Below are 57671 nucleotides of genomic sequence, written 5' to 3' on the forward strand. Positions count from 1 at the left end.
TTCTGTTTTAGAGGCTTTAAAGCATGATCCATATGGAAAAACTGCAGTTGTCGTAGCAGATGCTGATGTAACGGAAAGGTTACGTGGAATGGGGAATAAAATACAACAAGGCCATCCAATCGAAGGAATAGTCGATGAATTATCTGGTATCGTTGGAAGATATATGCCTGATTTCCCTATTCACGAAAACCAACCAAAAGAACCTGATCAAAATGAAGAGGTCGTTCCAGAAGAGGAAGAAAACAAGCTGGAAGATGTGGAAGAAGATCAATCATATGATCGTACAGATGAAGAGTAAAACGCATAAAAGGGTGTTTCCAATTACCTTGGAAACACCCTTTTTATTTATTGTAAGATGTTGTTTTATTATAATAATGTACACCATATTGTGAGCCTTCAGATACCATTTTAGCATTTTCCATCTGTGCTTCATCTTCCACAGGTATCTGATCAGGTATACCAGCATCTAACAATGTATGCTGTGCTTGATTATGAATTTCACGCATTTGTTTTTGCTTTTTTGCAAACAACCATGCTAATGTGCCTACACCAACAGTCGTAGTCGTATATATAACAGTTCGTCTGTTCACTATTATTCCCCCTTTATGGTGGTATATATAGCTTTTCCCAAATGAGGAGGAACTAAAACATGACCTTCCTTGATGGAACCTCATATGTTATAGTTAATTTATGGATAGTAATTCGATTGAGGTGAGTTTTTTGAAAGTGAAATGTGTTATTTGTGATACAATCGATACAATTGAAGATTTTTCGCTACAAGCAAAACGTTTACGAAACCGAAGAGTTCACATGTATTTATGTCAGGAATGTAATAAACGAGTAGGAGAAAATACAAAAAAACGACACGCTACAGGTAAATTTCAATTATATGAACCAAAAAAACATAAAGAAGATTTAATATAAATTAAAAACTCTCACATCATAGTGAGAGTTTTTGATTTTATAAGCTCTTAACGCCTACTTTGTTGTTTAAAGGATGAATCTTAATAAATAGCTGATGTACGTAAAGTGAAATGGAGCTTTTATCCGCTTCGGAAATACACTTCGCTTTCACCATGGGCACAAATGAGACATCTGTTCAAATTCTCTCTGGTCGTTTTCACAGTGTCTCCTTTGCCGTGGGCAGCTGTTGAGCCTCCTCGTGCTCGTCTTGTTGAAAGCTATACATTGCTACCGCACTCCTCGCAAAAAAGACTGGTACTCGTCTTTAGGGGTCTCACCTATGCCTTTCGTCCCATCTTTTAGAAAACAGCCTTGATTTATTGTTTTACGACGTCTCTTTGGCCTTCCGTTGTTGATGTAGGCGCAACCGATAAATTCCCATAATAACAGAAATAATGATTAAACTTTCCGTCATAGGCATTTTAAATATACTAAAAATAGTAATGATATACATACCGATTGCCAATAAAATATAAACAATAACTGTTTTCGCGATAGGTAATTTGCGAGCAAATCCCAATTTAAATGCAATAATACCAAAGATAATATTCAATATATAGAAAATGAGGTAAATATTATCGGTTCCATAGTTACTAACTATAAAATCATGTATCATATCTTATGTCTCCCCCAGTACATGTTTCTCTACTTATCATACTAAATCTGGCTAAGACATGCTACTAAAGATTTCTATTTTGTATTCAAACCTGTTTTCCGATATACTATATACGTGTAAAATAATAGAGGTGTTCTTATGAGTAAAATTAATTTCCCAATGTTATTGTTAGCGGCATTAGTCATTACCATGTTTCTTGCAGTGGGTGTTGCCATTGCTTTTCGTAATATTTGGCTAATCTTATTATTTATTATATTAGGTTTCCTCATCATGGGATATGGTTTGTCTCTAAAACGAAAAAGGAAGTATCGCTAATGCGTTACTTCCTTTTCATGTATTCTTGGATGATTTCTTTTTGTATAGTTGGATGACAGGTGAGGATAGAATTTTTCTCAAGCATTTGAATCTCATCCCCATCAATCGTTGTGGATACTGCACCAACTTCCTTTGTAATAATAATACCAGCAGCAATATCCCAAGGTGCCAAGCTCATTGTCATATATCCATCCACAATACCTTCCGCCACATATGCAAATTCCAAGGCAGCCGAGCCATATGTTCTTGTACCTCGTACAGTACGAACTAATTTTTGCATCGACTTCTCATCTACTAATTTATTCTCACATAACCAGAAATGGTTTAATCCTAATATAGCTTCTTTTAGATTCACATGCTGTTTTAATGGTGCTAATGGGACATCATTTTTAAAAGATCCCTCCCCCCGCTTTGCACTATATAACACTTCATTCATTACATCATAGATGAATCCAATTTCACCAATACCATCATGGTAAATTCCTACAGATATAGCGAAGTTTCTGCGTTGATGGACAAAATTCATCGTTCCATCAATTGGATCAATAATCCAGATTGTTCCTTCCATAGAAGAAAGATCATCCCCATAACCTTCTTCACTCAAAATATAATGGTCTGGGTAATTTTTTCGAATATGTTCCGCAAAAAATTGTTCTGTATCTCGATCCATTGTTGTAACGAGATCATTTGGGTTGGACTTGGTTGTTACATCAAACGGGTCATCTATTTTTTCTTTGATGGTCCTACCTGCATTTAATACCCATTTTTTTGCTTGGTCAAATATCTGTTGTTTTATTTCGTTATTCATTATTCATCCTCCACAAATTATTCTATTATTAGTATGGTACCAAAACGAACGATTCTAGTCATAAAATTAACTTGGAGTCTTTCAATACAAAAAAAGACCCCATATATATTCATCTCTTTTAAGAGATCAATACACTGAGGTCTGCTAAATATTCTTATATTATTCCTCATTTTCAATCTCAATCATTTGTTTTCTTAGCTGCTTTAACCGCTCTTTTGACTTAATAACTTGAACGTGATCATCTGCTTGTAAAGCATCATATAGTGTAACGAGTTCATAATCAATTTCCATCCGAATTACTGGTATCTTTTCTTTTGCTTCCTGCCTCCTTAGCGCTTCCATCACATACTTCATGCCACCACTTCCTTTTAGAAGGCTTTTTTTATATATATGAGGCAATGAATCAATTGGTTCAATATTTTCTATCCAAATTCCTCCCAAATTCCTTGTTCGTTAATACAAAGATAGCAATAACTTGACTAGGGTTGGAGAATAATCAATAATAATAGTAAATTTAAAATGATTTTAAAGGGTGATACCATTGGATTTTAACGGATTTACTCAACAGGATTTTGAAACATTTCACATAAATGGTCTTGAAGAACGAATGGAAGCCATTCAATCTCGTATCCAGCCTAAATTTCAAATTATTGGTCAAGAACTTACTGACTATTTATCCGTACAACTAGGAAACGAGATGTATTTACATATTGCGAAACACGCTAGACGAACAGTGAATCCACCAAATGACACTTGGTTGGCAATAGCAGATAATAAACGGGGTTATAAAAAACATCCTCATTTTCAAGTAGGTCTATTTGATGATCATGTCTTTATATGGCTTGCGCTTATTTATGAGTTAGACAATAAACAAGCTATTGCGTCTTCTTTTTTAAACAATTATAATTCCATAAAAACGCTTCCCGACAATTATGTTGTTTCATTAGATCATACCAAAAAAGATGCAATATCGCTTCAAGAGTTGGACCGTAGTCATTTAGAACGATTTAGAGATGTCAAAAAAGCGGAATTTCTAATCGGACAACACATTGCCAAAGATGATAACCGTTTAACAAATGGTCAAGTCTTTATCGATATTGTGAAAAAGACATATGATTCACTAATTCCCTTCTACAAACAAGCATTACAAGCACGCGCATAGAAAAAGGTACCTACTTCCAGGTACCTTTTTCTATATGGATGGTTCCTTCCGTTGTTTGTCGAGCCTGTTTTACGACATGAAAACTTGAATAACCAGACGCTTTTTCAAAAGCTGAGAAGTATTGTTTTTCCTCACTTTTCGATGGAACAATTTCCTTAAATATTTTATATGCTTGTAATATGTCTTCTCGTTTGACATTACTTTCATATGCTTTTTCAATTAATGTGAAGAAATGAACGACCTTAATAATTTCTTCTTTTGACCATGTCTCATCAATTGGATAATGATAATCCATTCACTTCACCTCTACCATTTCATTCCATTTACTAGCAATCATTTTTGCATCCTGTACCATTTGTGCAATCAAATCATCTACACGTGGGAGATCATGAATACGAGCAGCACCTTGACCTGCCCACCCAAATCCCTTCGTTGCATCGCCTTCATGAATATAGTGTTTGTTGGCTTCACCACTTATGTAGTCTTTCAGTGACTCATACCCTTTTTCTTCTTTTTCAATTTCAAGAATTTGGTCAGTCCATGAATTTTTCAATGCACGGGCTGGTGTCCCGAGAGTTCGTTTGATCACAACAGTTGCATTTTCATCAGCTTCTAATAATGCTTGTTTATATGTTGAATGTGCATCAACACACTCTTCTGTAGCAATAAATCGAGTTCCCATCTCAATTCCTTCAGCTCCAAGTGCTAACGCTGCCATCATTCCTCTTCCATCTACAATACCACCCGATGCAATAACTGGAATCGATACCGCATCAACCACTTGTGGCGTTAATACAAATGTCCCAACATCACCACGACCTAAATGGCCACCACCTTCTTGGCCAACCACCATGACGGCATCTGCTCCTAACTCCTCTGCTTTTATTGCCTGTCTCTTTGCTGCTACAAGTACTAATGTTTTAATCGGATGATCCTTTACCATATCTAATACACCTTTAGGATTTCCACCAGTTACAGATATAACCGGAACTTTTTCTTCAATAGCCACCTCTACCATATGTTCAAAGGCACGGCCATGCTGACCAATAGCAAAATTCACCCCAAACGGAGAATCAGTCAACGATTTCACCTGTTTAATTTCCCGTCTTAACTCTTCTGGGCTGGATAAACTCATTGCAGTTATTTGACCAAGACCACCAGCATTCGAAACAGCAGTAGCCAAATCAGAGTATGCTAAATAAGCAAGTCCCCCTTGAACAATTGGATACTTAATGTTTAATAACTCTGTTACCCTTGTTTTCATCCTCTATACATCCCCTCTAATTATTTCTCTTTCCTCTATCCTATCATGTTAGAACACAAAGAAAAAACAAAGCTATACAACCTTGTAGCTTTGTTTTAAAAGTGATCTATCTACATGTATTTCTTTACTCTTCATTCATTACTTTTGACAAGTCGGACAAGTCCCATAAAGTGTTGTTACCTTCTCTGATTCATAATGTTCTATTACTTTTTGACAATCTTGGCAGACGATAGTCCCCACAACGTCCAACTCCTTTTTTATATTTAATTATTACCTTTAATGATATTATATTATGTCATAATCTAACTTGCAACCCCTAATTAGTATATCACATTAAAAGATTATACATAATAATCATTATAAGAAAAACTCGCATTCGCTCGTTCTTTAGCGAATGTGTTTAGTTTTTCTTATACTTGGGACATTAAAATTTTGGCAACATCGAATCCACTTCTTAGCTAAAATTTTATACTTTCCTAACGTGTAACAAAAACCAGCCATCTAGTAGCTGGTTCTATCATTTGAGCTATTTTGTTTTGATTAACGCCGGGTCTACTATTTCATACCCTTTTGCTTGTAGGCCTGTTACAATATCCTCTAATGCTGCTGCTGTCCATTCTCGGTCATGCATTAATAAATTAGCACCACTCGTTAGTAATTCTGTATTGACCATAATATCGGCGATTGCTTCTTTTGATTGATAGTCTGACTCCCAATCATATCCATATGACCAATTCATCACAATCATATCCTCTTCTTCAGCAACTTGTCTAGAAAAATCAGTGTTCGCTCCATTAGGCGCTCGGAAAAAGCGAGGCCGCTCTCCAATAATATCCTCTACTAAGTCATTTAAAGCAACGATTTCTTCCTTTTGCTCTTCTTCTGTTAAATCAGGTAAATAAGGGTGGTTATAGGTATGGTTTCCAATCATAAACCCCATATCATGGATTGTTTTTAATACGGATTGTTCCTCTGACGTATCGATAAAGTGACCATTCACAAAAAAGATTGCATTGACATTTAAATTTTGTAGGGTTTCTGCCATTTCCAAAGCATATGTATCTGGCGCATCATCAATAGTTAGTAGGACCACCTCCTCATTTGCATCTTCTTTTATTGGAACAATACTCGCATCCTCCAAAACTTCATATTGTGGTTCCTGTGGCTTTTCTTCCACTTCCTCTGGAGATTGACCTGCTTCGTTTTGTTCACTCACACCCGTTTTATGTTCAGCCTCGTTTTCCTCATCATCCTCTACTTTTGTTTCTTCATCAAAGTTTTCTTCTTCATCAGAATTGGTTGAATCCTCCCCACAGGCTACCATAACAAATAGTAGGGTTAGAAGTAATATAAGCAATTTTTTTTGCAATCGTGAAACCTCCTGTTGTATTTATTTTTATTATATCGAAAAATAAGGATTAACGCCTCCATCTTATAAGCGCATGATCATTTGTATTTCTGGTAATAAATAAGGGTACACCATTTATAGAATGTCCTTTTCAATAACAAAAATCAATTTCCTGGCGTGAAAAATATTTACTTAACTAAGCTTAAGAACAGTGTGAAGAAAGGATTTTTTAACAATGAATAAAGTAACTCGTGTTTTTTATATTTCGATCGTTGTCTCAGTTTTATTTATTATTTGGGGCATGATTCCAGAAACAATTTTACCAAACGCTAATCTTGATAATGTTACAACCAATATACAGGGGTTCTTAGTGGATCAATTTGGTTGGTTCTATCTAATTAGTGCAACAGCCTTTTTAGTCTTTGCAATCTTTTTAATATTTTCGAAGTATGGCAAGATAAAATTAGGAAAGGCTCAGGATGAACCAGAATATAATTACTTAACTTGGTTTGCAATGTTGTTTAGTGCAGGGATGGGAATTGGTTTAGTCTTTTGGGGCGGAGCGGAGCCGTTATCCCATTATCACGTACCACCATATGGTGAATCACAGACTAGTGATGCTGCAAAAACGGGATTACAATATAGCTTTTTTCATTGGGGGCTACACCCTTGGGCAGTGTACGCAACAATTGCCCTTGCGTTAGCCTATTTTAAATTCCGAAAACAGTCTGCTGGGGTAGTTAGTGCAATTTTAGAACCGTTATTCGGAGAGCATGTAAAAGGACCTTGGGGAACAATAGTAGATTTTATCGTCGTATTTGCCACTATTTTTGGTGTGGCGACTTCATTAGGGTTTGGTGCTATTCAGATTAGTGGAGGCATTTCCTTCATCTTTGATATTAATCAAACTGTTGCCATGCAACTGATTATCATAGCGATCGTTACTGTTCTTTATATGATATCAGCAATGACTGGTTTAAATCGTGGTATTAAATACTTAAGCAATACTAATATTGTCCTAGCAATTACATTAATGTTATTTGTGTTATTTTTAGGACCGACTAATTTTATTATGAATTTATTTACAACAACTTTCGGAAGTTATATTCAAAATTTGCCAAGTATGAGTTTTCGTATGACACCATTTGCAGAAGAAAATACATGGATTAAAGATTGGACAATTTTTTATTGGGCTTGGTGGATTGCATGGGCCCCTTTTGTTGGAACATTTATCGCTCGCGTTTCTCGTGGTAGAACGATTAGGGAATTTGTTTCTGGTGTTTTATTAGTCCCTACTATTTTTGGAGCACTTTGGTTTACGGTATTTGGTGGATCCACTATACATTTGGAACATTTCGAAGGTATTGACATTATGCAGCATGTAAATGAAATTGGTGAGGAAGTTGCATTATTTGCTTTGTTTGAACATTTTCCAATAGGAGTAGTGATCTCCATCATTGCCGTATTATTGATCAGTACTTTCTTTATTACATCTGCTGATTCTGCGACATTTGTATTAGGTATGCAAACAACAGGTGGTAGTTTGTATCCACCTAATATTGTGAAGTTTGTATGGGGAATTATTCAATCCAGTGCAGCAGCGGTTCTTTTATGGCAAGGTGGATTAGGTGCATTGCAAACAGCATCCATTATTGCAGCCTTTCCATTTACAATCATTATGATATTGATTGTCGTTTCCTTATTAAAATCATTACGACTAGAAGTAAAAGAAAGAGAAGCAAAATCGAAAAGATAATCTGTTATCAGATAGATGAGTAAATGTAAAAGATGACCCTAAAGTTGATGCTGGGTCATCTTTTTTATTGATTTCTCAATTTCGGAGTTGATGGATTATGCGACGTAAATGTTGTCCTACGCTCCAATCAACCTTCTTCAGTAGTACATCACTTGGTGACAAGCCAAGTTTTCTAATCGGAGGTGACCAAGGCGCTTACGCTTGTCGATAGAGGAGCTGAGGCCGTGCCTGCGGTGAAGAAAACACTGTGAAAACGAAAAGTTTGAACAGATGTCGCACTTGCGCCCGTGGTGAAAGCGACTGAAGCCTGAAGCGGAAATCAAGTTTGCTATGTTAGGATGCATAATATATATAATATTCATTAGATTCATACTTGGTTTGGTTTAGCATCAAAAAACGGAGTGAAGGAAGCCTCACTCCGTTTAAATACAATACTCTATTTATTTGACCATATGGATTGGTGTTCCCATTGCCACTTCTGCTGCTTCCATCGTAATTTCACCTAATGTAGGGTGAGCATGAATAGTTAATGCTAAGTCCTCAGCAGTCATGCCAGTCTCGATTGCTAAGCCTAATTCAGCAATCATGTCACTCGCATTAGGCCCAGCAATTTGTGCACCAATTACAAGATTGTCATCTTTTCGTGTAATTAGTTTCAAGAATCCATCACTATTATTTAGAGATAACGCACGACCATTAGCTCCAAATGGGAATTTAGAAGCTTTTACATCATATCCCGCATCTTTTGCCTCTTTTTCAGAGTAACCTACTGATGCCAATTCAGGATCTGTAAATGCTACTGCAGGGATACCGATATAGTCAATTTCAGCTTTTTCTCCGCTAATTACTTCAGCTGCGATTTTACCTTCATATGAAGCTTTGTGTGCTAATGGAGGACCAGCAACAATATCACCAATAGCATAAATGTTATCAATGTTGGTACGGCATTGCTTATCAATTTTAATTAGCCCTTTGTCATCTACTTCAATACCAACTTGTTCTAATCCAATTTCTTCCGTATTTGGACGACGGCCTACTGTTACTAGTACATAATCCGCTTCAATTGTTTCTTCTTTTCCTTTGACTTCATAAGTAACCGTAACACCTTTATCGGTTTCTTCAACGCCTTTTGCCATTGCTTCTGTTTTAATAGTAGCACCTTTTTTCTTCAGACGTTTTTTCACCAATTGTGTCATTTGCTTTTCAAAACCGCCAAGAATATCTTTCGTCCCTTCAAGAATCGTAACTTCTGTACCAAAGTTTGCATAAGCAGAACCTAACTCTGTACCTACATAGCCTCCACCAATAACAACCATTTTCTCTGGAATTTCATTAAGGTTTAATGCACCAGTAGAATCTAGCACACGATCTGAGAATTTAAATGATGGGATTTCAATTGGTGATGAACCAGTTGCAATAATACAGTTATTGAATGTGTATGTTTGTGAATTTTTCTCATCCATCACTTTAACTGTATTTTTGTCAACGAAATACACTTCACCCTTTACAATATCAACTTTGTTCCCCTTTAAAAGTCCTTCCACACCAGAAGTTAACTTCTTAACAATACTTCCTTTCCATTCTTGGACTTTAGAAAAGTCAACATTTACTTTTTCGGTAGTAATACCTAAATCATCATTACCATGTGCTTGTTCCGTTAAATGACCTGCTTGAATTAATGCTTTTGATGGAATACAACCTACATTTAAACATACTCCACCTAACTCGCCTTTATCGACGATCGTTACTTTTTGACCAGTTTGTGCTGCCCGTATAGCAGCAACATATCCACCTGGTCCTGCTCCTACAACCAATGTGTCTAACTCAATTGGAAAATCTCCTACTACCATACTTTACGCCTCCATCATAATTAATTGTGGATCGTTCAATAAACGTTTGATTTGATTTAGGGCTAATTGTGCGGTAGCACCATCAACAATACGATGATCAAAGCTCAAGGATACAGCAAGTACTGGAGCAATGACAACTTCCCCATCACGGACTACTGGTTTTTCAGCGATACGACCAATTCCTAAAATAATTGCTTCTGGATAATTGATAACAGGTGTAAACCACTGACCACCAGCAGATCCAATGTTCGTAATTGTATTGGATGCACCCTTCATCTCTTCAGGTGCTAGTTTACCACTACGAGCCTTTTCTGCCAATTCATTTATCTCTTTGGAAATCGTAAAGATGGATTTACGATCAGCATTTTTCACAACTGGAACAAGTAATCCTTTGTCAGTGTCCGCTGCAATACCAATGTTGTAGTAATGTTTATAAACAATTTCATCGGTATCATCGTCTACAGATGAATTAATGATTGGGAACTGCTTAGATGCAGACACTAATGCTTTTACAACATACGGTAAATACGTTAATTTAATATCTTGTTCAGCTGCAACTGCTTTAAATTTCTTCCGGTGTGCTACAAGTTCTGTTACATCCACTTCATCCATTAATGTAACGTGTGGAGCCTTTGTTTTGGAGTTAACCATTGCTTTGGCGATAGACTTACGGATACCGCTCATCTTTTCGCGAGTTTCTGGGAAATCTCCACCTTTAGGAGCCGCAACAGCTTCTTTTTCTGGTAGACTAGCTTCTGTTGTTTCTTCTTTTGCTGCAGGTTCACCTTGTTCACCACTTAAGAACTGGTCAATATCTTCTTTTAAAACACGTCCATTTTTACCAGAACCTGTAACATCCTGGATATTCACATCATTATCACGTGCATATTTCCTTACGGATGGCATTGCTATAACACGTTTATTCTCTGTATCATTAGTTGCTTCTGTTTTTGGTTCATCTTGTTTTACGTCATCTTTAGCTGGAGCTTCCTCTTTTGTTTCTTGCTCAGGTTCAGCTGAATCATCTTCATCTGATTCATAACCTTCTGCATCAAATGAAATTAAATTATCTCCAACTACTGCTACTTCCCCTTCATTTACATGTATTTTTTGTACAGTTCCTTCAACTGGAGACGGTATTTCTACAACTGCTTTATCATTTTGTACTTCGCAAAGCACGTCATCCTCTTTTATTTCATCGCCTTCTTTTACAAACCACTTTACAATCTCGCCTTCATGGATCCCTTCACCAATATCAGGCAGTTTAAAATTAAAAGCCACTATTACTACCTCCCATCAGGATTAAAAATTAATTACTTCGTTAACTTTCTCTACGATGTCTTTATGATTTGGTAGCCATACTTCCTCTGCTTCGGAAAATGCATAAACCGTATCTGGTGCAGTTACACGTAAAACTGGTGCTTCTAAATGTAGAATTGCACGTTCTTGAATTTCAGAAATTACATGTGCTGCTACTCCCGCTTGACGCTGTGCTTCTTGAACCATGACAACTCGATTTGTTTTCTGTACCGATTCAATAATGGTATCTACATCAATCGGCGAAACCGTACGAAGATCAATTACTTCGGCATCAATACCATCTTTTTCAAGCTCTTCGGCTGCTTTAAGTGACGCATGAACCATTGCACCATAAGCAATTAATGTTACGTCTTTGCCTTCTCTTTTCACATCTGCTTTCCCAAGATCAATCGTATATTCTTCATCTGGAACCTCACCACGGAAAGAACGATACAATTTCATATGTTCTAAAAATACAACTGGATCATTATCACGGATGGACGAAATTAATAATCCTTTTGCATCGTATGGTGTAGATGGTATTACTACTTTCACACCTGGTTGCTGAGCAATTAAACCTTCTAATGAATCTGCGTGAAGTTCAGGTGTATGCACTCCGCCACCAAATGGGGAACGAACAGTAATTGGTGCTGTTTTCGTACCTCCAGAACGATAGCGCATACGTGCCATTTGTCCGTTTACAGCATCCATTGCCTCATAAATAAAGCCGAAGAATTGGATTTCTGGCACAGGACGGTAGCCCTGTAGTGCTAAGCCAATTGAGATTCCGCCAATACCTGATTCAGCTAATGGTGTATCAAAAACGCGATCTTCTCCAAATTCTTTTTGTAAGCCTTCGGTAGCACGGAAAACACCACCATTTTGGCCAACGTCTTCACCAAACACAAGCACATTTTCATCATTTTTTAACTCGTTGCGCATTGCATCAGTGATTGCTTGGATCATTGTTTTTTGTGCCATGATTTACTTCGACTCCTTTGCTTTATATTCTTCCATTTGTTCTTCTAGGTTTGATGGAAGTTCATCAAACATATTTTCAATTAGGTCTGTTACCGTTTGTTTAGGATGTTTATCTGCTTCTTTTATTGCTTTTTTAATATCCTCCTTAGCAGATTCAATTACCTTGTTCTCTTCTTCTTCAGACCACAAATTTTTCTCCTCTAAAAATTTACGGAAACGTACAATAGGGTCTTTTTTCTCCCATTCGTTATCCAATTCTTCTGTACGGTAACGTGTTGGATCATCCCCAGCCATGGTATGTGGACCATAACGATAAGTTAATGTCTCTATCAATGTTGGACCTTCCCCATTCACTGCACGGTTACGAGCTTCTTTTGTAGCTGAATACACAGCTAAAACATCCATTCCATCTACTTGTATTCCTTCAATTCCAGCTGCAACTGCTTTTTGCGCTAATGTTTTAGCATTTGTCTGTAATTCTACTGGTACAGAGATTGCAAAATAGTTATTTTGCACAAAGAAAATTGCAGGAGCTTGGAAGGCACCAGCAAAGTTAATCCCTTCATAGAAATCCCCTTGTGATGTACCACCATCCCCTGTATACGTAACAGCAACTGCTTTTTTACCGCGTTTTTTCATACCAAGTGCTACCCCAGCAGCCTGGGTATACTGTGCACCAATAATAATTTGAGGGCTTAATGCGTTAACTCCTTCAGGAAATTGATTTCCATGGAAGTGACCTCTCGAGAACAAGAATGCTTGATATAGTGGAAGACCATGCCAAATTAATTGAGGTACGTCACGATATCCTGGTAATAAATAGTCTTCTTTTTCTAAAGCAAAGTGACTAGCTAGTTGGGATGCTTCCTGACCAGCTGTTGGAGCATAAAATCCAAGCCGACCTTGACGGTTTAAGGCAATTGAGCGCTGATCGAGTATACGTGTGTATACCATGCGTCTCATTAATTCCTTCAAGTCATCATCTGAGAGATCCGGCATTGCATCTTCGTTCACAATTTTTCCATCTTCATTTAGAATTTGGAACGTTTCAAATTGATTCTCAACACTTTCTAGTACGTGTTTCAATATTCGTCACCTCTTCCTTTCTTTTACCCATTTACTGTATTTTCTACTTAGCCTACCCAAAAAGTTAAAATCTGTACCTCTTTTGCTTATATTCTTGTACCCTTTTTGAATTTTTACTAATCCCTTATGTAATTCTTCTTAAAAACTGTTACATAAATTTAAGAAAAAATAATGGTACAATCTATAATGATTAAAGTGTAGCTTATAAACTATGATTAGGTCAATTACTTTGTTTCCATTTATTTAATTTCACTAAAAAACACCTACTCTCCTTATATATCTGTTATATATTTTTAATAACACTGTACCATTTACGTTATTTTTGCATTAGAACAACTAACACATTCGCTCGTCCTTTAACGAATGTGTTAAAAAAACTAAGGCTATCGCCAACCTTTTCGGCGATAGCCTTAGTTGCACTATGTAGAAAAAAAGTTTTCCTATCTACCAAAAAAAAAGAATTAAATTCAAAAGTCGAATTTAATTCTTTCTCATGGTTACTCCGTTTCTGTTTTTTCCTCATCATTTTCATCATCAGTTGATTCTGGATTTTCTACTTCATCATTACTGCCATCATTTTGATGCTCTTCGTATGTAACTTCTATTCCTGCAAGTCGATAAAATTCCTCTTTTAGCTCATTATATTCAACCGTATAGGCATTAAATTGATCATTAGCTTCTAATACTTTTTGATATGTTTCATTTATTTCTGTAATGTGATTGGTTAATTGTTCTTGTTCTGTTTCCTCCTCTTGAAGCATTTCATACAGCGTCTTTTCGAGTGATAATGATTCCGTATAAACCTCGTACAAATCATCATAAGCGTCATATCGATTCATCATAACGTCATACATTTCTTTTCCTTGACGCTTTACATCTTCTTCCTCAATTTCGTCTAGCAATGACTCAATTTTGGAAAACTCTTCTTTTGAAGCGGAAATACTATCTTTTTCTAATTCAATTTTCTCTTCCCGTTCTTCTATAAGGCTTATGGCATCTTTTGATAACTCTTGGATTTGATCAAGTTCTTCCATAGTTAGATCAATTATTTCGTTATATAATGCTTGTTCTTGTTTTTCTAGTTCGGCAATTGGTTGTTGCTGGTTTTCAAATACCTCTTCTAACGATACTGCTTCTTCTAAATGGTTATAAATCTGATCTTGGGTTGATGTACTGTTACATGCTATCAAGAATAGCATTAAGCCAATAGCTACAACTAGACGAAGTTTTTTAAGTGACACAATATTTCCTCCTTCATTCCCCACTTTATGTAAGCTATATTTCCTTGTTTGTTTATTAACAGTATAACATACCAAAAATATGGAAGAAGATAAAAAAATAATTCCATCATAGTATATGACAAAGAAAGTGTTATTTATGATATAGATTACGAATTTAACCCCAATGATTTACGGGCTCACCGCATCATGATAAACTATTACTAATTCAGTGAGGAAGCTAGACGATAGGAGTGACGAAGAATGATAACAATGGATGACATTGTTCGTGAAGGACATCCAGCATTACGTGAAGTAACGAAAGAAATGGATGTTCCATTATCAGAAAATGATCATACCTTAGCAAACGAAATGCTAACATTTTTAAAAAATAGTCAAGATGACAAAATGGCAACCAAATATAACTTACGTCCCGGAGTTGGTCTTGCTGCACCTCAATTAGGACTAACAAAACGAATGATTGCTGTTCACTTTGAAGATTTAAAAGGAAATGAATATAGCTATATTTTAGTTAACCCAAAAATCGTTAGTCATTCCGTTGAAAAAGCCTACTTAACATCTGGTGAAGGCTGTTTATCAGTTGATCGAAATGTGGAAGGGTATGTACCGCGTTATGCTCGTATTACCGTTAAAGCATTTGATCCAGACGGAAATGAACTTAAACTTAGATTACGTGATTATGCAGCGATTGTATTTCAACATGAAATTGATCATTTAAACGGCATTATGTTTTATGATCATATTAATCAAGACAACCCCCTATTACCACCAGAAAATGCAAAAGCAATAGAATAACAAATAAAAGCAACAGTTAGGCAAAAACATAACTGTTGCTTTTATTTGTATAAGAATTCTCTTGGTGCGAAAAATATAGTACAAAACCTTAACGTTCATACAAATCGACCAAAATTTTCTAGAATACCATACTTTTTCGTTTCAAAATTTGTTAAACCATACTATAATATGAATAAGAGGGATTGGATCGGTAGAGCGTTTTTTACTTGCTTTTCTTAAATAATAGAAAGGAGATGTACCTTATGCTTAGGCGTCTTAAAGAAAAGCTAAAAAAACGATGGAAGGATTTTTTAGGCAAAGAACGTGTTCCTACTACTTGTGATAAAGAATTATATTAATATAGCCAATCACAGATAAATACACTATTTAAAAACCTATTTTAGTGACCCGAGGTTTCATTAAACGAAACGTGTTTCAAAATTTTGGTTTTGAAACACGTTTCAATTGGATATGTTGTATTAGACTATGTATTTTCCGATAAACAATTGTTCATCAATATAAATTACGTCAGCAAATGAAGAAGAAGTTAGGAGAGATGAAATGATTTACAAAGTTTTATATCAAGAATTACCAGATGAAATACCTGTTCGAGAACGTACGAAAAGTCTTTATGTAGAAGCAGACTCCGTTAAAGAGGTCCGTCAAAAACTTGGTAGACAGAATTACAAAATTAATATCGAATTTATCCAGCCATTAGATACAGCACATTTAGATTACGAAAAACAAGCAGAACATTTCACAGTGGAGAATGTGTAAACGTATGAAATTTGTAAAAAATGATCAAACAGCCGTATTTGCTTTAGGTGGTTTGGGAGAAATCGGCAAAAACACATATGGTATTCAATTTCAAGATGAGATTATTCTAATTGATGCTGGTATTAAATTTCCAGAAGACGAACTACTTGGAATTGATTATGTTATTCCAGATTACACCTATCTAAAGCAAAATGAAGATAAGATTAAAGGGCTGTTTATTACACATGGTCATGAAGACCATATTGGGGGTATTCCCTATTTACTGCGTGAAATAAATGTGCCTATCTATGCTGGAAAACTTGCAATCGGACTCATCCGAAATAAATTAGATGAACATGGTTTATTACGAAATACAAAATTAAATACAATCCAAGAAGATGATGTAATTAAATTCCGTAAGACAGCAGTGTCTTTTTTCCGTACAACACACAGCATTCCAGACTCCTTTGGTATCGTGGTTAAGACACCACCTGGGAATATTGTGCATACTGGTGACTTTAAATTTGATTTTACACCAGTAGGGGAACCTGCCAATTTAACAAAAATGGCAGAAATAGGAAAAGAAGGTGTACTTTGTTTACTTTCTGATAGTACTAATAGTGAAGTGCCTGGCTTTACCATGTCAGAAAAAGTGGTTGGCGGCAATATTAATGATATATTCTCTAGAGTGGATGGTAGACTAATTTTTGCAACCTTTGCCTCCAATATTTACCGTTTGCAACAAGTAGTAGAAGCTGCCGTTAAACATAATCGCAAAGTAGCAGTATTTGGACGTAGTATGGAATCCGCTATTAGAATTGGACAAGAACTCGGCTATATTACTGCTCCAAAAGACACGTTTATTGAAGCCAATCAGATCAACCGTCTACCAGCACATGAGGTTACTATCCTTTGTACAGGATCACAGGGTGAGCCAATGGCAGCACTTTCCCGAATTGCTAATGGTACACACAGACAAATCCAAATTATTCCTGGTGATACTGTTGTATTTTCATCATCACCAATCCCTGGTAATACAATTAGTGTTAGCCGTACCATTAATAAGTTATATCGAGCAGGAGCAGATGTCATCCATGGCCCATTAAGTAATATTCATACTTCTGGACATGGTAGTCAAGAAGAACAAAAGCTTATGCTACGACTTATTCAACCAACCTATTTGATGCCTATTCATGGTGAATATCGCATGTTAAAAGAACATACTAATCTAGCTGCTAATTGCGGTATAGATTATGATCGTTCCTTCATAATGGATAATGGTGATGTATTAGCATTAGGAAAGGATAATGCAATGGTTGCAGGCAAGGTACCGTCTGGGTCCATCTATGTCGATGGTAGTGGTATCGGCGATATTGGTAATATTGTATTGCGTGATCGTCGTATATTATCAGAAGAAGGACTTGTTATTATTGTGGTAAGCATCAACATGAAAGAGTTCAAAATTTCATCAGGGCCTGATATTATATCGCGAGGCTTTGTGTATATGAGAGAGTCCGAGGACCTAATTAAGGAAGCACAGAAATTAGTCTCAATTCATTTAAATAAAGTAATGGAGCGCAAGACAACACAATGGTCAGAAATTAAAAATGAAATTACGGATACGATTGCACCATTTCTATATGAAAAAACCAAACGTAAACCAATGATTTTACCAATTATCATGGAAGTATAAATAAAAGAAAAAAAGGATTTCAATGCATCGCATTGAAGTCCTTTTTTAATCGTCATCGATAACAAGTTGTTTTTCAAATCTCGATATATCCTTATCTGCACCAATTACAATTAAGATATCATCTTCCTGTAAGGTATATTCAGCCTCTGGGGATACATTGATCTCCTTATCCTGTTTAATCGCCACAACATTACAACCATAATTAGCACGGATATCAAGATCTACTAATGATTTACCTACCATCTTCTCCCCTGCTTTTACTTCGACAATGCTATGATCATCTGATAATTCGAGGTAATCTAAGATATTATTGGAAATAATATTATGTGCAATCCGTTTCCCCATGTCACGTTCAGGGTGAACGACATGATCAGCACCTATTTTATTAAGTATTTTTTCATGATAATCATTTTGTGCTTTAACAGTAATTTTTTTAATACCAAGGTCTGTCAAAATAACCGTTGTCAAAATACTAGCTTGTATATTATCCCCAATTGCAACGATAACATGATCAATATTTTTTATCCCTAACTCTTTCAATGTCGTTTCATCTGTAGAGTCTGCTATAACAGCATGTGAAGCGATATTTTTAAACTCGTGTATTTTATCTTCATCCAAATCAATTGCCAGAACTTGCATGCCCTCCATGCTTAGTTCCCGACAAATACTTCCACCAAAACGTCCTAGTCCAATTACTGCATAATCACGCTTCATCCAATCGCCCCCTATGACAACATACTGACATTTAGTCTACCATATATTCGAAAAAAGTGGAATCAAGCCTTATTATACTTCTGTTAAGCTGTTATCTAAAGGCCGTTTTCTTACAGATTGTTGCTTTTTTCAGTATAAATTTTAATGAATAGTTTATATATGATGTGTCTTAAAATAGTGTAGTTGATTTCCACTTCGGACAGTCGCTTTCATCACGGGCACAAGTGCGACATCTGTTCAAACTTTACGTTTTCACAGTGTCTTCTTCGCCGCAGGCACGGCCTCAGTCTCCTCTATAGAAAAGCTAAAAGTGCCTTGGTCACCCCCGATTAGAAAACTTGGCTTGTCGCCAAGTGGCGAAAGCCTTAGTTACACTTATGCAGTAAGAAAGTTTTTCTTATCTGCCAAGCATAAGCCGAGCCTCGGCATGGCGGTTTTTGCGCGTAATGAGGATTGACTTAAGACCTCGAGGAGGGTGGGCGCTGGCCGATGAAAACTCTGCGTCCTTATGTCTATCGGCACTAGGACGTCCTGTCCGTCGAAACGAGCCTAAGAGACCCCCGCAGTGTGGGTTTCGCAACTGAGGCTCGTGGGGAATCCTAAGGTGTGCGTAGTGTATTTCCGTAGCGATAATTAGAAAACATTTACGACGCATTATCTATATTACGACGTTCATAATATAACAAAGAATGCGAAAAGAATCCTTACAAAAAGTTTAAAACGCGACATGACATAGTAGCATAGAATTGATTTAAATAGAATCAAGCATTTGAAACTGAGATTTCACCAACTGGTAATATTCCCCTTTTTGTGCCATGAGTTCTTGATGATTCCCATATTCTAATATTTCCCCATTTTCCAACACAAAAATGTTATCTGATTCCCGTATGGTGGATAAACGATGGGCAATGATAATTGCGGTCCTTCTCTTTAATAGTCTACGTAATGCCTGTTGGATTTTGACTTCCGTTTCAGTGTCAATACTTGCTGTTGCTTCATCCAAAATTAGAATTCGTGGATTAGCTAATAATGAACGAGCAAATGACAGTAGTTGTCTTTCTCCTGCAGATAATATGTTTCCACGTTCTTCCACTTCTGTTTCATATCTATCAGCTAAACGCTGAATAAACTCATCAGCTCCTACTACCTTTGCAGCCTCTATCACTTCCTCATCTGTCGCACTTGGACGTCCGAAACGAATATTTTCCATGATCGTTCCAGAAAAGATAAAGGTATCCTGTAATACAACGCTGATATTTTGGCGTAAACTATCTAATGTAACATCTCGTAAATCATATCCATCGATAGAAACAGATCCCTTAGTTGGATCATAGAAACGACTAATTAAATTCGCTATCGTCGACTTTCCGCTACCAGTATGCCCTACTAACGCTACTGTTTGACCTTGTTTAATGTCGAGTGAAATGTCGTGTAATGCAACTCGGTTTTCATCATACGAAAATTGAACGCGATCAAAGTTAATGGTACCTTTCATGTTTTCAAATACATAGGCATTCTTCTTTTCCTTCACGTTAGGCTGTTCATCTAAAAATTCAAAAATACGCTCAGAGGCTGACATCGCCATTAATAATTGGTTATACATTTGTCCGAGACGTGAAATTGGTTCCCAAAACATACCTAGAAAAAAAGCAAATGTGACAAATGTTCCAATGGCAATTCCACCGTTATTCTCCCCTATTAGAATTAAATGTGCACCATAAGAGATTAAAATAATTGTCCCAATCGCATTACTCACCTCTACAAAAGGACGAAACATAGCACTTTTTTTCGTTGCAATTCGCCAACTTTCATAGTTATCCGTGTTGACACCATCAAAGTATTCCGCATTTTCTCTTTCCTGGGTGAAGGATTGGGTTATCCGTATTCCTTGAATACTCTCATTTAAGTGTGAATTAAGGCGTGACTGTTGAATACGTACATTCTGCCAGGAACGTCTAATGTTCCTCCTTAATTTAGTGGAAATGTAAAACATAATTGGGATAATAATCATAACAGCTAAAGCTAATTTCGGGCTTAACGTTATTAAAATTACTATAATTCCAGTTAGTGTAACAATGTCCATTAATAAATTAATAATACCATTCGTAAAAAGCTCCTGTAAGGAATTAATATCGTTCATGATCCGTACTAATATAGATCCTGCTGAACGAGAATCAAAAAAACGATGTGACAAACGTTGTATATGACTAAAAAGGTGTTGTCGAATATCATATATTACATTTTGTCCTAAAATATTCACCCATTTAATTCGATACACATTTCCAACATAACTTAGTAGATACAATATCCCAATGCCAAGCACAAGATAGGTTAAAAGTGTAATATCTTCATTAGCAATCGCTACATCAATTGCTACTTTCCCTATTAAGATAGGCACTATTAATCGAACAGCTGTTGAAATAAGCATTGCGATCACAGCACCAGGTAAATATGTCTTAGAATAGGGGCTCAAATAGATAAGTAATCGCCACATTTGTTGCCAATTGAATGGCTTTTCTACCGCATGATCAACCGTATAAGAAAACCGATTTAAATGTGGACTTTTTTCTTTTTTTGTAACTTGTCTAGCCAATGAAAAGCCTCCTTTCTTACATTGTAGCTGTACTCATCACTGCATCACGATCTTGATATTGTATATCATATATCCGTTTGTAAATACCACCTTTTTGTAGTAAGGTGTCATGGTTACCGCGTTCAGCAATTTTCCCATCTTCTAATACAAGAATTTCATCAGCATGCTTTAAAGATGAGATCCGATGAGCAATAATAAATGTTGTACGATTTTTCATGACTTCTTTCAATGCCTTTTGTATGTTAAACTCGGTTTCCATATCAACAGCAGAGGTAGCATCATCTAAAACTAATATACTTGGATCAATACAAATTGCTCTCGCTATCGCTATTCGCTGTTTCTGACCACCAGATAATCCCATTCCACGTTCACCTAACATAGTATCGTATCCATCTGGCATCTCCGTGATAAAGTCATGGGCTTGTGCACGTTTCGCAGCATCTCTAATTCTTTCTTCTGATACTTCAGGATTTCCATATGAAATATTCTGCCGGATCGTCGTGGAAAATAAAAATGGTTCTTGTAGTACGAATCCGATATTTTTCCGTAGTGACGTTAATGTATAATCCTGAATAGGACGCCCGTCAACAAGTACATCTCCATCTTCTGGTTCATAAAACCGTGTAATTAACTGTGTTATACTTGTCTTTCCAGATCCAGTTGCACCAATTAAGCCAATCACCTTACCAGGTGGAGCATCAAAATTAATTTGCTTTAATGCAGCATCATCATTTTCTACATATGTTAAGGTAACATTACGAAATGTAACATGCCCCTTAATAGCCACATCAATGGCTTGGTCACTTTCTACAATATCCTCTTTCACTTCTAAAATTTCTAATAATCGCTCACCAGATGCTTTTGCTTGAGAAAACTGATTAATAATAAACCCTAAATTCATTAAGGGTCCTAAAATATACCAAACCAAGCTAAAAAAGGCTACTAATTCTCCTAGACCAAGATTATTGTTAATTACTAAATACCCACCAAATGCAAGTAGAGCAACGGCACAAACATTTCCAATAAACTCCATTAACGGAAAATATCTGGACCAAATTTTTGCTGTATTTAAATAATACTGTCGATAGCGTCTGTTACGGTCAGAGAAACGACCAATCTCAAAATCTTCTCTAGACAGTGACTTCACCGTATTCATACCACTAATATTTTCTTGAACTCGTGTATTTAAATGCCCAAACGATTTCCGTATTTTTCGAAAAGCAGGGTGGACGCGCTTATCAAATTGAAAAACAACAACAGCTAAAAAAGGCATTGCAGCCATCGTTACCAATGCAAGTGGGATAGAATAATAGAACATGACAGCTAAACTAAACAAAATTAATAAGGTAATTCGGAGTAATTCCGCAAAACCGAATGAAAGAAAAAAACGAAATCCCTCAACATCGGCAGTTAACCGAGACATAAGGTCACCAGTCTTGGCATTATCATAATAACGAAAAGACAATACTTGAAGCTTATCGTACAGTGCTTCTCGTAAAGTATACACCGATGTAACCCCAAATAAATCACCTAGATATTGATGAAAATAGGTTGCCACACCTTTTACAAGCATCATGATAAAAAACAGAATAGCTATATAGGGTATTAACGGATACCGTTCTTTTAAAACCACTTCGTCAATCGTTAGCTGTAATACAATCGGATACACAACGGTTATCGCCGTTACAAATAGCAAGAAAATTAGCGAGAATATAAAATACTTTCGGTATGGCCAATAAAACTCTTTTAACTTTTGAAATGTATCCAATCGATCCCCTCCTTTTTGTGATTTCATAATTACTAATATAACCGTTTCCGTAAAAAATTGCCATATATATTACAAAATTTTCTTAAAAAATAAAAATTATTGTACCTCCATTTCCTTAATGAACAAATGCTCTTTTCCTAAAAGATACTTTCTAATGGCGTAGTGAAAATACCTTTATCCTTGAATTTCATTACACTTAAAAAGGAAGGATCTTTTCGCATACTTTGTTGTTTTTTTATCACCCCCGATTAGAAAACTTGGCTTGTCGCCAAGTGGCGAAAGCCTTAGTTGCACTTATGCAGGAGGGAAGTTTTCCTATCTACAAAAAAATCCCCCTTCTACTAGAAGGAGGAACACAATTTGATTATTATTTTGTTGGTTTTCCTAATACACGATTTACACGTTTGCGCAGCATTTTCATACCGCCGCCACCAGCTTGGAAGTGTCTTAATTTCCCTTCTTCATCAAACACATAATAGGCTGGGACATATTTATTATCAAAAGCATCTGTTAACTTATGTTCATTATCTACAAATATAGGTTGTGTAATGTCGTGTTCATTCGCTACTTCTTGCACTTGATCAAGATCTAAGTCTTTCTCAGAACGAGGCATATGAACAGCAATAACATTTAATTCATCCTGGTACTCATCACGAAACTCATTTACTTTTGGCATTGCTTCCTTACACAACCCACAGCTAACAGACCAAAAATGAATTAAGGTTGGCTTATTACCTAATAGGTCCTCCTTTTCAATTGGACTACTATTGTACCATTCGGTGGCACCTTCTAATTCAGGCATTTGATCTCTTAATTTCAATTTCTAACCTCCTCTATCACAAAAAAGAGCTGACTTAACAACAATTATTGCATAATAAACAGGAAATGCTATTTTCCATTAGTCAGCTCTTATATCTTATACGAAATTGTTTTAAAGTGTTTCTTGTCCTGGCTTCCAGTTTGCTGGACACAATCCACCAGTTTGTAATGCTTGAAGTACACGCAATGTTTCATCTACATCACGGCCAATATTGTTGTGGAAAACAGTTTGATACTGTAATTCACCTTCTGGATTAATAATAAATAATCCACGCAATGCAACACCCTCATCTTCAATTAGTACGCCATACTCTTTTGAAACTGCATGATTAGTATCAGCAGCTAATGGATATTCTAAATCTCCAAGACCATTGTCGTCACGAGAAGTATTAATCCATGCCTTATGCGTGTGAATAGTATCAGTGGAGACACCAATCACTTCTGCATCGAGATCTTCAAACTCATCATAACGGTCGCTCATTGCAGTAATCTCTGTAGGACATACAAATGTAAAGTCCATTGGATAAAAGAAAAGTACTGTCCATTTATCTTCTTTCATTATTTCTTCTAAACTAACTTTCCCAAATTCTTTATTTGGCATAACGGCATCCATCTCAAAACGAGGAGCTTGTTTTCCCACCATTCTTTCTACCATATGTAATTCCTCCTATTTTTTGTTCAATGTAAGTATAGGTGGCCATCTTAATAATAGTCAATATCAAATAATAATAAATATAAAGAGTTAAAGAAACTGTCACAAAACTAGTATTACCATGGATTGAGTAGTTTAAACATTATCTGAAATTAATTTAGAAGACTGTTTTCTGAAAGATTGTTGCCTATTTAAGTATAAATCTTAATGCACAGTTGATAAATGATGCGTTGTAAATTGTGCCATTGATTTCCGCTCCGAACCGAACCTCGCTTTCACCAGGGGCACTTATGCCCCTGGTGAAAGCGAAGTATATTTCCGAAGTGGGAAAAAGCGCTATTTTCAAGTTACGACACATTATATAGGATGCAATGTTAATAGAAAATGCTCATTTTAGTTCCGATTTCGGTTTATTTTGTACAAGGTACAATAATATTTTCGTATTATTATTTTTGCTATAAATAAATCCCGTCCACTATCAAGTAAGAAACTTATCACTAATATATTTGTACGATAATCAAGGCAAAAAAAAGAGCACCTCGTCTAACCGAGGCACTCCACACCTTAACTTAATTTATTGTCTACCATTTGGCACACTTCTTCTGCATTATGGCCATGTGCATTAATCACAGGTCCAGCCATGCTAGTAGTAGACATACCCATTACATCCTTGTCTTGTCCAGTGATAACACAACAATCACAATATGCTGTATCCTCTTCTGAACGTAAATCCACCACTTCATGTCCCATTTCCATTAGTGCATTCTTAACATCTGCTAAAGATTCTTCAACACCAATACGTGCCATCTGTTTAACCTCCTAGTTCATGAAAAAGTCTCGTATGTATCTTTTCCAAAAATGGAGATCATATTCAATTTAGCTTAAACAGAAAGCATTTGTATCGTTTCCAATACAGAGTCTACCCCAACAAGGAGGGCCTTCTCTTTTGGTTGTAGTTTTGTATGGTGCAAGCCATATGGAGAATCTACGCCAAGCCAATACATAAAACCTGGGATTTCCTTCAGCATATATCCAAAATCTTCACCAGTCATGGCTGTAGATGCTTCTTTATATGTGATCGAAGTATTTTCATGGATCACTTTAGCAAATTGATCAACATAGGTTCTATCGTTATACACTTGATAATATTGTGCACCATAATTAATATGAACAGAACAATCATTACTTATTTCAAAACCATTTGCCATCTTTTCTAGTTTCGTTTTTATTAAGTTCATTGCATCTGCATTTAATGTACGGATTGTTCCTTCAAGACGAGCTGTTTCCGCAATCACATTTTGAACAAAGCCACTTTCCATTTTCCCTATGGTTATAACTGCACTGTCTAACGGATCGATATTTCGTGAAATAATTTGCTGCATTTGTACGATGAAATTACTTGCAGCTACTGTCATATCCTTCGTTAGGTGAGGATATGCGGCATGTCCACCTTTCCCATTAAAATCAATGAAAAGCTCATTTGTATTAGCAAATAACAATCCAGGCTTACTAGAAACAGTACCAACTGGCATTTCAGGTGCAATGTGGAGTGCAAATATACAATCAGGTTTCCACTTTTGAAATATATCTGCCTTTAACATTGGCAATGCTCCACCAGGTCCTTCCTCTGCTGGTTGGAAGATAAATAACACATGATCATTTGGCCGCTCATCGATTGTCTTCTGGAGTGCTCCTAGAGCAATTGTCATATGGAAATCATGTCCACAAGCGTGCATATTTCCTTCATGTACCGATTGGAAGTCATAATCCGTTTCTTCTTTCATTGGTAATCCATCAATATCGCAACGAAATCCAATTGTCTTCGTTGGTTTTTTACCTTGTACATGAACAAGAATCCCTGTTTTCCATGTTTCAATTGAAACATTATCTGTTTGCATCTCTTTTATTTTTTCCAATAAATAGAATTGGGTTTTCACCTCTTGAAAACCCAATTCCGGAATTTGATGCAATTCTCTTCTTATTGTTTGTAATGTTGAAAATTCCATCTATACCCCTACTTAGTCATTTAATTTACGTAATTCCTGTTTAATCTCTGTTTTAGATTTGGTTGATTCGTCAATTTCCTTAAGTACTTTTGCTGGTGTACCAGCTACTAATGTGTTTGGTGCAACATCTTTTGTGACGATTGCACCCGCAGCGACAATGGCGCCTTTTCCAATTGTTACACCTTCTAAGACAACTACATTAGCACCAATAACGACATCATCTTCAATCACAACTGGTTTTGCAGATGGTGGTTCAACTACACCTGCAAGCACTGTCCCTGCACCGATATGACAGTTTTTCCCTACTGTCGCACGACCACCAAGAACTGCATTCATATCAATCATCGTGCCCTCTCCAACAACGGAACCAATGTTGATCATAGCACCCATCATAATAACACAACCATCTCCAATTTGAACTTGATCGCGGATTACTGCACCTGGCTCAATACGTGCATTGATGCCTTTTAAATCAAGTAATGGAATCGCTGAATTACGACGGTCATTTTCAACCACATAATCTGAAATAATTTCTTTGTGACGTTCTAATAATGACTGAATAGTATCCCATTCGCCAAATAATACACCACTATTGTCTTCTACAAATGCTTGAATTTCTTTTTCTTCATTTAATTTTTGAAGTCCTTCCCCTTTTATGTACACTTTTACTGGGGTTGACTTTTTACTGTTCGAAATAAAACTTATAATTTCATTTGCATCCATCATTTTCAAAACAATTTCCTCCTAATATGTAATTAATTTTTACTTTAGCAGATTGAATTTTCATGCGCAACAATCAGGTTATCAAAAATATAAGACATTTTAAATCTCATCAAAAACACCTATGTCATAGACAAAGGTGTTTAGAAAAACTCGCATTCGCTCGTCTTTTAGCGAAGGTGTTAGTTTTTCTTATACTTGGGACGTAAAAATTTTAGCTACGTCGAGTCCACTTCTTCGCTAAAATTTTATGCTTTCCTAACGTGAAACGAAAAAGTCTCTATTCGATTCTATTTTGCCTTGTTTTGATAATAATCCCTGTTAATTTGTTTAAGGATTGCGCGTCTTGTCAAAATTCCATCAAAATAACCTTTCTCATCTGCGACACAAACAAAAGGATAATTAATTGTCATTTTTAATCCATCCATAAATTGATCTTCTTTAGAAAGCCTTGGTACTTCCTTATCCATAATTTCATATACGCGCTTCTCTGAAAGTTTTTCAATCTCAAACCGTTCTATTCCAAGAATCTCATTTAGAATCATCGTCTTTCCGATTGTTCCAACTAATTTATAAGACGTATCTAATACAGGGACAGCTGAATAACCAGATTTCACTAAAACTAATAGCGCATGTTCTAAAGGATTATTCAACTGGACATGCGCAACTTTCTCAGAGCTAATCATAATATCTTCCACAGTAATGTCTGTTAATTGTTTATCTTGAATTGTACTCATAGACATTTCTCTCCTTTTATAAACTGACATCTATTTATGGTAAAACGTTAAAAGGAGTTGCCAGGTTTTCCCTTACATTTTTCATATTTATTCTATCCCAACGAGTATCGACCCTTCATTATCCAATTACCCCGCTTATTAGTTTACCATAGTCATGAAAAAGAAACATCCTTCGAAAGACCACCTTTTTTGTCAAATCGAATCACTTGTTTTATAATATGAGCATATGATCATATAGTAAGAGGAGTGATGATTAATGACATATACCCCGCCTGATGATGAATACATCGAAAAAGCAGCTCAGACTTTTAAGGCATTATCAGATCCTACGCGGATTAAAATTCTTCATTTGTTACTTCAAAAAGAATGTTCCGTAGGGGAAATTGCAACACATTTAGCTATGAAGCAATCAACCATTTCTCATCAATTAACATATCTAAGACAGTTACATCTTGTAAAAAAACGTCGTGTCAAAACAATGTATTTCTATTCGCCTGATGACGATCATGTCATGACATTACTAGAACAGACATTGAAACACGCGACACATACAAGTTAGGAGGATTCTTATGGGACATGACCATGGCCACCATCACCACCACACCAGTAATAAACGCGTTTTATTTTGGAGTTTTATTATTATTTCAGTATTTATGATGGTAGAAGCAATAGGAGGTTATCTGACAAATAGTCTTGCCTTATTATCGGACGCAGGCCACATGCTTAGTGATGCAGCAGCATTAGGCCTAAGTTTACTAGCGTTTAAAATCGGTGAAAAGAAAGCAACCAAAATGAAAACTTACGGGTACAAACGATTTGAAATTATTGCTGCATTTATTAATGGATTAACGTTAATCGTAATTGCACTCTTTATATTTTATGAAGCGTTCCACCGTTTTGTTGATCCACCAAATGTTAGTGCTAGTATGATGATCATTGCCTTTATCGGCTTACTCATTAATATTGGTGTGGCCTTCTTATTAATGAGGGGAGATTCAAAGGAAAATTTGAACATAAAAAGTGCACTAATACATGTCTTTGGTGACCTGTTAGGTTCAGTAGGTGCAATTGTTGCAGGGGTATTAATCTATCTGTTTAATTGGAATATAGCAGACCCCATCGCAAGTGTAGTTGTAGCGATTCTTATTTTCATATCAGCCATTCGCATTACGAAAGAGTCACTCCATGTCTTAATGGAAGGAAAACCACATCACATTGACACCTCAGAAATAAACACGATATTATTACAGCTTGATGGCGTAGAAAATGTTCATGATTTACATGTATGGTCTATCACTTCTGAATTCCCGGCAATGAGTTGTCATGTAGTGGTAAACAAACAAACAGATCGAGACCTTTTATTACAAAAAGCAATCAACGCTATCAAACAAAACTTCCAAATTAGCCATTGTACAATACAAATAGAAGGACCACACACAAATTGCGACAATTGCAATTAACACAATTAGGGGCTATTACCGTTACAATCCCTTTATCCCTTGCTTTTAGAATAGTGATTGGTTGAGCCATTATCCTCTAGCCATAGTAACTACATCTCCATTCATGTAACTTGCTTTATCCGATAAAAGAAATTGTGCAAACTCCGCAAAATTTCTTCTGGCTTTCCTATGCGTTTTAAAGGAACATACTCAATCGTGCGTTATATTCTTTCCTCTGATTGGAAAAGTTTCACTTCCACCTGTCCTCTCTATTGGTCCAGGTGCAATGGCATTAACATCAACTGTTTTATCTTTCATTTAGTTCTCACCTTCTCCCTTCCATAACATAAGTGTTAAAATTCAGTTCCTGTTAAAAAACGTATCTGTATATGATGTGAAATGAAATTCCATGCTATAATAAAAAGTAATGCTAAAATTCCTGGAGAGGATCGAATGGGATGAAACGACGAACATTTTTAAAAAGAGTATTTGGTAGCATTCTTACATTAGCAGGGTTAAGTGGTGGTACTTATTACTATGCGCGAGATATTGAACCTACTTTACTGGAAATAAATAATCAGCGAATTCGATCAAAGAAAATCCCAAAGGCTTTTCATCAGTTTAAAATCGTACAATTTACCGATACCCACTTGGGCTTCCATTATTCGATTGATCAATTTACCGATCTTATACAAACGATAAATGAACTATCTCCAGACATGATTGTTTTTACTGGGGATTTAGTCGATAAACCAGATCGATATAATTGGAATAGCCATTTAATTCATGAATTAAAGCAATTAGAAGCTCCATATGGAAAATACTGGGTATACGGTAATCATGATCACGGTGGTTATGGTACAAACATTTTAAAAGATGTAATGAATCAAGGAGGCTTTACCCTCCTACAAAATGAAAGTAGAGAGATAAAACGTGATAATGAACAATTTGTACTAGCGGGAGTAGATGACATTATTCTTGGGGATCCTGACTTGGATAAAACGTTAGAGCAGATAGATACGAATCAATTTACCATGTTATTAGCACACGAGCCAGATTTTGCTGATATTGCAAAACAATATCCCATTGATATTCAATTATCAGGGCATAGCCACGGTGGGCAAATTCGCTTCCCATTTATTGGCCACCTGTACACACCAGTTTTTGCAGAAAAGTATATCCAAGGACAATATACGTTTACCTCTAACAACCTTCATCTTTTTGTTAGCAGGGGTATTGGAACAACCAGGTTACCATACCGTTTTCTGTGCAAACCGGAAATTCATCTTTTCACATTGGAGAATGATGAATAGCGACAAATACTCCTCTTTTGATGGGTCCACGACCATCGTCCAAACAGAGGTTTTGCAGGGAATAACGGAATGACGATTCATCAATAGAATATAGGTGGGTCCTCGTTCCGTTATTGATAAGAAAAGTGGTTCTTGAAAAAGTGGATTCTTTGACCCTTATATTTGCATGAGAGTTTCCATGAATAATTCTATGTACCAATAGAATGATAAAACCTACAGCTATTCCCTTTATCTTCAGCATGATCAAGATGTGGTTGTTTTTTCAGTGTTGCCTTTTTGAACAGGGCTTGCATTTGGCCCGTTTATATATGGTGTATTACACCCTAGTCCAGTTGCACCTATGGCTATCCTGGATTATCCATATAGACCTTATTATAATAGCAAAGTATTTGATTTATTCTCCATTACAGATCAAACATTTTTATGTTGAAAAAGGACAGGCTTTACGATAGGATATTAGATAAGTAGTAATTGAAAGGAGGATCCAGCGTTGAAGCAAAAACAAGAACCATCATTAGGGTCAATAGCAAAAGCAATTTATACCATTAATAGACATGCAAAAACAGCCCCTGAGCCACAACATCTTTATTTCATTAAAAAAGAAGCCATTACACGTCTATTAAAACAAAATTATGCCAAAAAAATTGGACTTCACTTTTCAAATCATCCAAAAATGAGTAACCAACACTCTACATTACTAGTAAAAGTTGATAACTATTACTTTCATATCCCTCCATCTAAAGAAGATTTCCGAGAATTAAAACATTTAGGGACACTCGACCAAAATTATCGAAATCCCCAAACGAAAATGTCTTTGTCACAAGCAAAGAATATTGTATACCGTTACATAGATTGGCAACCAAAGAAGCCAAAAAGACAGCCAAGGAGACAGTATACTTCAGCATATTTCACCCCTTCATCATTAGGAAAAATGGAATGGCCCCCAAGTAAAAAACATCGTCATTACTAAGCTGTGAGAAAATCACGTTGCATTCGTTCACACCGATAGACAATAAGGATGTATTCCCTTAAAAAAAGTGAATCCCCAAACATGGAAACGTTGTCATGTGTTGGGGGTTCACTTTTTTAATAGGGACATAACAGCTGCACCCGATTCTGCCACAGTCAGGCGCTTTTTAGCAGACAACACCTCAGCCTCCTCCGAGATAAAACTGCTTCATACATAGAACTAGCAGTATTTTTTAGCAGGACTCGACTACTCACTTAAAATAGGAATCGATACCAGCAAGCTTTTAGAAAACAATCTATTGCAATGGTAGCTGTACACTAAATCTATTATTGTTTGTTTAACATCCGTTTAAACCCATTGATCACGATTAAAGCAAAACCAAATAGTCCAATTGTTTGTAAGACCATCTTAAATAGAACTGGATCATCACTTCTTTCATTTCCCAACCATATAATTGTCAAAAAAAGGACTAAGATGAGTAGGCTACTACAAACATAACTTAGCATTTTAGAAGATTGGGTCATGACAAAAAAATGAATCAATGGGTGCAAAACGATGTAACTGAGTAATACTACTGTAAAAATAAGTATGTAAATAATATGTTCTTCTTTTAACCCTAACATAATTAAGTTAGATAGATGGAACCATTCAATTGTATTAAATGTATTAATAAATAAATCGATCATTTGTATCACTTCTTTTTTATATAGTAATCTATTATCCTTAGTTTCATTTTTCACAAATAACCATCAATCTATACTTCGCCTTCCCAAATCAGCCCTATTATTTGATATAATCGCATTAATTGAATTGTAAGGGGGGATTACCAATAAATAAACCATTTATCTACATAATTAGTGGTGCGGCACTTTGGGGAACACTTGGCTGGTATGTAAAGCATTTATATGCTTATGGGTTTACACCAATGGAGGTTGTTACCTTACGCGCATGGTCCACTGCCATTTTAATGGTCGCGTTTGTCTTGATGACATCACCAAAAACATTAAAGCTACATCAATTTAGTGACCTGAAATATTTTATAGGTACAGGAATAGTAAGCATTATCTTTTTCAATTACTGTTTATTCACAGCAATTGACTTATCAACGATACCTGTTGCAACTGCATTATTATACACTGCACCCGCATTTGTAACATTGTTTTCATTCTTTTTATTTAAGGAGCCTCTAACGAGAATCAAGGTACTTGCTCTCCTTATAACATTAATTGGTACGGCTTTTGTAGTAGGGTTAATACCCTTCAATTTAGAGTCTATCCAAATTGGTAGTATTCTGTTTGGATTGGGTTCTGGTATTGGATATGCGTTATATAGTATCTTTAGTAAATTCGCTTTAACCAAATATTCCAGCTTAGGAATTACAACCTTTACCTTTATTGTAGCCAGTATTTCTTTACTTCCGTTTTTTCCTTATGAAGAAAAGTTTCATTTGTTACTTGATCCAATGGTGCTTTTTTATGCCTTTGGTTTAGGCTTCTTACCAACAGCATTCGCTTACATCATCTATACCATCGGCTTAAATCAAACAGAAGCATCAAAAGCATCCATATTAACAACGATTGAACCAGTTGTTGCGACCCTAATTGGTATATTTATATTTCAAGAGACATTTACCTTCATACAAATGATTGGAATGGCTTGTATTATAGGGGCAGTCATATTAATTCAAGCGTATTCGACTCCAAAACCACAAAAATTAGCAAATTAATGCTTACAAAGTGATTTCCATCACGACATCTTTAATTGAAAAGCTTTATCATTTACCTATAGTCATTCCAAGGAGGTACTCAAAATGAACACATTTACTGCTGAGCATAAGCCAGCTGATATTGTAAAAGTCTTTCCGAAAGCAAGTGATTTATTTAAAAAACGTCGCATTGACTTTTGTTGTGGTGGTGATAAGCCATTAGAAGAAACGTTCGTGAAAAAGAATATGGATGCTGAAGAAGTTTTATCCGAATTAAATACAGCATATGAAAAATGGCAACAAGAAGACCATCAAATAACAGATTGGGATCGTGTTCCTTATGGTGAACTCATTGATCACATTGTTCACACACATCATGCATTTTTAAATGAAGAATTAGTACCATTAGGTCAATTTGTCACTAAAATCTTCCGAGTTCATGGATCTAAACATCCACATTTAAAAGAATTGCACCGTCTCTATCACGATTTTAAAGTGGATATGGAAGAGCATTTAATCAAAGAAGAAGATGATGTATTTCCTTTAATTAAAGAATATGAAAACAACCCAAGTGCTGAATTATTGCAACAAATAAGTGATGCTAATGGTGGATTAGAAGATGACCATGACGCTGCAGGAGATCTTCTAAAACAAATGCGAGAAATTACAAATGATTTTGAACCGCCAGCCGATGCATGTAACTCTTATCGAATCACCTATGCTCGATTAGCTGAATTAGAATCAAATACTTTCCAACATGTACATTTAGAAAATAATATATTGTTCAAACGATTACAAGAAGCAAACTAAAAAAATCAAAAACATATCCCTGCAAAAAGGAGAGGCTAATAAAGCCTCTCCTTTTCATATCTAACCATTATTCATTTTAGACTTATTCTATCTTTAGTGTGTCCATTCTTTACTATCAGTTACTTGTTGTTCTGTTTGTCTTTTCTCGATTCGTAGTTCAATTTTATCTAATTGGTGTTCATCTTGTAATAATTGTTCTTTATTTTCATTAACGAGATCTTCGAATGTTTGAAACTTTTGGCGCATCCTTATACACTCCTTTATTTCTTTTTCAATATCTATTATACCCAAAAATTTACACAATAAATCATAATTATTTGAACATTTTTTAACAAATATAATACGTCAACTTTTTCTTTTTCCTTCATTACATGGTAAACTTTTTATTAGGCGCTTTTTGTATTCTTTGTTGTTTTTAACGTCGCAACATATATATTATGCGTCGTAAATGTTTATCTATAATTACAGCTACGGAAATACACTTCGCTTTCCGCGGGCGGCTGGTGAGCCTCCCGCAGGAGTCTTCGTGTATTTCCTCCGCTAGTTTTGTGCTATTCTACTTTTTATCATTGTTGTTATTAATACGATGATTGATTGGAGCGTAGGACAATCGTCTCCTGCAGGAAAAGCACGTGTCCGAAGACCCCACAGGAAGTGGTTTTCTTCCGAGGAGGCTGAGGCCGTGTCCATGGCAAAGAAGACACTGTGAAAACGAATAGTTTGAACAGATGTTGCACTTATGCCCGTGGTGAAAGCGACTGTCCGGAGCGGAAATTAACGGAGCATTTATTGCGCATAATACATCAATTATTCATTAAAATTTATACTTAAAAAACAACAATCTTTTAGAAACAAGCCTTTTACTACAAGAAAGAAGTTGGAGGGAAATAAATTGCAGCATCTACTAAATAAATCGGTTCAAACAATCGAAATCTCAGGAATCCGGAAATTTTTCAATATGGTTGCAGATGTTGAAGATGTGACATCCTTAACGATCGGGCAACCAGATTTTCAAACACCGCAACATATAAAACAAGCAGGAAAAAAAGCACTTGATCAAAACCAGACAACCTACACAAATAATGCAGGGTTAATCGAATTACGAAAGGCCATTGCACAATATAACGAAATGCATCATCAAATTACATACAACCCAGATAATGAGATCATTGTAACAACTGGAGCTTCACAAGCAATCGACATTACATTTCGTACCATCTTAAATCCAGGTGATGAAGTGATTCTACCAGCACCAATTTATCCAGGTTATGAGCCATTAATCACGATGGCTGGTGCAAAAGTGATATTCGCTGATACGACTAATGATGGTTTCAAATTGACAAAGGAAAATTTACAGCGTCATATTACCAGAAAAACAAAATGTGTGGTTCTCCCCTATCCATCGAATCCAACAGGAGTATCTTATACGAAACAAGAATTACATGAATTGGTAGATCTCATAAAAGAAAAAGAAATTTTTATTTTAGCAGATGAAATCTATCACACGCTTGTTTACGACCAGGTACACACCTCAATTGCTAGTTTTTCAGAGGTACGAGATAAAACCATCGTCATAAGTGGAGTATCAAAATCTCATGCCATGACAGGTTTCCGGATTGGGTATACGCTAGCTCCAGCATGGCTAACTAAACATATGCTAAAAGTACATCAATATAATGTTTCATGCGCTTCATCAATTAGTCAGCATGCAGCATTAGAAGCAATTGCCAATGGACATGAAGATGCTATTGAGATGCGGGATACCTACCGAAAACGTCGAGATTATGTATATAATCGTTTACAAAAAATGGGACTTGATGTCATCAAGCCTGCTGGTGCATTTTATTTTTTCCCTAAATTATCGGTTAATGGACTATCTTCCTTCGAATTAGGAATTGATTTGGTTCGAAAAGGAAAGGTTGCTCTTGTTCCAGGTGATGCTTTTTCACCTCTAGGCGAAGGTTATATGCGGCTTTCTTATGCATATGATATGAATACCATTGAAGAAGGATTAAATCGATTAGAGGTATACTTAAGAATAAAAAGATAATGTGGGGTTTATTTAGATGATGAGTTATCATCATTCGAATTTTTATTTCTTAACTTATCATATAAATTTAATAGGTTGTCCAACTCTTGACTTTGCGTTACAGACTCACAGCTAGTCGCCCCTTTTTCTAGCGCAGTTTGTGACATTTTTTTCCGTAACTGTTCAATTTCTTCAAGTACCATATGGCAGGTATTCATGGTTGATTGTACCTCCTTTAGTATGTATATTTACACTAGCATAAGGCTTTAGTTATTGACAAGTTTCTTCACAGATCAATGAAGAAATGGATCATAATAATGGATAGTATACATAGGAATTACAAAAACATATTTCCTGTGCTACTATATAATAAGGTACTAAAGAGTGAATATACGTTGCTAAACTTAGCGATGATAATCAACGTACGGATTAGCTTTCGTACTCTACAGTTATATCAATGCTAGAAAGGATGTCTTCGTTGACAGAAACCAATCGAAGTAAAAATGAATGGGTGGAATGGGCAAAAGCAATATTAATTGCCGTTTTTGTTGCCTTTTTACTACGGTCATTTGTATTCGCAACATCAATTGTGGAAGGCGAAAGTATGAATCCAACACTAGAGAACGGAGAACGTGTTGTATTTAATAAATTTGTCTATTTAGTAGGGGAACCTGAACGCGGTGATATTGTTATCATACAACGGCCAACTAAAAATTATGTAAAACGAGTCATCGCATTACCTGGGGAAACTATCAAGATGGAAGACCATTTGTTATATATAAATGGAGAAAAATACCAGCAACACTTTATTAATGAAAAGGCTCAATTTCGAACTGGGAATTTTGGTCCTATTCAAATTCCTGAAGGTAATTATTTCGTAATGGGAGATAATCGTGCGATTAGCAAGGATAGCCGAAATGGGCTTGGGTTGATTGAAGAAGATGATATTATCGGAAGATCTGAATTTATCTTTTTTCCTTTTGATCAATGGGGTATTACAAGATAAGGGGCAGACCCTATAGTTGTCTGTCCCTTTTTTACACGTTAGGAAAGTATAAAATTTTAGCTATGAAGTAGAATCGACGTTGCTAATATTTTAATGTCCTAAGTATAAGAAAAACTAACACACATTCGCTAAGGGACGAGCGAATACAATTTTTTCTAATCGTCAAAATATTAGAACTGTGGATGACTGAACAACAGGAACAGCCACGTCCAGCTACGACGGATAGGATGTTCCTAGTTCAGGCATTGCGATTGACGTGGCGTTCTTAGCCTGTAAGAGCGCTTCTAGCTCTTGTTCCTTATTCATGGTCAAAAATCAAGTAACCAATATTTAGCGCGATGATTCCTATGCTAACAACCCCTAAAAGTACTTCCCACATTTCCATTTCGAGAGCACCCCCTTCAAAGTCTCTATGTAAACCATTATTCACTATTAATTCTACCCTACTTTATCATACCAATTTCCCTAGCGAAAATAAAGAAAAACTTTAGCTAATAAGGTTTTACCCTATTTCAAACTACGTTAAAATAAAAATATACATCTCTATAGATGAAAGTTGGAAATCATTATGCCTCATTGCCCTTATTGTGGAACAAAAGTAAAAGAAGATGAATTATTTTGTATTAAATGTGGGAAAGCATTGCCAAAAGATATAAAAAGTCGAATTGGACCCCAAAAAAATGTTAATAAGTATTGGCTAATTCCAGTTGGTGTAATGCTATTAACGACGATTGCAATTGGTACCTATTATTTATTCTTACAAAGCCACACAACACAGGCTAAAACCCTTTATAAACAAGGCGAGGAGCACATTCTTGATGGGGATTATGATACAGCACAGGAAGCTTTTGAAAATGCCTTAGATTATAAGGGCTCATTTTCTCAAGCAACTATTGCCTTATCATTTCTAAAAAAAGCAAGTCAAGTAGATGCTAAAGTGGAAGAAGCATTACAATTATCTGATAAGAAAAGCTTCCAAGAAGCATTACGTCTTATACAAGAGGCGGAACAGGACATAAGTGATTTTAATGGAACTGGGGTTACAGAATTAATTAATAAAATCATGCAAACACGTCATGAAATTCAAATAAGCCAGTTACATGACATCATGGAAGGTTCTCCAAGTATTGATGACTTAAAAATCTTACTTTGGGAAGCAGAATCTATCAATAATGAAGAAGCTGCAAAGATTGCAGAAAACATTCGCAGCAAGATCGTGGATTTTACCTTTACAAGAGCAAGTGAGCAATTAAACCATAACCATTTTTCCGATGCGTTGATTCTTGTTGAAGATGGATTGAAATACGCTCCAAACTCAGAAAAGTTACAGAGTTTGAAAACAACCATCGAAAAGGAAAAGGTAGCCTTTGAAACGACTCAACAAGAACGGATCGAACAAGCGATCAACACTGCCACTGAGGAGCAACAGTTGAACGAAACGAATGCGTTAGAAGTTACTTCCCTTCAAGTCGAAACAGATGATGAAAATAATATTGTTGTCAAAGGGGAAGTGGAAAGTGTCGCAACAGTTCCCATCAATTCTATATTAGTAGAATATACTATTTTGACGAAAGAGGAAACAGAACTTTTATCAAATGAAGTATATGTATTTCCAGACAAATTATATCCAAATGAATCAGGAAAGTTTGAGTTCACTCATTATGATATAGATAATGACGGAAATGATTATAGGGTTGAAGTGGATAAAATGAAATGGTATGTAGAGTAACATTTATGCATTATAGACTAATGGAGTGAACAGGATGCACAAGAAAATGTATGCACCAATTATCGTATCTAGTATTCTCGTAATCATCGGTGTCAGTATAGGTATAGCTATCTACTATGATTGGAAAAACACAAGTATCACAACAGATAGTGATGTCATTCACGAAGTAGAAAGTAATTCAGATGGGCTTGATTTAAAAACAATTATTCATGAAGCAGAAAAAAATGTAATGTTAATTGAAGGTCAACAAGATCAACATTCCACCGCCGGCTCAGGTTTTTTATATAATGATCGCGGAGATATTATAACAAATGCACATGTTGTGAAAAATGCCGATATTATATATGTACGGACATCAAATGCACGAGTTTACCCAGCTGCAGTTGTTGGAATGGGAGACAAAACGGATATTGCTGTTATTCGAGTACCACAGCTAGCTGGCCAAACACCACTAGAAGTAGAAAAAGAGACTAAAGCAGAGATTAGTGATGAGGTTATTGCTCTCGGAAGTCCACACGGTTTCCAAAATACAGTAACGTTAGGCATCATTTCTGGAACAGAGCGGAATTTTTCCGTGGATGGGTTTGATTATAATAATGTTTATCAAATTTCAGCACAAATTACGGAAGGAAATAGTGGCGGACCTTTAATTAAAAGAGAGACGGGAAAAGTAGTTGGGATCAATTCGGTTGGAACAAATGATGGAACACTTGGTTTTAGTATACCGATCGATGAGGTTATTGACCAAATTGAACAATGGTCTAATGAAACACAAAATGATCAACTAGAATTTGCTAGTACATCTGATATTGTGGATAAAATAAATTCAGAGCAATTAGAGGAAGATGCAGCATATATCATAGATTATTTCTTTGAAAGTATTTCTATCAGAGACTATGTAGGTGCCTATGCACTCTTAGGTAGTGAAATACAAGGTCAACATTCCTATGCCGATTTTCGTGAGGGGTATATTCATACGATTAACATTGAATATGACGAACCTACAATGGAAATAACAGAAGATAAACAAGCATCTGTATCGACAACCGTTACAATGGAAGAAAAATTACCTAACGAAGAAGAAAATAATGTGACTAATATCTCTTATTATTTTACACTTGGTTATGAAAACGACCAACTCAAAATACTAAACATATCCAATGAAGAGGAATAATCGGCCATTCGGACGCACAGTATGTATTACTAGTGTACGTGGCGTTCTTAGTCATCCTCTCCCTCACTAGTTATCACGTCATAACTGGCAGTAAAACCCCCATTTCAAGACATCAACATTCAAAGAAGTGTAAGTGGGGGATGAACTGCCAGTAAAGTCCTGATAAGTTCAACTAACATTCAGTGGGGGATGAAAGAAAACCCCACTGAATGAGTTTGTCTTTATGAAAATAACCAAACAACGCTTATCGTTGTTTGGTTATTTTAAAGAGGATGTTCAAAAAGTCCGGTAAAAATGACACATCTAATTTCTTCGTTGGCTTGCTTTTTTAGCTCCTTGGAAAAGAATGACACTTTTCCTGCGTGCGATGTAGATTCTAGTGAGCATTCCTTGTGCTCACGTATTAATTGCATACGCTCCGCTGCTCAAGGCTTCGCCGCCTCGAACTTCTCGGTCCTTTTTATCCTCCTTTTTGAACACGCACTTAAACTAATACTTCAGCTAAGTATCTACCTTAAGTCTCTACTTCCCATACAGGAAAAAACTAAATAGAAAACTAAAATTTATGAAGTACTTGGTAATAGCTCTGTTAATTCTTCTGGTGGTAGTGGTTTACTAAAAAAGTATCCTTGCATTTCATCACACTTTTCTTGTTCTAAAAATGCCAATTGATCTTTTGTTTCGACTCCTTCTGCAATCACCTTCATGTCTAACGAATGGGACATATGGATGATCGACTTTACAATTGCTTGATTTTGCTTTTGATTTTCATCCATAAACATTTTATCGATTTTTAATTTTGTAATAGGAAACATACTTAAGTATTTAAATGAAGAATAACCTGTACCAAAATCATCAATGGAAACAAGTACCCCAAGTTTTCGTAGGCGATCTAAGGTACTTAGAATATATTCCTCATTCGCCATCGCCATACTCTCTGTTATTTCTAACTCTAAATAGTTGGCAGGTAATCCTGTTGTCATCAACACTCTTTCGACTTTTTCTACAAGAGATCGCTGGTTAAATTGTTTTGCTGATAAATTAACACTAACGATAACAGGCTCATATCCCTGGTCTTGCCATGCTTTATTTTGTTTGCATGCCTCTTGTATTACCCAGTCACCTAACTCGATAATCAAGCCTGTTTTTTCTGCTAACGAAATAAACTGATCTGGCGGAATGTATCCTTTTACAGGGTGATTCCATCGTAACAAAGCCTCTAATCCAATCACTTTTCCTGTATGTAAATTTTTTTGCGGTTGATAATGTAATTCAAATTGCTCTTTTTTTATCGCCTGTCGTAATTCACTTTCCATTGTTAGCATGGTTTTAAAATTATCAGAAATGGATGATTCAAATAAATTATAATGATTTCGATGCTTTTCTTTAATAACATACATAGCGGAATCTGCGTGTTTAATTAAATCATTTGGTGTTTTTCCATTCTCTGGATAAAGGCTTATTCCAATACTAACCGATGTATATACTTCATAATCATCAATTTTTATCGGTTTTTCAAATGATTTAATTAAAAGCTTTGCTAGTTCTTTTGCTGCTTTTGGATCTCTTGTGTTTCGGTGTAAGATTAAAAACTCATCACCACTCATCCGTGCGATAAACGTATCTGTTTCAAGAAAAGACTTCATCCTTTCCCCACAGGCTTGTAGTAACCTGTCACCAAATTGATAACCTAGCGTATCATTAATTTCCTTAAAGTAATCCAAATCAATAAAATACACAGCTAATTTTTCATTATCTTTTTCAGCTTGTTTGATTGCCTCTTTTAGTACCTTTTGAAAATAATTTCGATTGGGTAAATCTGTTAATTCATCATAGTAGGCCATATACTCAATACGCTTTTCATTTTCAATTTGTTCTGTAATATCTTTGAAAACCGCAGCCCGAATAATGGTCCCATGATCATTATAAGGATGTTCGATTATTTCAATATAGAATGGTGTACCATCTTTTTTGACTCCAGTTAATTCATAGGGTTTTGTTGGATCTAAGTGCATCCTTTTAAGTTGATCTCTACTATGATGATCAATCAGTTGTTCTATCTTCATCTGTTGGACCTCTGAGCGATCATACCCAAACAAAGTAGCGAATGTTGTATCACAATCGATAATTTTTTCCTCATTATATAAAACCGTGCCTTCTGTACTGCCCCTCACAAAATGACTAATGTATTTTTTTATTTCACTTGTCTTATTTTGTAAAGATAATTCACTTATAATTAGACAATACATATCATTTGCTAGACGAATCGATTTCACTTCCATGATCCGCTCTTTATCATTTTTAAGTTCCATTAATAAATGGGTATCATCCTTATCCTTTAGCAAAGCAAAATCTAGATAATCTGTAATATCCATTTGCGTCATGTTCTCTAGTTGCAACAAAAAATAAGCAGGTTTATTTCCATTCATGATCGTACCATCTCGGTGGACAAAAAGGATCGCATCATTTAAGTATGGTAGTACACGTTGGTGTATTGGATCCTCATACTTATGTGACATGGACTCCCCTCCTCCAAAAAATAGCATTATCCGATAATCATTTTCTCTTTTGGATAATGGTACTTACCACTTTTCTTAGTTGTTTTAAAGATAAACAAAAAGGTAATAATCCCAACTCTACCGATAAACATGAGAAACATTAGTACAACTTTCGAAAAAGTCGTTAATTCACTCGTGATTCCTAATGACAATCCAACGGTACCGAAGGCTGATGTTATTTCAAAAAGAATTTCCGTCATTGAATAAGGTTCAACGATCGAGACAATTAAAACAGCAAAAAACACAGTACCTATTGCCATTAACGTCACAGTAACAGCTTTTAGTAAATCATCCTCATATACTTCCCGATTGAAAATCCGTATACTATTCCCACCACGAGCATATGTAATGATGAAAATAACAACTAATGCAAACGTCGTTGTCCGTATTCCACCACCAGCACTACTAGGCGAAGCACCAATAAACATTAGAAATGACATAAATAAATGATTCTCTTCAGTTAGTTGACTAACATCCATTGTTGATAATCCACCACTTCTTGTGGTCACCGATTGAAATAAGGCGTAAAATAGTGCTTCATGCCAAGATTTGTCAGCAAAAAATTTACCAGTATCTAACAAAATAATAAAGACCGCACCGACAACAATTAAAATGAAAAATGTCAGTGTCGTTACCTTTGTAAATAACGTAAATCGTAAAAGCGGATTATTGCCAGACCTTGCAAATAGGTAATCTTTTACTTCAATTAGTACTGGATAGCCTATCGCACCAAAAATAATCAGTAACATATTGACAAATTGTACAAAATAATCGTCCTTAAAAGGAACTAGTGAGGCACCAGTAATATCAAACCCACCGTTAGTAGTTGCACTAATGGAACCAAAAAAACCTTGAAAATAAGCTTCAGCTGCCGTTGGAAAATACTGTAGATAGTAGGTTCCTAAAATAAGAAAGCCAATAAATTCAATCGTTAGTATCACAAAAAAGATTTGTATGATTAAATCAACCATTCCAGCGAAGTTCGTTTGATTCTGGTCAGTCATAATTAAGCGTCGCTCACGCAAGCCAATCTTCTTCCCTAATAAAATCCAGATAAAGGTCCCAATTGCCATAACCCCGATAGCACCTAATTGAAGAATACAGGCAAGTAATATAATGCCTGTTGTACTTAAGGTATCGGCAATTGTAATGGTACTTAATCCTGTTACACTTAATGCACTTACAGCAGTAAATAATTTATCAATAAAAGCTATGTTTACCCCATCTTGGTAAGCAATTGGTAACGATAAAATAACAGTCGATACAAAAACGGCTAGGAAATAAAATAAAAAGATTAGCTGTACAGGTGATAATTTATTTAGCCAACCAAACACCTTTTGACGATCGAACATAATTGGTACTCCTTACGTGTCTACTCTTGATATCGGTGAAGAGCCCTTAATTCTTTACACCATTATATCAGTGATTATATATTCGCGCTCTCATTTTCGACATTTTTTAAGTAAAATTTATACATTTTGTAGAAAATAGTAATATTATCCTATAGCATGCTAATACCATAACATATTTCGTCTTCTTTAAAAATATGGCTGTTTTCTAAAAGTTTGTTGCTTAATAAATAGTTGATGTATTATGTGCAATGAGTGACATATCTGTTAATTACCGCTACGAAAATACACTACGCTTTCCGCGGACTCCCCACGAGCCTCCGTTGCAAAAACCACACTGCGGGGTCTCTTAGGCTCGTTTTTCCGCAGGAGTCTACGTGTATTTTCTCCGCTAGTTTGTGCTATTCTATTTCTTATTAATATTGTTATTGATGCTAATACAATAGTTGGTTGGAACGGAGGACAGTCGACTCCTGAAGAAAAGCACGTGTCTAGACCTGAGCAGGAAGTGGTCTTCTTCCGGGGAAGCTGAGGCCGTGCCTGCGGTAAAGAAGACACTGTGAAAACGAATAGTTTGAACAGATGTCGCACTTATGCCCGTTGTGAAAGCGACTGTCCGTAGCGGAAATCAATACAAAACTTTACTGCACATAATATAGATTATGCGTCGCAAAAGTGTAGTTGATTTCGGCATTTTTCATCTATTTATTATTAAACGCATAATACCAACTAAAAAATAGCATACCAATCATGTTAATAGGTATGCTATTTCACTTGTTCCTTCAAGTGCGTGTTCAAAAAGGAGGATTAAAAGGACCGAGAAGTTCGAGGCAGCGTAGCTTTGAGTAGCGGAATGTATGCATTTAATACATGAGCACAAGGAATGCTCACTAGAATCTACATCGCACGCAGGAAAAGTGTCATTCTTTTCCAAGGAGCTAAAAAAGCAAGCTAACGAAGAAATTCGATGTGTCATTTTCACCGGACTTTTTGAACAACCTCTTCAAAGTAAATTAACTAGTAATAGTAAGTAGCTATTAAATTCTTTCTTTAAATTTCTCTAAGAGAGAAACTCCTTGGTATCCTTCTTCAATTAGTGTTTTTAACAAATCTTTTATAATACTTTTTTGTTCATCAATCATAATTCCCATAAATAATACGTTGATGTTTTCACCAATTTCATTGATCCCTATGACAGATGTAAGGAAAGTAGCTGGAGGGTTGGTTTCTTTAGTGATTTTCACTTGTATCATTACATCTTCTTGTTGTTGTTGTAATCGTCTGAAAAAGTCCATGTACGTTTTATCAACATAAACTTCAATTATCCAGCGATTCTCATCATCCTCTCGATTAATCGCTAACCCATCAATAATTTGTATATCATGTTGTACAATGTCTTCTTCTTTATTCTCAATAATTTCAAGCGATTTTAATTTAAATGTTTTCATACCTTCCCTCCCTTACCTTATTCTAACCACCTATATAGGACATTTCAATTTTCTTGCGATCATGGTGTTTATTTTCTGCACGTTCATCTGAATATCGGTCTTTTCTTTTGCCCCATAGTTGTTCAAGAGCATTTGATAACTGTTCATCAGTGTAGCCTTTTCGAAGTTTTTCACGTATATCATATCCATCTGAAGCAAATAGGCAAGTATATAACTTTCCATCAGCAGATAGGCGAATTCGTGTACATGTACCACAGAAAGAATCTGTGACAGAAGAAATCACTCCAATTTCTCCTCCCCCATCTTTATAGCGGTATCTGGAGGCAACTTCCCCATAGTAATTTTCCTCTGCAGGTTCTAGTGGCATTTCTTCATGAATTTTATCAATAATATTCTTCTTAGATACAACATTGTTGAAATCCCAACCATTATGATTTCCTACATCCATAAATTCAATATAACGCAAAATAACATCTGTATCTTTAAAATGACGGGCCATCGGAAGTATCTGGCTTTCATTCATTCCTTTTTTGACAACTGTATTTATTTTCACCTGTAATCCTGCTGCTTGTGCTGCTTCAATACCTTTTAAGACTGGTAATGTCACGACACCTTTTCCATTAATCTCTTTGAAGGCATCATCTTCAATAGCATCCAAGCTTATATTCACACGTTGTAGTCCTGCCTCTTTCAACTTCTTTGCTTTTTTTGGCAGAAATATACCGTTTGTTGTTAATGCAATATCTTTTATTCCAGAAATCTTAGTTAGCCTTGCAATAAGTTGGTCTAAATCTTTTCGCATTAATGGTTCGCCACCAGTAATCCGGATTTTTTCGACGCCTAATTTTGCAAAGCTTTCAGCAAGACGTACAATTTCATCAAAACTTAATAATTCACTTTCAGGCAAAAATGGGTAATCTTCGCCAAATATTTCCTTTGGCATACAATACGTACAACGAAGATTACATTGATCAATAACGGAAATACGCAGATCTTTTAGCGTTCTTCCGAAATGATCTTTAATTGGTGTTTTATCAGTCACCAATAGCCCTCCTTCATGTATATAATTAAAACGCCTTTTGTCCATCGACATCATTTATAAGTAAGACTTCCACATCGTTACCAGGTTCAAATCCCCTTGTTCCCCCAGGTAACACCATTAAGGCGGTTGTATGTGCTAAAGAGGTAACAACATTTGACTTATCAATTCCTGCTAAATGGGCATAAATCCCATCTTGTTCATAGGTAATGTAACTTCGAACAAAACGTGTAAACGGATTTGGTTTAGGAAATGAATCCGCCAGTGTTGCCTTAATTCGTTTCATATATGGATATTTACTATATAAATAAGAACGTATAATTGGTCGAACAAATAATTCAAATCCTACATAGCATGCTGACGGGTTCCCAGATAGTCCAAATAAAAGCTTTCCTTGGTATTCCACAACAGTTGTTACACTGCCTGGGCGCATTGCTATTTTATTAAATAATACGGAAGCACCCAGTTTCTCATAAATGGCAGGCATTAAATCAAAATCACCTACCGAAACGCCTCCAGTTGTAATCAAAATATCTACGTGATCTAGTGTTTCTTTTATCGTTTTAAAGCTAGGTTCTAATTCATCTTTTAACTTACCTATATATCGATATTCCCCTCCTGCTCGGATAACTTGAGAGGCAATCATGTACGCATTGGAATTACGTATTTTTCCAGGTTTTAACGGTTCATCTACGTCCAATAATTCCGTACCAGTAGCTATAATCCCTACAACTGGTTTCTTCCCTACTTTTACCGTATCATACCCAAATGTTGCGAGTAACGCTTTGACCCCTGGATTTATAATGGTTCCTTTTTCCACAAGTATGTCTCCTTGTGTCACTTCAGAACCTTTATTGATAATATTTTGTCCGCTCTGCATGGTACGTTTTATCGACATAAGGTCTTTACCATCTCTTTGGTACGCTTTACATACTTCAAACATCGCTACACAATCTGCACCTTCAGGAATTTGTGCACCAGTCATTATTCTAGTTACTTGACCTTTTTTCAGTGGTTTCGTTGGCACTTGTCCTGCACCAATATGTTCCACTACTTCCAATTCCACTGGGTTATTTAAGGAAGCATCGATTGTATCCTCGGAACGTATAGCGAATCCATCATATGGTGATTTATCAAAAGAAGGTACAGGATTTGTTGCAACAACATCTTCTGCTAAAAAACGATTATCACAATGTTGGATGGAAACTTGTTCAATTTTACCTTGTGCTTGATACTCCATAACACGTTCAACTGCATCCATTACTGGAATAGGTTTACGCCTTTCTACCACAAAACATCAAACCTTTCCTTCAATTGGCATTCTTTTAATGGGAATAATCTCGTTGAGTAGGAACATTTTTTATTTTCCTCGTTACTAATAATGCCTATAAGAGGATGTTCAAAAAGTGCAGTAAAAGTGACACATCTAATTTCTTCGTTGGCTTACTTTTTCGCTCCTTGGAAAAGAATTACACTTTTCCTGCGTGCGATGTAGATTCTAGGGAGCATCCCTTGTGCCCACGTATTAATTGCACACTCCGCTACTGTGACCTTCACTAGCTCAAACTTTCGAGGCAAAGGACGTTAGCGTGAGGCGTTGCAACAGGTGCCTGAGACCTTAGCCGACTCGGTCCTTTTTATCCACCTTTTTGAACACCTACTATAATGATAGTTTAACAAAAATTACGCCTAATTGATATGACAGACTTCTACCGACACAAAAATGTTTTTTTTAGAAAATATGCGGAATACTAAACGTAAACAACCACAAGGAGTGTTTTTTTATGTTTTGGACTATTCTTATTGGTTTGATCATTATTTTACTGCTCATTTATGTAACGAAAACAAATAAAGAGGATCCATCTAAAGATGCTGATTTAACAGAAAGTGAGGTTGACTTTTTAGAAAAAGATTACCTATCACAGGGGACACGAGACGATGATGAAGATCGAAAAAAATTATAATCATAGGTTCTCTTCGTATTTTTTGTTTTCTTAACATCACAGCTTCTATATTATGCGACATAACTGAGGCGTTAGTTTGGATCGTTTATCCGCTCTGGAAATACACTACGCTTTTTAACGGGCGGCTGTTAGGCCACATTTGTGCTCGTCGTGTTGAAAGCTATACATTGCTGCCGCACTCCTCGTTAGAAAAACTCGCATTCGCTCGTCCCTTAGCGAATGTGTTCGTTTTTCTTATACTTGGGACATTAAAATTTTAGCTACGTCGAGTTTACTTCTTAGCTAAAATTTTATACTTTCCTAACGTGCAAAAAAGACTGCTACTCGTCTTTAGGGGTCTCACCGATGCCTTTTAGACGAGCAGGGCAAGGAAAGCTGCGACAGCGAAATATCGCACGAAGTAAAAATGTCTTTCTTTTGCGAGGACGTTCTAGTGTCGGCGCCTGCCACAGGACATGACCGACGTTAGCCGACGAACCGCAGGGGGCTTCTGACACGTATCGTCGTCCGGTAGAAGACTATGTATTCTGCCTCCACTGGTAGAGATTTTCTAATTAATAATTATGTAATTATAACTCCTGAAATCATCAATTCGTGGAGTTCTTTTTCACTTTAACAAAAGATTGTTCTAAGCCCCAGAAAATGCAAGACTCTACGGGAAAAGGCACAGTCTGAAAACCCCACAGCAATTGCTTTTAGCTCGCGATGTCTAGCTTCGAGCGATTGACATCCTAGTGCAAATAGACATAAGGACGTGGCGTTATCATCGGCCAGCACCTACATCCTCGAGTCAATCCTCATCACGTGCATAAGACACTACGCCGAAGCTCGGCTTAAGCTGGCAGATAAGAAAAACTTCTTTCTGCATAAGGCAACTAAGGCTTGTCGCCACTTGGCGACAAGCCAAGTTTTCTTCATTAATATTCATACTGGAAAAAGCAACAATCTTTTAGAAAACAGCCTAACCATAAAACCTAATGCGTTTCGTTTTATGGAATGGGTTTTTTATTTTATGAATTATTGTATAATTGATTATACTCATTTAAATTATACAATAGGAGCGTAATATTCATGAAACGATTTATGTTAATTGGTGGGTTATTACTATTGGTCGCTTGTTCTTCAAATGAACCATTAATTATGAAAAAGGACCAACCCACATCTGCTAATGGTGAAAAAGAACCAGAGTTGGTAGAAGAAGAAATTGAGGAAAATGAAACGGAAGAATTTATTGAATTCTCTCTTCCAGATGAACAAGTATTGATAAATTTGAAAATGGTGCCGATAATAGCGCAATATCTAGAAGGGGTAGACGATCGGCAAAAAACGATTAAGAAGATGCAAATTGAAAAAATTAATGCATCAGAGGATCTCTATTTATTAGAGTTCTCATGTCATAATGACCTATGCTCTTATTTAGTGCTCAATCAAAGTGAAGATAATCGAGCATATTTGGTAGCTGATTTAGCTCAAAAAGCAGAAATGAAACTGTCACCAGACAATAACAAGCTCTTATTTCTATTTAGCCGTACAGGTACTTTGCCAATTCCAGCTACAGATATAGTTGTTGTCGATGTTGTAAATTGGGAGTTGCTACCTCTAGTGAATCAAACCGAAACAAATATCCTTTCTTATCAATGGCCCATATTAGTTGCAGAATGGATTGATAATGATACAATTTCTATTGAGCGACCAGCTGTCACAGAACCAACACCAACACTAATCCAAGAATGGCAACAAGCTGAGCCTTACCCAACAACAACTAATCAACTACACATTAATTCAATGAAATAAAAGGAGAATGTTACTTGAACGAAACATTACAAACAATTTTAAATCATCGATCAATCCGAAAGTTTACAAGTGAAAAACTTTCAACAGACCAATTACATACCATTGTAGGTGCAGCTCAACAAGCTTCAACTTCGAGTTATGTGATGGCATATAGTATTATAGGGATTACAGACCCACAGTTAAAAGAACAATTAGCAGAAGTTTCTGGCCAGCCTTATGTGAAAGAAAACGGTCATCTTTTTGTGTTTTGTGCAGATTTAAACCGAATTTATCAGCAAGGGTCAATAGAAGATCAAAAACAAATGGAAACCAGTATTGAATCGACCGAACAATTTATTGTTACGACAGTTGATACCGCACTTGCAGCTCAAAATGCAGCTATCGCAGCTGAATCATTAGGGTTAGGTGTCTGTTATATCGGTAGTTTACGAAATGATATTTCCCGTGTAAACGACTTATTAGATCTACCTCAATATGTCATTCCATTATTTGGTTTAGCTGTTGGTTATCCAGCCGAACAACCAGAACAAAAACCACGATTACCATTAGAAGTTGTGTATCATGAAAATACATATCAGCATAATGAGAAAACAGAGAAGCAACTTCAAGATTTTAATCAAGAACTGACAGAATATTATCAGCAACGCACCAACAATAAACGAGTCGATACATGGACAAATCAAATGCTACGAAAGTATACAAATCCTATTCGGATGGATGTATCTTCCTTTGTTCGGCAAAAACAATTAAATAAACGATAATATAAAGTGAAACTTTAATCAGTGGGTTTTCGACGCATAGGATGTGCTTGTGCTGAGTTGTGATTGACGTGGCGTTCTTAGTCGGCCTTCATTCCCCACTGATTGTTAGTTGAACGAATCGGACACTTACTGGTAGTTGATCCCCACTTACCCAATTTGGTTTCACCTCATATGCTGAAAAAGGGGGGGCTTACTGCCAATTACATGCGGATAAGCGGATAGGCAAATCCATTATAGAATGGAAATGCTTGTCCTTTTCTCTTTTATTCAAATTGTAATATTTCAGATTCCTCTCTAACTACCTCTTCCTCTCCAACTTGAAAACGTGCTAAAAAGTGGATCTTATACTGTCCTCTACCAGGTATACGGAATTGCTTCGTTCCTTGTGGTCGATAACTGTCTCCTGGTTCTAACATCTTTGATACATTACTCCCCGTAAAATCATGATTTTTTTCGTCTAATGATATGGATACTAATGGTGTCCGATGCTTCACCATAACTGGACGATCCCCATTATATTCCAATGCACGATAAACCTTTATTCCATTATGTATATTTTCCACTCTTAGATGAATACTAAAATCTCCCTGATGGTATGTCACATTTTTGCTATTCGCTAACATGACATCATTATGATAAAAAAGTAAATATATAACAATGCCAAAAACACTAATTAAAAAGAGGATTATTCTTTTTTTCAACTTTCCCCACCCTATCCTTTTCTCTTTAATAGTATGACGATTTCATATGTGTAAAGGTTTCAAATTATATAGGTAAAAAATAGAAAGTATATTTACACTAAAAGTTAAGACGCTAAAAATGAGTCCAAAAAATGAGGGGGAAAGTAAATGACAGTATCAACCCAAGTAAAACAAACAATCGCTGGACTTAAAAGTGCTCAAGCAAGCTTTGAACAATTCGCTCTTCAAACGCAAAACAAACAAGCTAAGCAAATTTATGATAATGCCGCACAACAAACGCAACAAATCTTACAAAGTGTAGAACCACGATTACAACAAATTGAACAAGAAGAACCACAATATAAACAAATATAATGTGAACTAAGAGGTTGGTATAGATTGCCAGCCTCTTAACAACCTCAAGTTAAAGAGAGGTGATGACTGACAATGGCACGGATTTTGATGATTACACTTATTCTTTCTGTCACTATCGGTTGTAATCCTGATTCTGGAGCAGAAGGAACAAACAATAAAAATGATGTCGAGTATACACAAGTTCGAACCAATACATTAGATCAACAAGCTTCGAATCATATTAAAGAGAAATTAAGTGAAAATAATGAAGTAACCGCAATATATGCAGTCAATACGGCAAAAACAATTGTCGTTGCAATGGAGTTTCACCAAATAAAACAACTACAACTACCAAAATTACGAAAAAAATACACAACAAAAATAGAGGAAATGTACCCTAACCACAAAGTTGAGGTATCAACTGATCAGAAACTCATCTTTGAGCTAGAACGACTTGAAGAGAAAATTGATAAAAATGACATTTCACAAAAAAAATTAAAAAAGGAAATTAAAGATTTAACAAAACTAATGAAAGAAAAAACATAAGAAAGAGTGAAGGATTATGGCAGATAAAAAAAAGAAAAAGTTACCACCAGAAGCACAAAAATATCAGTCTTTTGAACAAAAGCGTGAAGTAAAGCGTCCAGTCTTGATTAATTGTATAAAAGCATTTTTTGTCGGTGGTTTTATTTGCTTTATTGGTCAATTAATATCAACTTTTTATATGTACTTTTTTGACTTCACCGAACAAACCGTTGCAAACCCTACAGTGGCAACCCTTATTTTTATCACCATGCTATTAACAGGGTTTGGTGTATATGATCGCATTGGCCAATTTGCTGGTGCAGGTTCTGCCGTTCCAGTAACAGGGTTTGGAAATGCTGTAGTTTCTGCTGCAATTGAACACCGTTCAGAAGGATTTGTCCTCGGTGTAGGTGGTAATATGTTTAAATTAGCAGGATCGGTAATCGTTTTTGGTGTTTTTTCTGCTTTTGTAATTGCGTTAATTAAGACTATTTTGATTCAATGGGGGGGCTTATAATGCTAACAGGCCACAGCACGTGGATCTTTGAAAATAAACCAGTTATTACATCAACAGGTACAGTTGGAGGTCCCTTCGAAGCAAATGGCAATATCCCAAATGATTTTGATATCTTACATGAGGATATGTGGTTAAAACAAGACTCTTTTGAAAAGGCACACCAATTATTGATGGAAGAAGCCTGTCAGGTGACATTAAAAAAAAGTCCAATTGACAAAGGACAAGTTGAGTTTTTTATTAGTGGGGATCTAATAAACCAAATAACTCCCTCCAATTTTGCAGCAAAAACAATGGGAATTCCTTATTTAGGCTTATTTAATGCCTGTGCTACTTCAATGGAAAGTTTAGCATTAGCTGCAATGATTATAAATGGTCAAGGTGCAAATTATATTTTGAGTGGAAGTAGCAGTCACAACGCAGCCGCCGAAAAGCAATTTCGTTATCCTACCGAATATGGTGCACAAAAGCCACCTACTGCTCAATGGACTGTAACGGGGGCTGGATGTGCATTAGTTTCCAAAAATGGGACAGGTCCTCAAGTGACATCTGCAACTATTGGCAAGGTAGTCGATATGGGGATAACGGACCCTTATAACATGGGGGGAGCAATGGCACCTGCTGCCGTTGATACCATTACAACACATTTAAAAGAACGAAATATAGATGCATCTTATTATGACTTAATCATCACAGGGGATCTTGGTCATGTAGGCAGAGAAGTATCCATGGATCTATTAAAGCAAAACGGAATAAATATTAATGAAAATCAATACGTAGATTGTGGGTTAACTATTTATCGTGAGGATCAGCCTGTCCTTGCAGGTGGGAGCGGTTCGGCATGCTCAGCAGCTGTTGTTTATGGCCACTTCTTAAATCAAATGAAAGAAGGTGCACTTAATCGAATACTTGTCGTTGCTACAGGTTCTCTACATTCTCCTTTAAGTGTACAACAAAAAGATCCTATTCCATGCATTGCACATGCTGTATCTATTGAATCAGGGAGTGATGTTGGATGATTTTTTTCTGGGCATTTGTTGTCGGAGGCACTATTTGTGTCATTGGACAAATTATGCTGGATGTTTTTAAACTTTCTCCTGGACATACGTTATCCACTCTAGTCGTCGCAGGTGCGATATTAGATGGACTTGGGCTCTATGAACCATTAATTGATTTTGCTGGAGCAGGCGTAACGGTTCCAATTACAAGTTTCGGTAATTCCTTAGTTCATGGGGCGATGCAAGAAGCGGAGAAACATGGCATTATTGGTGTGGTAACAGGTATGTTTGAAGTAACAAGTGCAGGTATTTCAGCTGCTATAATCTTTGGCTTTATCGGTGCCTTAATTTTTAAACCGAAAGGATGATTCGTAATGACAGTTGGTTCCAATGTTAAAAGCTGCTATGCCAGTTTAAAAAGTATTGAAGCGAATTTGAAAACATTGAATGAACGTGCACAACATAATGAGGCAAAAAAAGTCTTTCATGAGACCGAAAGGATTATTAAAGAAATTAAATCAGATTTACAACAACAGGTTATCTTTTTATCACAAGAAGAACCTCAATATAAACAATAAGCGTTTAAAGAGATATCATACTGGAAGGAAGGGTAACGATGCCAGGATGGGTTGAAGTTATATTACGTTCAATCGCCTTGTTAATGATTTTATTCTTCATGACGAAAGGATTAGGGAAAAAACAACTAGCACAAATGAGTATATTTGAATATATAACAGGGATTGTCTTAGGGGGAATTGTCGCCATCCATTCCTTCGATACTGACCAACCTTTCATGCATGCAGTAATTGCATTATTACTATGGTTTATTATTCCATTTACCATAGAAAGGTTGTCATTAAAAAGTAAACGTCTACGTGATTTTACACAAGGTAAAAGTACCGTCGTCATTCAAGATGGTAAAATAATGGAAGATAATTTGAAAAAAGAAGGGTATACAACAGATGATTTATTAGAAAGTTTACGTCAAAAAGATATCTTCCAATATGCAGATGTGGAATTTGCTGTGTTAGAACCAACTGGATCACTTAGTGTACTACCCAAAAGTGAAAACAAGCCATTAACACCAAAAGATATGGGGTTAAAAGTAGCACCAAAAAAGGAACCCCAAACCGTTATTATGGATGGAAAGGTATTGCTTGAACCATTAGCAAATCTTTCCTTAAACACTAATTGGTTAGAGGCTGAATTGGATAAGATGAATGTCAGTATTGAAAACGTATTTTTAGCACAAGCAGATACAGATGGACAACTAACAGTGGACTTGTATGATGATAAAATCGCAGTTCCAAGTCCATCTGAAAAGCCTTTGCTACTTGCAACGATGAAAAAATGTCAAGCTGATTTAGAACTTTTTGCACTTGGTACCGAAAACCAACAGTCTAAAGCGATGTATGAAAAAAATAGCCAAAAACTACAGCAAGCAATTGATAAAATCTCACCATACTTACAATAAAATATTAAGGTTAGTTTTTCATCTTGAATTTGTCATTAATCATGTATACTACAAGAGAATACGTGAGGAGTTGCTTTTCACATGATGAAAAAACTAATCTTTTTTGTATTTCTCATTCTAGTTGCTTGTTCTTCCCCTCATAATGAAAAACAAGAAGTTACATTTATTCGAATTGTCGATGGGGACACACTAATTGCCGAGGTTGATGGGCAAGAAGAATACATACGACTATTATTGGTGGATACGCCTGAGACAAAAAAACAAGATGAAGCAGTTCAACCATTTGGACCTGAAGCCAGTAAATTAATGGAAAACACCTTCTCCCCTAACGATACCATTGTACTCGAAAATGGAAGTAGTGAACGTGATAATTATGACCGAATCCTGGCATATGTATATACAGAAGACGGACAGATGTTCAATGAGATGTTACTTGCAAAAGGGTTAGCACGAGTTGCTTATGTTTTCCCACCAAACGATAAGTATGTGGAAAAGTTTAGGGAAATTGAAAAGAAAGCTAAAAAGAAACAAATTGGTATATGGAGTATAGAAGGTTATGTGACCGACGAGGGGTTTTCAACCACAATCTATTAAATAAGGAGAGGAGTTTTCAAAATGTTAGATAGTCGAAAAAAGGTCGAAGCATACACTAAACAACTAGTGGAAACGAAAAGCATTGTTAATACAGAAGGAGAAAAAGATATTGCCAATACGATACATCAAATCATTTCGTCTTTTCCTTACTTTCAACAGAACCCATCTCACCTCATGATTGAACAAACAACACAGGATACGCAAGAAAGATACAATGTTCTTGCTTTTGTCAAAGGAACAAAACGAAAGTGTGATCGTACTGTTATTTTAATGGGGCATACAGATACAGTAGGAATTGATGATTTTAATCAGTTAAAACAATATGCCTGTTACCCAGATGAACTAATGCAACAGATCAAAAATGAGGAATTACCTGCAGACATTAAAAAAGAGTTAGATTCTGATGAATGGATGTTTGGTCGCGGGGCTCTTGATATGAAAAGTGGGTTAGCAAGTCATTTGTATCTAGTAAACTATTATGCCTTGCACCCAGAAAAACTAGAAGGTAACATCGTTTTCCTCGCAGAATGTGACGAAGAAGATAGTTCACATGGTATATTATCTGCTCTAAAAACATTAATAAAATGGAAAGAGGAGCATCATTTTAACTACGTTGCAGCGATTAATGCAGATTTTGTGTCCCCTCGGTATAATGGTGATCCAAACCGTTACATTTATAAAGGTACAATCGGCAAGCTCCTCCCTTCCTTTTTTATAACAGGAGAAGAAACACACGTCGGATCTTGTTTTAGTGGATTAGATCCCAATTATATTGCAGCAGAACTAACAAGACAGATAAACTACAACCCAGAACTATGTGATATAGCGTATGAAGAGACGACTGTCCCACCAGTATCTTTAAAACAAACCGATTTAAAGCCATCCTATACAGTCCAAACTGCCTTATCTGCATATGTTTATTACAATTTTTTCACCCATTCATGGACACCTAAGGAAGTATTACACAAATTAAAAGACCAAGCATATATAGCGTTCAAGAATGCTCTGGACTCCTTCCAGGAAAAGCAACGAAAATTTAGTAACCTTAGAAATGAATCAGTTGAAACACTGACATATGAACCACGCGTCTATACGTATGAAGAAATGGACGATATGCTTGTCGAGAAGCATGACAAGCAATATACCAATCACATGAAGGATTTTAAAGAAATGTTATTAAAGAATAAAAAGCTTGATACAAGAATGTTTGCTGCAAGGGTTGTAGAAGAAGCTTGGGAATGGATGGAGGATAAAAGCCCGACAATCATTTTATTTTACTCCTCTTTGTATTCGCCAAGCATCAGTTTGTCGGGAGAAACGGAAAAGGAAAAGGACCTACTCCAAGCACTTGACGTGGCAATTGAAAAGGTACAACCGAACTATTCCCATCCAATTGTGACTCGGAACTTTTATCCTTATATTTCGGATATGAGCTTTATGGCTTTAAATGATGATGAGGAAGGAATCAATGCTATCACTACTAATAACCCAAGTTGGGGAACAAAACATTTTGTTGATTACGAAGA

General features: G+C 36.0%; 61 protein-coding genes (2 of these 61 cut by a window edge). 30 read left to right on the forward strand and 31 right to left on the reverse strand.

Going from position 1 to position 57671, the window contains the following annotated elements; translation table 11 throughout:
* Positions 1-298, forward strand: partial view of a YhcN/YlaJ family sporulation lipoprotein gene (locus tag GHC26_RS08210; RefSeq protein WP_163970784.1) — the end only. 302 nt of this gene lie to the left of the window's left edge; 298 of the gene's 600 nt are visible here — the last part of the coding sequence; the start codon falls outside the window, past its left edge; it ends in the stop codon at positions 296-298.
* 43 nt (positions 299-341) lie between these two features.
* Here GHC26_RS08210 and GHC26_RS08215 read toward each other — a convergent pair whose 3' ends face one another.
* Entirely contained in the window at positions 342-590 is a 249-nt protein-coding gene (locus tag GHC26_RS08215) for a hypothetical protein (RefSeq protein WP_163970690.1), read from the reverse strand.
* A gap of 136 nt (positions 591-726) precedes the next feature.
* Here GHC26_RS08215 and GHC26_RS08220 point away from each other — a divergent pair, with 136 nt between their 5' ends.
* Positions 727-924 (forward strand): YlaI family protein, encoded by a 198-nt coding sequence (locus tag GHC26_RS08220; protein WP_404821774.1) that lies wholly within the window; start codon positions 727-729, stop codon positions 922-924.
* 364 nt (positions 925-1288) lie between these two features.
* On the opposite strand, the gene GHC26_RS08225 is transcribed toward GHC26_RS08220, so the two are convergent.
* Entirely contained in the window at positions 1289-1579 is a 291-nt protein-coding gene (locus GHC26_RS08225) for a YlaH-like family protein (protein ID WP_163970786.1), read from the reverse strand.
* 138 nt (positions 1580-1717) lie between these two features.
* On the opposite strand from GHC26_RS08225, the gene GHC26_RS08230 reads away from it, so the two are divergent.
* Complete coding sequence (locus GHC26_RS08230; RefSeq protein ID WP_163970787.1) at positions 1718-1894, forward strand: DUF5325 family protein; 177 nt, start codon at positions 1718-1720, stop codon at positions 1892-1894.
* Between the two features lie 4 nt (positions 1895-1898).
* Here GHC26_RS08230 and GHC26_RS08235 read toward each other — a convergent pair whose 3' ends face one another.
* On the reverse strand, positions 1899-2702 hold the full coding sequence (locus GHC26_RS08235; RefSeq protein WP_163970788.1) for an inositol monophosphatase family protein: 804 nt from the start codon (positions 2700-2702) through the stop codon (positions 1899-1901).
* A gap of 159 nt (positions 2703-2861) precedes the next feature.
* The gene (locus GHC26_RS08240) at positions 2862-3056 is read right to left on the reverse strand and encodes a hypothetical protein (RefSeq protein ID WP_163970789.1); all 195 of its coding nucleotides are present in this window, start codon (positions 3054-3056) and stop codon (positions 2862-2864) included.
* A gap of 187 nt (positions 3057-3243) precedes the next feature.
* On the opposite strand from GHC26_RS08240, the gene GHC26_RS08245 reads away from it, so the two are divergent.
* Positions 3244-3864 (forward strand): YktB family protein, encoded by a 621-nt coding sequence (locus GHC26_RS08245; protein ID WP_163970790.1) that lies wholly within the window; start codon positions 3244-3246, stop codon positions 3862-3864.
* A 10-nt stretch (positions 3865-3874) separates the two neighbouring features.
* Here the strand turns inward: GHC26_RS08245 and GHC26_RS08250 are convergent, their stop codons facing one another.
* The 4 genes from GHC26_RS08250 to GHC26_RS08265 all read right to left on the reverse strand — a co-directional run bounded on the left by GHC26_RS08250 (position 3875) and on the right by GHC26_RS08265 (position 6497).
* Positions 3875-4159: a UPF0223 family protein gene (locus tag GHC26_RS08250; RefSeq protein WP_163970791.1), complete on the reverse strand. Its 285-nt coding sequence runs from the start codon at positions 4157-4159 to the stop codon at positions 3875-3877.
* Positions 4160-5128, reverse strand: coding sequence for an NAD(P)H-dependent flavin oxidoreductase (locus tag GHC26_RS08255; protein WP_163970792.1), 969 nt, complete (start codon positions 5126-5128; stop codon positions 4160-4162). It abuts the gene before it with no gap.
* Positions 5129-5266: 138 nt separating this feature from the next.
* The gene (locus GHC26_RS08260) at positions 5267-5368 is read right to left on the reverse strand and encodes a GapA-binding peptide SR1P (RefSeq protein WP_163970793.1); all 102 of its coding nucleotides are present in this window, start codon (positions 5366-5368) and stop codon (positions 5267-5269) included.
* 286 nt (positions 5369-5654) lie between these two features.
* Positions 5655-6497 (reverse strand): polysaccharide deacetylase family protein, encoded by an 843-nt coding sequence (locus GHC26_RS08265; protein WP_226376900.1) that lies wholly within the window; start codon positions 6495-6497, stop codon positions 5655-5657.
* A gap of 214 nt (positions 6498-6711) precedes the next feature.
* On the opposite strand from GHC26_RS08265, the gene GHC26_RS08270 reads away from it, so the two are divergent.
* Positions 6712-8232, forward strand: a complete 1521-nt coding sequence (locus GHC26_RS08270; protein ID WP_163970794.1) for a glycine betaine uptake BCCT transporter — start codon at positions 6712-6714, stop codon at positions 8230-8232.
* A gap of 440 nt (positions 8233-8672) precedes the next feature.
* Here GHC26_RS08270 and lpdA read toward each other — a convergent pair whose 3' ends face one another.
* The 5 genes from lpdA to GHC26_RS08295 all read right to left on the reverse strand — a co-directional run bounded on the left by lpdA (position 8673) and on the right by GHC26_RS08295 (position 14689).
* Positions 8673-10082 (reverse strand): dihydrolipoyl dehydrogenase, encoded by a 1410-nt coding sequence (gene lpdA, locus GHC26_RS08275; RefSeq protein WP_163970795.1) that lies wholly within the window; start codon positions 10080-10082, stop codon positions 8673-8675.
* Positions 10083-10085: 3 nt separating this feature from the next.
* Positions 10086-11363, reverse strand: coding sequence for a dihydrolipoamide acetyltransferase family protein (locus GHC26_RS08280; protein ID WP_163970796.1), 1278 nt, complete (start codon positions 11361-11363; stop codon positions 10086-10088).
* A gap of 21 nt (positions 11364-11384) precedes the next feature.
* Entirely contained in the window at positions 11385-12362 is a 978-nt protein-coding gene (locus GHC26_RS08285) for an alpha-ketoacid dehydrogenase subunit beta (RefSeq protein WP_163970797.1), read from the reverse strand.
* A 3-nt stretch (positions 12363-12365) separates the two neighbouring features.
* A complete protein-coding gene (gene pdhA, locus GHC26_RS08290; protein ID WP_163970798.1) occupies positions 12366-13448 on the reverse strand; it encodes a pyruvate dehydrogenase (acetyl-transferring) E1 component subunit alpha in 1083 nt (360 codons plus the stop codon).
* Positions 13449-13945: 497 nt separating this feature from the next.
* A complete protein-coding gene (locus tag GHC26_RS08295; RefSeq protein ID WP_226376901.1) occupies positions 13946-14689 on the reverse strand; it encodes a YkyA family protein in 744 nt (247 codons plus the stop codon).
* Between the two features lie 240 nt (positions 14690-14929).
* Between GHC26_RS08295 and def the strand changes: the two genes are divergently transcribed.
* The 3 genes from def to rnjA all read left to right on the forward strand — a co-directional run bounded on the left by def (position 14930) and on the right by rnjA (position 17909).
* A complete protein-coding gene (gene def / locus GHC26_RS08300) occupies positions 14930-15481 on the forward strand; it encodes a peptide deformylase (protein WP_163970799.1) in 552 nt (183 codons plus the stop codon).
* A gap of 540 nt (positions 15482-16021) precedes the next feature.
* On the forward strand, positions 16022-16237 hold the full coding sequence (locus GHC26_RS08305) for a DNA-dependent RNA polymerase subunit epsilon (RefSeq protein ID WP_163970800.1): 216 nt from the start codon (positions 16022-16024) through the stop codon (positions 16235-16237).
* Between the two features lie 4 nt (positions 16238-16241).
* Entirely contained in the window at positions 16242-17909 is a 1668-nt protein-coding gene (gene rnjA / locus GHC26_RS08310) for a ribonuclease J1 (RefSeq protein ID WP_163970801.1), read from the forward strand.
* A 45-nt stretch (positions 17910-17954) separates the two neighbouring features.
* Here rnjA and GHC26_RS08315 read toward each other — a convergent pair whose 3' ends face one another.
* The 9 genes from GHC26_RS08315 to cbpB all read right to left on the reverse strand — a co-directional run bounded on the left by GHC26_RS08315 (position 17955) and on the right by cbpB (position 27918).
* The gene (locus tag GHC26_RS08315) at positions 17955-18623 is read right to left on the reverse strand and encodes a potassium channel family protein (RefSeq protein ID WP_163970802.1); all 669 of its coding nucleotides are present in this window, start codon (positions 18621-18623) and stop codon (positions 17955-17957) included.
* Positions 18624-19374: 751 nt separating this feature from the next.
* Positions 19375-21117: an ABC transporter ATP-binding protein gene (locus GHC26_RS08320; protein WP_404821775.1), complete on the reverse strand. Its 1743-nt coding sequence runs from the start codon at positions 21115-21117 to the stop codon at positions 19375-19377.
* 115 nt (positions 21118-21232) lie between these two features.
* Positions 21233-22984, reverse strand: coding sequence for an ABC transporter ATP-binding protein (locus GHC26_RS08325; RefSeq protein WP_163970804.1), 1752 nt, complete (start codon positions 22982-22984; stop codon positions 21233-21235).
* Positions 22985-23351: 367 nt separating this feature from the next.
* Positions 23352-23804 carry a TlpA family protein disulfide reductase gene (locus GHC26_RS08330; RefSeq protein WP_163970805.1) on the reverse strand — a complete coding sequence of 151 codons (453 nt, stop codon included), beginning with the start codon at positions 23802-23804 and terminating at the stop codon, positions 23352-23354.
* Between the two features lie 111 nt (positions 23805-23915).
* Entirely contained in the window at positions 23916-24458 is a 543-nt protein-coding gene (locus tag GHC26_RS08335) for a peroxiredoxin (protein WP_163970806.1), read from the reverse strand.
* A gap of 561 nt (positions 24459-25019) precedes the next feature.
* Positions 25020-25262 (reverse strand): YkuS family protein, encoded by a 243-nt coding sequence (locus GHC26_RS08340; protein WP_163970807.1) that lies wholly within the window; start codon positions 25260-25262, stop codon positions 25020-25022.
* A gap of 74 nt (positions 25263-25336) precedes the next feature.
* On the reverse strand, positions 25337-26461 hold the full coding sequence (locus GHC26_RS08345) for an N-acetyldiaminopimelate deacetylase (RefSeq protein WP_163970808.1): 1125 nt from the start codon (positions 26459-26461) through the stop codon (positions 25337-25339).
* Between the two features lie 12 nt (positions 26462-26473).
* Positions 26474-27193, reverse strand: a complete 720-nt coding sequence (gene dapD / locus GHC26_RS08350) for a 2,3,4,5-tetrahydropyridine-2,6-dicarboxylate N-acetyltransferase (RefSeq protein ID WP_163970809.1) — start codon at positions 27191-27193, stop codon at positions 26474-26476.
* Positions 27194-27471: 278 nt separating this feature from the next.
* Positions 27472-27918 (reverse strand): cyclic-di-AMP-binding protein CbpB, encoded by a 447-nt coding sequence (cbpB, locus tag GHC26_RS08355; protein ID WP_163970810.1) that lies wholly within the window; start codon positions 27916-27918, stop codon positions 27472-27474.
* Between the two features lie 256 nt (positions 27919-28174).
* Here cbpB and GHC26_RS08360 point away from each other — a divergent pair, with 256 nt between their 5' ends.
* The 4 genes from GHC26_RS08360 (at position 28175) to GHC26_RS08380 (ending at position 31640) form a co-directional block, all read left to right on the forward strand.
* Positions 28175-28477 carry an ArsR/SmtB family transcription factor gene (locus tag GHC26_RS08360; RefSeq protein WP_163970811.1) on the forward strand — a complete coding sequence of 101 codons (303 nt, stop codon included), beginning with the start codon at positions 28175-28177 and terminating at the stop codon, positions 28475-28477.
* A 10-nt stretch (positions 28478-28487) separates the two neighbouring features.
* Positions 28488-29378 carry a cation diffusion facilitator family transporter gene (locus tag GHC26_RS08365; RefSeq protein ID WP_163970812.1) on the forward strand — a complete coding sequence of 297 codons (891 nt, stop codon included), beginning with the start codon at positions 28488-28490 and terminating at the stop codon, positions 29376-29378.
* Positions 29379-29815: 437 nt separating this feature from the next.
* Positions 29816-30670 (forward strand): metallophosphoesterase, encoded by an 855-nt coding sequence (locus GHC26_RS08375; protein WP_163970813.1) that lies wholly within the window; start codon positions 29816-29818, stop codon positions 30668-30670.
* Between the two features lie 490 nt (positions 30671-31160).
* Positions 31161-31640 carry a YkyB family protein gene (locus GHC26_RS08380; protein ID WP_205599207.1) on the forward strand — a complete coding sequence of 160 codons (480 nt, stop codon included), beginning with the start codon at positions 31161-31163 and terminating at the stop codon, positions 31638-31640.
* 326 nt (positions 31641-31966) lie between these two features.
* On the opposite strand, the gene GHC26_RS08385 is transcribed toward GHC26_RS08380, so the two are convergent.
* Positions 31967-32380 (reverse strand): hypothetical protein, encoded by a 414-nt coding sequence (locus GHC26_RS08385; protein WP_163970814.1) that lies wholly within the window; start codon positions 32378-32380, stop codon positions 31967-31969.
* Between the two features lie 65 nt (positions 32381-32445).
* Here GHC26_RS08385 and GHC26_RS08390 point away from each other — a divergent pair, with 65 nt between their 5' ends.
* Together GHC26_RS08390 and ric are read left to right on the forward strand one after the other, a co-directional pair.
* The gene (locus tag GHC26_RS08390; RefSeq protein ID WP_404821772.1) at positions 32446-33366 is read left to right on the forward strand and encodes a DMT family transporter; all 921 of its coding nucleotides are present in this window, start codon (positions 32446-32448) and stop codon (positions 33364-33366) included.
* 84 nt (positions 33367-33450) lie between these two features.
* Positions 33451-34155 carry an iron-sulfur cluster repair di-iron protein gene (gene ric / locus GHC26_RS08395; RefSeq protein ID WP_163970815.1) on the forward strand — a complete coding sequence of 235 codons (705 nt, stop codon included), beginning with the start codon at positions 33451-33453 and terminating at the stop codon, positions 34153-34155.
* A gap of 93 nt (positions 34156-34248) precedes the next feature.
* Here ric and GHC26_RS08400 read toward each other — a convergent pair whose 3' ends face one another.
* Positions 34249-34401, reverse strand: coding sequence for an FbpB family small basic protein (locus GHC26_RS08400; protein ID WP_163970816.1), 153 nt, complete (start codon positions 34399-34401; stop codon positions 34249-34251).
* Between the two features lie 646 nt (positions 34402-35047).
* Here GHC26_RS08400 and GHC26_RS08405 point away from each other — a divergent pair.
* On the forward strand, positions 35048-36205 hold the full coding sequence (locus GHC26_RS08405) for an aminotransferase A (RefSeq protein ID WP_163970817.1): 1158 nt from the start codon (positions 35048-35050) through the stop codon (positions 36203-36205).
* Between the two features lie 8 nt (positions 36206-36213).
* On the opposite strand, the gene GHC26_RS08410 is transcribed toward GHC26_RS08405, so the two are convergent.
* On the reverse strand, positions 36214-36402 hold the full coding sequence (locus GHC26_RS08410) for an aspartyl-phosphate phosphatase Spo0E family protein (RefSeq protein WP_163970818.1): 189 nt from the start codon (positions 36400-36402) through the stop codon (positions 36214-36216).
* 260 nt (positions 36403-36662) lie between these two features.
* Here GHC26_RS08410 and lepB point away from each other — a divergent pair, with 260 nt between their 5' ends.
* The 3 genes from lepB to GHC26_RS08425 all read left to right on the forward strand — a co-directional run bounded on the left by lepB (position 36663) and on the right by GHC26_RS08425 (position 40093).
* Positions 36663-37190: a signal peptidase I gene (gene lepB, locus GHC26_RS08415; RefSeq protein WP_404821773.1), complete on the forward strand. Its 528-nt coding sequence runs from the start codon at positions 36663-36665 to the stop codon at positions 37188-37190.
* Positions 37191-37758: 568 nt separating this feature from the next.
* On the forward strand, positions 37759-38919 hold the full coding sequence (locus tag GHC26_RS08420) for a zinc ribbon domain-containing protein (protein WP_163970819.1): 1161 nt from the start codon (positions 37759-37761) through the stop codon (positions 38917-38919).
* 34 nt (positions 38920-38953) lie between these two features.
* On the forward strand, positions 38954-40093 hold the full coding sequence (locus tag GHC26_RS08425; protein ID WP_163970820.1) for a S1C family serine protease: 1140 nt from the start codon (positions 38954-38956) through the stop codon (positions 40091-40093).
* Between the two features lie 563 nt (positions 40094-40656).
* Here GHC26_RS08425 and GHC26_RS08430 read toward each other — a convergent pair.
* From GHC26_RS08430 to GHC26_RS08450, 5 genes are all read right to left on the reverse strand, one after another.
* The gene (locus GHC26_RS08430) at positions 40657-42612 is read right to left on the reverse strand and encodes a GGDEF and EAL domain-containing protein (protein ID WP_163970821.1); all 1956 of its coding nucleotides are present in this window, start codon (positions 42610-42612) and stop codon (positions 40657-40659) included.
* A gap of 26 nt (positions 42613-42638) precedes the next feature.
* A complete protein-coding gene (locus GHC26_RS08435; RefSeq protein WP_163970822.1) occupies positions 42639-44003 on the reverse strand; it encodes a TrkH family potassium uptake protein in 1365 nt (454 codons plus the stop codon).
* A gap of 1034 nt (positions 44004-45037) precedes the next feature.
* Positions 45038-45448 (reverse strand): YwpF family protein, encoded by a 411-nt coding sequence (locus GHC26_RS08440; RefSeq protein ID WP_163970823.1) that lies wholly within the window; start codon positions 45446-45448, stop codon positions 45038-45040.
* A 22-nt stretch (positions 45449-45470) separates the two neighbouring features.
* Positions 45471-46490, reverse strand: a complete 1020-nt coding sequence (gene moaA / locus GHC26_RS08445) for a GTP 3',8-cyclase MoaA (RefSeq protein ID WP_226376902.1) — start codon at positions 46488-46490, stop codon at positions 45471-45473.
* A gap of 25 nt (positions 46491-46515) precedes the next feature.
* Positions 46516-47778, reverse strand: a complete 1263-nt coding sequence (locus GHC26_RS08450) for a molybdopterin molybdotransferase MoeA (protein WP_163970824.1) — start codon at positions 47776-47778, stop codon at positions 46516-46518.
* 493 nt (positions 47779-48271) lie between these two features.
* Here GHC26_RS08450 and GHC26_RS08455 point away from each other — a divergent pair, with 493 nt between their 5' ends.
* From GHC26_RS08455 to nfsA, 3 genes are all read left to right on the forward strand, one after another.
* On the forward strand, positions 48272-48451 hold the full coding sequence (locus tag GHC26_RS08455) for a hypothetical protein (RefSeq protein ID WP_163970825.1): 180 nt from the start codon (positions 48272-48274) through the stop codon (positions 48449-48451).
* Positions 48452-49522: 1071 nt separating this feature from the next.
* Positions 49523-50245, forward strand: a complete 723-nt coding sequence (locus GHC26_RS08460) for a hypothetical protein (RefSeq protein ID WP_163970826.1) — start codon at positions 49523-49525, stop codon at positions 50243-50245.
* Positions 50246-50259: 14 nt separating this feature from the next.
* Positions 50260-51006 (forward strand): oxygen-insensitive NADPH nitroreductase, encoded by a 747-nt coding sequence (gene nfsA / locus GHC26_RS08465; protein ID WP_163970827.1) that lies wholly within the window; start codon positions 50260-50262, stop codon positions 51004-51006.
* A gap of 263 nt (positions 51007-51269) precedes the next feature.
* On the opposite strand, the gene GHC26_RS08470 is transcribed toward nfsA, so the two are convergent.
* Entirely contained in the window at positions 51270-51707 is a 438-nt protein-coding gene (locus GHC26_RS08470) for a hypothetical protein (RefSeq protein WP_163970828.1), read from the reverse strand.
* 147 nt (positions 51708-51854) lie between these two features.
* Here GHC26_RS08470 and GHC26_RS08475 point away from each other — a divergent pair, with 147 nt between their 5' ends.
* The 9 genes from GHC26_RS08475 to GHC26_RS08515 all read left to right on the forward strand — a co-directional run.
* The gene (locus tag GHC26_RS08475; protein WP_163970829.1) at positions 51855-52061 is read left to right on the forward strand and encodes a DUF1657 domain-containing protein; all 207 of its coding nucleotides are present in this window, start codon (positions 51855-51857) and stop codon (positions 52059-52061) included.
* Positions 52062-52133: 72 nt separating this feature from the next.
* A complete protein-coding gene (locus GHC26_RS08480; protein WP_163970830.1) occupies positions 52134-52586 on the forward strand; it encodes a YhcN/YlaJ family sporulation lipoprotein in 453 nt (150 codons plus the stop codon).
* Between the two features lie 16 nt (positions 52587-52602).
* Complete coding sequence (gene spoVAC, locus GHC26_RS08485; protein ID WP_163970831.1) at positions 52603-53082, forward strand: stage V sporulation protein AC; 480 nt, start codon at positions 52603-52605, stop codon at positions 53080-53082.
* Entirely contained in the window at positions 53082-54098 is a 1017-nt protein-coding gene (gene spoVAD / locus GHC26_RS08490; RefSeq protein WP_163970832.1) for a stage V sporulation protein AD, read from the forward strand. Before spoVAC ends, spoVAD begins: the two co-directional genes overlap by 1 nt.
* Positions 54095-54445, forward strand: coding sequence for a stage V sporulation protein AE (gene spoVAE / locus GHC26_RS08495; RefSeq protein ID WP_163970833.1), 351 nt, complete (start codon positions 54095-54097; stop codon positions 54443-54445). Before spoVAD ends, spoVAE begins: the two co-directional genes overlap by 4 nt.
* A gap of 6 nt (positions 54446-54451) precedes the next feature.
* The gene (locus tag GHC26_RS08500) at positions 54452-54655 is read left to right on the forward strand and encodes a DUF1657 domain-containing protein (protein WP_163970834.1); all 204 of its coding nucleotides are present in this window, start codon (positions 54452-54454) and stop codon (positions 54653-54655) included.
* Positions 54656-54693: 38 nt separating this feature from the next.
* Positions 54694-55551 (forward strand): DUF421 domain-containing protein, encoded by an 858-nt coding sequence (locus GHC26_RS08505; protein WP_163970835.1) that lies wholly within the window; start codon positions 54694-54696, stop codon positions 55549-55551.
* Between the two features lie 81 nt (positions 55552-55632).
* A complete protein-coding gene (locus GHC26_RS08510) occupies positions 55633-56145 on the forward strand; it encodes a thermonuclease family protein (RefSeq protein WP_163970836.1) in 513 nt (170 codons plus the stop codon).
* Positions 56146-56166: 21 nt separating this feature from the next.
* Positions 56167-57671, forward strand: the 5' portion of a protein-coding gene (locus tag GHC26_RS08515; protein ID WP_163970837.1) for a M20/M25/M40 family metallo-hydrolase. It continues 157 nt past the right edge of the window; only the first 1505 of its 1662 coding nucleotides appear in the window; its start codon is at positions 56167-56169; its stop codon lies off the right edge, out of view.

Source organism: Oceanobacillus halotolerans, assembly GCF_010993955.1.
GTDB lineage: Bacteria > Bacillota > Bacilli > Bacillales > Amphibacillaceae > Oceanibacillus_A > Oceanibacillus_A halotolerans.

Bases quoted from the DNA above. Each gene is read 5' to 3' on its own strand.
- GHC26_RS08305 (WP_163970800.1), top strand. From the start codon at position 16,022: ATGATTTACAAAGTTTTATATCAAGAATTACCAGATGAAATACCTGTT.
- GHC26_RS08270 (WP_163970794.1), top strand. From the start codon at position 6,712: ATGAATAAAGTAACTCGTGTTTTTTATATTTCGATCGTTGTCTCAGTT.
- GHC26_RS08375 (WP_163970813.1), top strand. From the start codon at position 29,816: ATGAAACGACGAACATTTTTAAAAAGAGTATTTGGTAGCATTCTTACA.
- GHC26_RS08410 (WP_163970818.1), bottom strand. From the start codon at position 36,402: ATGAATACCTGCCATATGGTACTTGAAGAAATTGAACAGTTACGGAAA.
- GHC26_RS08420 (WP_163970819.1), top strand. From the start codon at position 37,759: ATGCCTCATTGCCCTTATTGTGGAACAAAAGTAAAAGAAGATGAATTA.
- GHC26_RS08475 (WP_163970829.1), top strand. From the start codon at position 51,855: ATGACAGTATCAACCCAAGTAAAACAAACAATCGCTGGACTTAAAAGT.
- GHC26_RS08240 (WP_163970789.1), bottom strand. From the start codon at position 3,056: ATGAAGTATGTGATGGAAGCGCTAAGGAGGCAGGAAGCAAAAGAAAAG.
- GHC26_RS08360 (WP_163970811.1), top strand. From the start codon at position 28,175: ATGACATATACCCCGCCTGATGATGAATACATCGAAAAAGCAGCTCAG.
- cbpB (WP_163970810.1), bottom strand. From the start codon at position 27,918: ATGAGTACAATTCAAGATAAACAATTAACAGACATTACTGTGGAAGAT.
- GHC26_RS08225 (WP_163970786.1), bottom strand. From the start codon at position 1,579: ATGATACATGATTTTATAGTTAGTAACTATGGAACCGATAATATTTAC.
- GHC26_RS08315 (WP_163970802.1), bottom strand. From the start codon at position 18,623: ATGAAGCGTGATTATGCAGTAATTGGACTAGGACGTTTTGGTGGAAGT.
- GHC26_RS08455 (WP_163970825.1), top strand. From the start codon at position 48,272: ATGTTTTGGACTATTCTTATTGGTTTGATCATTATTTTACTGCTCATT.
- GHC26_RS08425 (WP_163970820.1), top strand. From the start codon at position 38,954: ATGCACAAGAAAATGTATGCACCAATTATCGTATCTAGTATTCTCGTA.
- GHC26_RS08335 (WP_163970806.1), bottom strand. From the start codon at position 24,458: ATGGTAGAAAGAATGGTGGGAAAACAAGCTCCTCGTTTTGAGATGGAT.
- GHC26_RS08460 (WP_163970826.1), top strand. From the start codon at position 49,523: ATGAAACGATTTATGTTAATTGGTGGGTTATTACTATTGGTCGCTTGT.
- GHC26_RS08250 (WP_163970791.1), bottom strand. From the start codon at position 4,159: ATGGATTATCATTATCCAATTGATGAGACATGGTCAAAAGAAGAAATT.
- GHC26_RS08255 (WP_163970792.1), bottom strand. From the start codon at position 5,128: ATGAAAACAAGGGTAACAGAGTTATTAAACATTAAGTATCCAATTGTT.
- GHC26_RS08345 (WP_163970808.1), bottom strand. From the start codon at position 26,461: ATGGAATTTTCAACATTACAAACAATAAGAAGAGAATTGCATCAAATT.
- spoVAC (WP_163970831.1), top strand. From the start codon at position 52,603: ATGGCAGATAAAAAAAAGAAAAAGTTACCACCAGAAGCACAAAAATAT.
- GHC26_RS08235 (WP_163970788.1), bottom strand. From the start codon at position 2,702: ATGAATAACGAAATAAAACAACAGATATTTGACCAAGCAAAAAAATGG.
- lpdA (WP_163970795.1), bottom strand. From the start codon at position 10,082: ATGGTAGTAGGAGATTTTCCAATTGAGTTAGACACATTGGTTGTAGGA.
- GHC26_RS08440 (WP_163970823.1), bottom strand. From the start codon at position 45,448: ATGAAAACATTTAAATTAAAATCGCTTGAAATTATTGAGAATAAAGAA.
- spoVAD (WP_163970832.1), top strand. From the start codon at position 53,082: ATGCTAACAGGCCACAGCACGTGGATCTTTGAAAATAAACCAGTTATT.
- GHC26_RS08510 (WP_163970836.1), top strand. From the start codon at position 55,633: ATGATGAAAAAACTAATCTTTTTTGTATTTCTCATTCTAGTTGCTTGT.
- GHC26_RS08400 (WP_163970816.1), bottom strand. From the start codon at position 34,401: ATGCGCCAAAAGTTTCAAACATTCGAAGATCTCGTTAATGAAAATAAA.
- GHC26_RS08230 (WP_163970787.1), top strand. From the start codon at position 1,718: ATGAGTAAAATTAATTTCCCAATGTTATTGTTAGCGGCATTAGTCATT.
- GHC26_RS08365 (WP_163970812.1), top strand. From the start codon at position 28,488: ATGGGACATGACCATGGCCACCATCACCACCACACCAGTAATAAACGC.
- GHC26_RS08320 (WP_404821775.1), bottom strand. From the start codon at position 21,117: ATGTGGCGATTACTTATCTATTTGAGCCCCTATTCTAAGACATATTTA.
- rnjA (WP_163970801.1), top strand. From the start codon at position 16,242: ATGAAATTTGTAAAAAATGATCAAACAGCCGTATTTGCTTTAGGTGGT.
- GHC26_RS08285 (WP_163970797.1), bottom strand. From the start codon at position 12,362: ATGGCACAAAAAACAATGATCCAAGCAATCACTGATGCAATGCGCAAC.
- GHC26_RS08505 (WP_163970835.1), top strand. From the start codon at position 54,694: ATGCCAGGATGGGTTGAAGTTATATTACGTTCAATCGCCTTGTTAATG.
- GHC26_RS08340 (WP_163970807.1), bottom strand. From the start codon at position 25,262: ATGGCACGTATTGGTGTTGAAGAATCTTTAGCAGATGTTAAGAATGCA.
- def (WP_163970799.1), top strand. From the start codon at position 14,930: ATGATAACAATGGATGACATTGTTCGTGAAGGACATCCAGCATTACGT.
- GHC26_RS08500 (WP_163970834.1), top strand. From the start codon at position 54,452: ATGACAGTTGGTTCCAATGTTAAAAGCTGCTATGCCAGTTTAAAAAGT.
- GHC26_RS08430 (WP_163970821.1), bottom strand. From the start codon at position 42,612: ATGTCACATAAGTATGAGGATCCAATACACCAACGTGTACTACCATAC.
- spoVAE (WP_163970833.1), top strand. From the start codon at position 54,095: ATGATTTTTTTCTGGGCATTTGTTGTCGGAGGCACTATTTGTGTCATT.
- GHC26_RS08480 (WP_163970830.1), top strand. From the start codon at position 52,134: ATGGCACGGATTTTGATGATTACACTTATTCTTTCTGTCACTATCGGT.
- ric (WP_163970815.1), top strand. From the start codon at position 33,451: ATGAACACATTTACTGCTGAGCATAAGCCAGCTGATATTGTAAAAGTC.
- GHC26_RS08435 (WP_163970822.1), bottom strand. From the start codon at position 44,003: ATGTTCGATCGTCAAAAGGTGTTTGGTTGGCTAAATAAATTATCACCT.